Raw genomic sequence first — 56,057 nt, forward strand, 5'->3', positions numbered from 1 at the left:
GGCCCCGTTTTGATCTTTTATAGCCCTCGTTCTTCAGGCCGCTGAATGTGGCACAAATCACGCTGGTTATATCAGGTTATAAACGAAAATAAGCCGCGCATTCCTTTCGGAAGCACGGCCTTACAACTACAACTCGGTCTAAATCTGAGAGCGTGCCGCTCTCCAGAGATTAGTACAGACGAGTACGGCGTGCGTTTTCGCGAGCCAGTTTCTTCGCGTGACGTTTCACTGCGGATGCTTTAGCGCGTTTGCGTTCGGTAGTCGGTTTTTCATAGAACTCACGACGACGAACTTCCGCCAGAACACCTGCTTTTTCGCAGGAACGTTTGAAGCGACGCAGAGCTACGTCGAACGGCTCGTTTTCACGTACTTTAATTACCGGCATGTGCCTCTCACCTTTGATTAATTCGGTTTGCCGCTGGCGTTCACACCAGCATATTTCAAAATGGTGCGGAATTTTACTGCAACTACTGCTGCTTTGTAAAGCACCGACGCGCTTTTTGAAAGGGACTTTTGTAAGGGTGAGGAGTATACACGAACTCCTCACCTGGGGTGAGCAAAGTTTTACATCGACCGGTATTCGCCCTACACTGCGCGGTATTGCAAAGAGGTAAACAGATCCATGCGCGTACTGGGCATTGAAACATCCTGCGATGAAACTGGCATCGCAATTTATGACGACCACCAGGGGCTTTTAGCCAACCAACTGTATAGTCAAGTAAAACTGCACGCGGATTACGGTGGTGTGGTGCCGGAACTGGCTTCCCGCGACCATGTGCGTAAAACCGTGCCGCTGATTCAGGCTGCGCTGAAAGAAGCCGGGCTAGCGGCAAAAGATATCGATGCTGTGGCCTACACGGCTGGACCAGGCCTGGTTGGCGCGCTGCTGGTTGGCGCGACGGTCGGACGTTCGCTGGCTTTCGCCTGGGATGTCCCGGCGATTCCGGTTCACCATATGGAAGGGCATCTGCTGGCGCCGATGCTGGAAGAAAACCCTCCGGCTTTCCCGTTTGTAGCACTGCTGGTTTCCGGCGGGCACACGCAGCTCATCAGTGTCACCGGTATTGGTCATTACGAACTGCTGGGCGAGTCAATTGACGATGCCGCCGGTGAAGCATTTGATAAAACTGCCAAACTGTTGGGGCTTGATTACCCCGGCGGGCCGATGCTGTCAAAACTGGCGTCGCAGGGCACTGAAGGCCGTTTTGTCTTCCCGCGCCCGATGACCGATCGTCCAGGGCTGGATTTTAGCTTTTCCGGGCTGAAAACGTTTGCTGCAAACACCATTCGCACCAATGGCGATGACGAGCAAACCCGTGCCGACATTGCACGAGCATTTGAGGATGCCGTGGTTGATACGCTGATGATCAAATGCAAACGCGCGCTGGATCAGACCGGTTTTACGCGTCTGGTGATGGCGGGCGGTGTGAGCGCCAACCGCACTCTGCGGGTAAAACTGGCGGAAATGATGCAAAAGCGTCGCGGCGAAGTCTTTTATGCGCGTCCGGAGTTCTGTACCGATAATGGTGCGATGATCGCCTATGCGGGCATGGTACGTCTGAAAGCAGGAAATGATGTCGGGCTTGGCGTAACGGTTCGTCCGCGCTGGCCACTGGCGGATCTGCCGGCGGCGTAAACTGCAACAGCCCGGTTGCTGAGATGCCGCCGGGCTTACTCTTCTTTTTTCTTCTTCAGCTTCGACCAGATTTTGGTTTCCTGGCGGCGCCACAGGCGCTGAATATTGTCATGATGGCGCAGCAGAATCAGACAGGAAAGCATCGCCACCGGGAAGGTGAACTGCGGTTTGAACCACCAGACATAGAACGGCGCGATCAGTGCGCTGACAATCGCGCCCAGTGATGAGTAACCGCTCAACAACACGGTTAAAAGCCAGGTTCCCGCCATGACGCCCGTTAAATCCCAGCCTATCGGCGCAATCGCGCCAAACGCCGTTGCTACGCCTTTACCACCCTGAAATTTAAAAAATACCGGCCAGATATGACCAAGACAGGCGGCGATAGCAATAAGCCCCAGCCAAAACGGGGTTACGCCAAGCGCATAAGCGCCCCAGACGGGCAGCATTCCTTTCAGAATATCGAAAATCAATACCGTTACGGCTGCTCCCTTGCCGCCAATGCGTAAAACGTTGGTCGCTCCGGGATTGCCGGAACCGCTTGCTCGCGGATCGGGAAGACCGGCGAGGCGGCAGACCAGAATGGCGCTGGAGATTGAGCCACAAAGGTACGCAAGGAGGATCATTCCAGGCGCGATTGCACTCATGACGCTGTTCCGTTGTGAAAAAGTCGTTTTATTCTCTGCATCGATGGATAATACGCATAAATTCTGGAAAGTGGTATCCAGTGAATGCGCAAAATCTGCCAGACCGCAGGAAAGATCGGGCCTGGCAGCACAGTGTTGAAACAAACTGCGGGTGGAATGTGATGGATATTGTATTTATTGAGCAGCTTTCGGTAATCACCACTATTGGTGTTTACGACTGGGAACAGACCATTGAGCAGAAACTGGTGTTCGATATCGAAATGGCCTGGGATAACCGTCAGGCGGCGAAAAGTGATGATGTGAATGATTGTCTCAGCTATGCCGATATCGCCGATGCGGTTGTCGGTCATGTGGAAGGGGGACGTTTTGCGCTGGTTGAACGTGTTGCGGAAGAGGTGGCCGAACTGCTGCTGGCGCGTTTTCAGTCGCCGTGGATACGCATCAAACTGAGCAAACCAGGTGCCGTGGCGCGGGCGCAGAGCGTCGGTGTAATCATTGAGCGTGGGTTAAATCTGAAAGAAAGTATTTAAATTCATAATAGTTAAACCAAGCGCTAGTATTCAGGTCATAGATGATGGCCATTCACGGCTACTCCTCGGGGGGCCGTTTTTTATATCTTTTTTAGGGGTTTATTGATGAGCGATCTGCATTCGCTGCTGGTGGCAGCCATTTTGGGTGTCGTTGAAGGATTGACGGAGTTCCTGCCGGTTTCCAGCACTGGTCACATGATTATCGTCGGACATTTGCTGGGATTTGAAGGTGATACAGCAAAAACGTTCGAGGTTGTGATTCAGTTGGGCTCGATTCTGGCGGTTGTCGTGATGTTCTGGCGACGCCTGTTTGGTTTGATTGGCATTCACTTCGGCAAGCAACCGCATGAAGGCACCGGTACGGGACGCCTTTCGCTGATTCATATCATTTTAGGTATGATTCCAGCGGTGGTGATGGGTCTGGTATTCCATGACACCATCAAGTCGCTGTTTAACCCGCTCAACGTGACTTATGCGCTGGTGGTCGGCGGCTTCCTGCTGATTGCCGCAGAAGTGCTGAAGCCGAAAGTGCCGCGCGCGCAGGGTGTGGATGATATGACTTATCGCCAGGCGTTCATTATTGGTTGTTTCCAGTGTCTGGCGCTGTGGCCTGGATTCTCCCGCTCCGGGGCGACCATTTCCGGTGGGATGCTGATGGGCGTTAGCCGCTATGCCGCATCAGAGTTCTCTTTCCTGCTGGCTGTGCCAATGATGCTGGGCGCAACCGCACTGGATCTCTATAAGAGCATGGGGTTTCTCACCACCGGCGATATTCCGATGTTTGCCGTGGGTTTCATCACCGCTTTTATTGTCGCGCTGATCGCCATCAAAACTTTCCTTGAGCTGATTAAACGTATCTCTTTTATTCCGTTCGCGATTTACCGTTTTATCGTCGCAGCGGCAGTGTATCTGGTCTTCTTCTAAGGCTCGCGCCCTCAGTCTGCGGGCTGAGGGCAACGATGCGCTTTCCACTGCGCCAGCGCGGCTATCCGGCGGCGCGTCAACTCTTCGCGAACTTCCGCCCCCTTAAAACCGGCTTCAATCACCGCTTTGGTTGGAACGGCACGAGCCACTTCCCACGCTTCACGCAGTAAACGTCCTTGCGGATAGTCGCAGGCTTCAAAACCGGTACGTCCACGCACATCGGCTTCGCTGGTCAGGGCTATTTGCTCTACGCGCTGCGGTTTACGCCACGCATCAATTGAGTCGAACAACTTCACAATGGTTTTGGGCTGCAAAATGGGGAAGGTGTGGATCAGATCGTGAAACTCCGCCACCAGTTTTGCCAGATCGCGGATCTCGTTTGGTACGCGCAGACGCTGGCACAGCCCTGCGACCAGTTTGACGCCCGCCGGGCCGTGACCATGATGGCGCGGCCAGAGCTCTTTTGGCGTCAGCGCTTTGCCCAGATCGTGACATAACGTGGCGAAACGCACGTCCACTTCCGGGCTGAGCATCGCGGCCATCGTCAGTGTCATCAGCGTGTGAACGCCGGTGTCGATTTCCGGGTGCCACTTCGCCGGAGCGGGCACGCCAAACAGCGCATCGACCTCCGGGAACAGCACCTTCAGCGCGCCGCAGTCGCGCAGTACCTGGAAATAGACCTGAGGATTACGGGCATGCAGCGCGTTCTCGGTCTCTTTCCAGACGCGCTCTGTGGTCAGATGCGCCAGTTCGCCAGCATCGGTCATGGCGCGCATCAGCGACATCGTTTCGTCGGCAATCCGAAAACTAAGGTGAGCATAGCGGGCTGCGAAGCGGGCTACGCGCAGTACGCGCAGCGGATCTTCGCTAAAAGCCGGGGAGACATGACGCAAAATGCGGTTACGTAGATCGTGCTGACCATTAAACGGGTCGATGATGTGCCCGTTTTCGTCCTGCGCCAGTGCGTTGACGGTTAAATCCCGGCGCAGTAAATCTTGTTCAAGGGAGACATCGGGGGCGGCATGAACGATAAACCCGGTATAACCCGAGCCGGATTTACGTTCGGTGCGGGCCAGCGCATACTCTTCGCGGCTTTGCGGGTGGAGAAACACAGGGAAATCGCGACCTACCTGCTGGTAGCCCGCGTTGAGCATCTCTTCCGGCGTGGCGCCGACCACAACCCAGTCTCTGTCTTTGACTGGCAGGCCTAACAACGAATCACGTACAGCACCACCGACCAGATAACTCTTCACACCACTCTCCTCTACACATAAGTCGACAGATAATACGTAAGTGTAGAGAAGATGGCGAATGTCCTTAGCTCATCCAGCGATCTTTGCGCTTGCGGCTTGGGATCATGTGCGGCAACAGCAGGCCGAGGATTAAACCCGCGCCCAGCACGCCGCCGCCATACATAAACCACTGCATAATGATGGTGCGCTGCTTGTCGTCCAGTTGCAGATTCGCCGCGTTCACTTTCTTCTGCGCGACGATTAACTCATTTTTCAGCTTCTGGTTTTCATCTTTCAGGCCGTTGATCACCCCGTCGCTCTGCGCCACTTTTTGCTGCATTTCAGCCGTGCGCTGGTTCCAGGTGTTATCGATATTGTTCAGTTTATCGGTCAACGTCTTGACCTGGTTCTCCAGCTCCGGTACGCGAGTACGCAGGCTTGGCTCTACGTTCAACTCTTTCAGCGGGATCCAGGAGGTGCGCCCGGTGCTGTCGCGCACCTGGCCGTAATCGTTGTTTTGTTGCAGCAGAGTCACTTCCTCGCCGGCATTTACCGTACCGACAAGGCGATAATTATCGCCAGGGCCACTACGTACCCAGGTATTCAGTTCGTCGGAAACATACCGTTTTTCTTCAGCGTGGATCCCAACGGACACACTCAGTGCAACCAGGGTCAATCCAATCAGGCGTAATTTTGGCATCAGGCAGTCATTATTTTCGTTAAATGTGAATGGGAAACAGTGACATCAGTCTGACGACACCTGGCAGGTGGCATCAATCGGAATCTTCCGGGTCAAACTGCGCGCTTATACGAACTTTTGCACCCAGCAAATTGCGCATTGCATGGCAATTTGGCACACAATACTATCTACTGACAAACATCAGGGGCGTTAGTTCGCCGAAATTTTCACTGATGTGACATAACCATAAGTGCAAGGCCATGGCTCAGGAAATCGAATTAAAGTTTATCGTTAATGCCGACAGCGTGGAAACGCTTCGTCACCATCTACATACGCTGACCGAAGAACATATCGCCGCCAGCCAGTTACTGAATATTTACTATGAGACACCTGACAACTGGCTGCGCGGCCATGATATGGGGCTGCGCATCCGGGGTTTTGACGGTCAGTATGAGATGACGATGAAAATTGCCGGACGGGTGATTGGCGGTTTACATCAGCGTCCTGAATACAATATTCCGCTTGCCAGCCCGGAGCTTTATCTGTCGCGCTTCCCTGCCGAAGTATGGCCCGATGGCGAGCTGCCTGCCGATTTACAAGCGCGTACGCGTCCGCTGTTCAGCACCGATTTTTACCGTGAAAAATGGCTGGTCAATGTAGGTGAGAGCCGAATTGAGATTGGCCTTGATCTCGGCGAAGTGAAAGCCGGGGAATCCGCTGAGCCGATTTGCGAGCTGGAGCTGGAGCTGCTGAGTGGCGATCCTGCGGATATCCTTAAGCTGGCGCGCCAGCTAGTGACGCTCTCTGTTTTGCGTCAGGGAAGTCTGAGCAAAGCCGCGCGTGGTTACCATCTGGCGCAGGGCAATGCCCCACGCGAGCGCCGTCCAACGGACATTCTGCAAACCGTCCCGAAGGCCAGCGTTGAGCAAGCTTTTGCTGCCGCGCTGGAACTGGCGCTTTCCCAGTGGCAATACCATGAAGAGTTGTGGGTGCGCGGCAACAACGCGGCAAAGCAGGATGTACTGCGTGCGATTGCGTTAATCCGCCATACGTTGGCGCTTTTTGGCGGTATTGTGCCGCGTAAAGCGAGCGCTCACTTACGTGATTTACTGACGCAGGTGGAAGCCACGCTGACTTCGGCGGTTTCTGCCGACACTGCGGTATGGGATGCGCCTTCGGCAATGGCAAAACTGCTGTTGACCGAGTGGCTGGTAACGCAGGGCTGGCGCGCCTTCCTTGATGAAAAAGCGCAGGTAAAATTTGCCGATTCATTTAAACGCTTTGCCGATGTACATCTTTCACGCAGTGCGGCGGAGCTGAAAAAAGCCTTCGCACAACCGCTGGGCGACAGCTATCGCGACCAGTTGCCACGCCTGGCACGTGACATCGACAGCGCATTGCTGCTGGCAGGCCATTACGATCGCGCGCTGGCAAACGAATGGCTGGAGAACTGGCAGGGGCTGTACCACGCCATTGAAACGCGCCAGAGAATCGAGATCGAACACTTTCGTAATACCGCAATTACGCAGGAGCCGTTCTGGCTGCACAGCGGAAAACGCTAACTAAAGGATACTTCGGATGCCGCATGCCTCGCCGTTATCGCAGCACTGGCACACTGTGCTTTCCCGTCTGCCGGAGGTGCTAACCGCACAGCCACTCAGTGCGCAGGCGCAGTCAGTACTCACTTTTAGTGATTTCGTTCAGGACAGTATCATCACATATCCTGAATGGCTGGCCGAGCTGGAAAGCGCGCCGCCGCAGGCAACGGAGTGGCAGCACTACGCGCAATGGCTCAGTGCGGCACTGCGGGATGTCACGGATGAAGCGGCACTGATGCGCGTTCTGCGCCAGTTCCGCCGTCGGGTAATGGTGCGTATTGCCTGGGTGCAGGCGCTGCGGCTGGTGGCAGAAGAAGATGTCTTGCAGCAACTGAGCGTGCTGGCGGAAACGCTGATCGTCGCCGCGCGCGACTGGCTGTACGACGCCTGTTGCCGCGAATGGGGAACGCCCTGTAACCCGCAGGGCGTTGCGCAGCCGATGCTGATTTTAGGCATGGGCAAACTTGGCGGCGGCGAACTCAATTTCTCTTCCGATATCGATCTGATCTTCGCCTGGCCGGAAAACGGGGCAACCCGTGGCGGCCGGCGCGAGCTGGATAACGCTCAGTTCTTCACCCGCCTGGGGCAACGGCTGATCAAGGTACTCGACCAGCCAACGCAGGATGGTTTTGTCTATCGCGTAGATATGCGTTTACGCCCCTTCGGCGATAGCGGCCCGCTGGTGCTCAGCTTTGCCGCGCTGGAGGATTATTACCAGGAGCAGGGGCGCGACTGGGAGCGCTATGCGATGGTGAAAGCGCGCATTATGGGCGATAACGACGGTAAACACGCCCGTGAGCTGCGTGCCATGCTGCGTCCCTTTGTTTTCCGCCGCTACATTGATTTCAGCGTGATCCAGTCGCTGCGTAATATGAAAGGCATGATTGCCCGCGAAGTCCGCCGCCGTGGCCTGAAAGACAACATTAAGCTGGGCGCGGGTGGCATTCGTGAAATCGAATTTATCGTGCAGGTTTTTCAGTTGATTCGCGGTGGCCGTGAACCGGCGCTGCAATCCCGCTCACTGTTGCCAACGCTGGAAGCCATCGATCAGCTGCACCTGTTACCTGAAGGCGAAGCTGGCAGGTTACGGGCGGCCTACCTTTGGTTACGGCGTCTGGAAAACCTGCTGCAAAGCATTAATGACGAACAGACGCAGACCTTGCCGGGCGACGATCTCAACCGCGCCCGGCTGGCCTGGGGAATGGGCGTGGCAAGCTGGGATGAACTCAGCAGTACGCTGGAAACGCATATGGCCGCTGTACGTCGCGTCTTCAATGAGCTGATCGGCGACGACGAGAGCGACTCGCCGGAAGATGTGCTTTCCGAAAACTGGCGTGAACTGTGGCAGGATGCGCTGCAGGAAGATGACACCACGCCGGTGCTGGCACATCTTTCCGATGACGATCGCCGCCGCGTAGTGGCGCTGATTGCTGATTTCCGTAAAGAGATGGATAAGCGCACCATCGGCCCGCGCGGGCGCCAGGTGCTGGATCATCTGATGCCGCATTTGCTGAGCGATGTCTGCTCGCGAGACGACGCGCCAGTGCCGTTGTCGCGCCTGACGCCGCTGCTGACAGGCATCATTACGCGTACCACTTATCTTGAACTGCTGAGCGAATTCCCCGGCGCGCTGAAGCATCTTATTTCCCTTTGTGCGGCATCGCCGATGGTGGCCAGCCAGCTGGCGCGTTACCCAATCCTGCTCGATGAGCTGCTCGATCCCACTACGCTTTATCAGCCGACGGCGATGAACGCCTACCGCGACGAACTGCGGCAATATCTGCTCCGCGTGCCGGAGGATGATGAAGAGCAACAACTGGAAGCGCTGCGGCAGTTTAAACAGGCGCAGTTGCTGCGCGTCGCCGCGGCGGATATTGCCGGTACGCTCCCGGTAATGAAAGTGAGCGATCATCTGACGTGGCTTGCGGAAGCGATTATCGATGCGGTAGTGCAGCAGGCATGGGGACAAATGGTGGCGCGTTATGGTCAGCCAATGCATCTGCGCGATCGGGAAGGGCGTGGGTTTGCCGTCGTTGGATACGGCAAACTGGGCGGCTGGGAGTTGGGTTACAACTCCGATCTCGACCTGGTCTTTTTGCACGATTGCCCGATGGATGTGATGACCGACGGCGAGCGGGAGATCGATGGCCGCCAGTTCTATCTGCGTCTTGCCCAGCGCATCATGCACCTGTTCAGCACACGCACTTCGTCCGGCATTCTCTATGAAGTGGATGCGCGCCTGCGCCCGTCCGGCGCGGCGGGAATGTTAGTGACGACCACCGAATCCTTCGCGGATTACCAGAAAAATGAAGCCTGGACGTGGGAACACCAGGCGCTGGTGCGCGCGCGCGTGGTGTACGGCGATCCGCAACTGGCCGTGGAGTTTGATGCCATTCGCCGCGATATTCTGATGATCCCGCGCGATGGCGCAACATTGCAAACCGAGGTGCGCGAGATGCGCGAGAAGATGCGTGCTCACCTTGGTAACAAGCATAAAGATCGCTTCGATCTGAAAGCCGATGAAGGCGGTATCACCGACATTGAGTTTATCGCTCAGTATCTGGTGCTGCGCTATGCGCATGACAAACCGAAGCTGACGCGCTGGTCTGATAACGTGCGCATTCTGGAAGGGCTGGCGCAGAACAACATCATGGATGAACAGGAAGCGCTGGCGCTGACGCAGGCTTACACCACGCTGCGCGATGAGTTGCACCACCTGGCATTACAGGAGTTGCCGGGGCATGTGGCGTTGTCGTGTTTTGTCGCCGAACGCCAGCTGATCAAAACCAGCTGGGACAAGTGGCTGGTGGAACCGTGCGCTCCGGCGTAAGTATGATATTATCGCGCGCAAATTTTGTATCTCTCAGGAGACAGGAATGAAAGTGACGCTGCCAGAGTTTAACCAGGCGGGTGTAATGGTGGTTGGCGATGTGATGCTGGACCGTTACTGGTACGGGCCAACCAGCCGCATCTCTCCGGAAGCCCCGGTGCCGGTGGTGAAAGTCGATACGATTGAAGAACGCCCGGGCGGCGCGGCGAACGTGGCGATGAACATTGCTTCGCTGGGCGCAACGGCGCGTCTGGTGGGTCTGACAGGTATTGATGATGCGGCTCGCGCACTGAGCAAGGCGCTGGCGGATGTCAATGTAAAATGCGACTTCGTTTCTGTTCCCACTCATCCCACCATTACCAAACTGCGCGTTCTGTCGCGCAACCAGCAACTGATCCGCCTGGACTTTGAAGAAGGGTTTGAAGGCGTCGATCCCCTGCCGATGCATGAGCGCATCAGCCAGGCGCTCGGCAGCATTGGCGCGCTGGTGCTTTCTGATTACGCCAAAGGCGCGCTGGCCAGCGTTCAGCAGATGATTGCGCTGGCGCGTAAAGCGGGCGTGCCGGTACTGATCGATCCGAAAGGCACTGATTTTGAGCGCTATCGCGGCGCTACGCTGCTGACCCCGAACCTGTCGGAGTTTGAAGCGGTGGCCGGGAAATGCAAAAACGAAGACGAGATCGTTGAACGCGGCATGAAAGTGATTGCCGATTACGACCTTTCTGCGCTGCTGGTGACCCGCTCCGAGCAAGGTATGACGCTGCTGCAACCGGGCAAAGCGCCGCTGCACATGCCGACCCAGGCACAGGAAGTGTATGACGTGACCGGTGCCGGCGATACGGTGATTGGCGTGCTGGCAGCAACGCTGGCGGCGGGTAATTCGCTGGAAGAAGCCTGCTACTTTGCGAACGCAGCCGCAGGCGTAGTGGTTGGTAAACTCGGTACCTCAACGGTATCGCCTATCGAGCTGGAAAACGCCGTGCGCGGCCGTGCAGAAACCGGCTTCGGCGTGATGAGCGAAGAAGAGCTGAAAGCGGCAGTCGCTGCGGCGCGTAAGCGCGGTGAAAAGGTGGTGATGACGAACGGAGTCTTCGACATTTTGCACGCCGGGCATGTCTCTTATCTGGCGAATGCGCGCAAGCTCGGCGATCGCCTGATTGTTGCGGTTAACAGCGACGCTTCCACCAAACGGCTGAAAGGCGAAACCCGCCCGGTGAACCCGCTGGAGCAGCGCATGATCGTGCTGAGCGCGCTGGAAGCGGTGGACTGGGTTGTATCGTTTGAAGAAGATACGCCGCAGCGTCTGATTGCCGGAATTTTGCCGGATCTGCTGGTAAAAGGTGGCGACTACAAAGCGGAAGATATTGCGGGCAGCAAAGAAGTCTGGGCTAACGGCGGGGAAGTGCTGGTGCTCAACTTTGAAGATGGTTGTTCAACCACCAATATCATCAAAAAGATCCAGAAGCAGGGCGATTAAACCTGTTATCGGGCCTGCATAATGAGCAGGCCCGGAAAGCGCTCGCGCCATTCGGCGCAAAAGCTATTACGCCTGATCGTCTACCGGTGGAATGGCCGGAGCGGGTTTGACTTCTGCGCTTTTCCCCTGATTTTCGAGTTCACTCAGGCGTTGCTCCAGCAGCGCCAGTTTCTCGCGGGTGCGCAGCAATACCTGCGTTTGCACGTCAAACTCTTCGCGGCTCACCAGATCCAGGCGAGTTAACTGTGCCTGTAACGTCTGACGAATTTTCTTTTCCACATCTTCCCCGAACTCACGGATCCCCTTGGGCATGGATTCGTGAACCTGACGCGCAATCTGTTCAATTTTCTTTGGGTCAATCATTTTAGGTTCCCTGCTCGGATAGGCTCAATAAGTCATTGTAGTGTGATAAACCCAGGTGATAAACCAGAATTGTTTGAAGCTTATGCATTGCCGAAGATTATCAATGGCGTTATAGTTATCCCGCTTATTCTCAGGGCGGGGCGAAATTCCCCACCGGCGGTAAATCAGCAGATGCTGAAAGCCCGCGAGCGCTTCAGGCTAACGTTTGAAGGTCAGCAGATCCGGTGTAATTCCGGGGCCGACGGTTAAAGTCCGGATGGGAGAGAGTAACGAATCTGTCGGGCAATGACGCCCGCTCGCGTTATTTTTTTGCCGCATTGCGACACTCCTAAGACTGCCCTGATTCTGGTAACCATAACTTTATTGAGGTCTTTTACCATGAATCAGACGCTGCTTTCTTCTTTTGGCACGCCTTTCGAACGTATTGAACATGCTCTCGCCGCGCTGCGCGAAGGCCGTGGTGTGATGGTGCTCGACGACGAGGACCGTGAAAATGAAGGCGATATGATTTTCGCCGCAGAAACCATGACCGTTGAGCAAATGGCGCTGACTATTCGCCACGGCAGCGGCATTGTTTGCCTGTGCCTGACCGACGAACGCCGGAAACAGCTCGATCTGCCGATGATGGTCGAGAACAATACCAGCGCCTACGGCACCGGTTTTACCGTTACTATCGAAGCGGCGCATGGCGTAACAACCGGTGTTTCGGCGGCTGACCGTCTTACCACCGTTCGCGCGGCGATTGCCGATGGCGCGAAACCTTCCGATCTGAACCGTCCTGGCCACGTTTTCCCGCTGCGCGCGCAGCCTGGCGGCGTATTGACCCGTGGCGGTCATACTGAAGCAACGATCGATTTAGTGACGCTGGCGGGTTTTAAACCGGCGGGCGTGCTGTGTGAATTAACCAATGATGATGGCTCAATGGCGCGTGCGCCGGAGTGCATCGAATTTGCTAAGCAACACAATATGGCTGTTGTGACCATTGAAGATCTGGTGGCTTACCGCCAGGAACATGAGCGTAAAGCCAGCTAACTTGCGTTAGTGATAAAAAATCCGCGGCCGAAAGCTGCGGATTTTTTTTGCCTGTCCTGCGTCAATGTTTGTCGCATTTATAATATTCACGCATTGAAATTTCGCGGTGCTACTTATAAAGTGGTACCTGCTCTACGGACATAAAAAACAGTTTTAAAGTATTATAATTCATTAAGTTAACGCTATTTTGTCATTGGTTTGTTAACCAATGTTTGCCGGAAATAAGGGAGGCAATATGTTTATCTCATGGTACTGGCTTCTGGCGATTATCATCGTCGTTTTCGGCTATGTCCACGTACTTAAACGCCATTGCAAAGCCTGCCGCCACGATCGCGAAGCGATCTATAAAGCTTATCAACGGGTGCTCGAAGAGCTGAAGAAAACTCGCCGCGTCGGGCAGGGCGAATAAGACGCGCCTGCCCTCTGCAAGAGCGTCCCGATCCTCAGCCGCTAAATCCCATCGCCTGCAACGCCACAAGGCTTAAGCCCATCACCGACATACCGCACAGCACGCCATAGCTGGGATTGTTGTTGGGATCGATCTCTTTCGCCAGCGGCATCAGTTCATCCACCGACAATGCCACCATAATCCCGGCGACGGTTGCCATAATGGCCGCCATCACCACTGGCGAGAGCAGACTGCCGAGGATCAACCATGCCAGGACGCCGCCGAGGATCTCCGCCATCCCTGAGATTCCCGCCCAGAATACTGCGCTGCGTTTTGAACCGGTTGCCGCGTAAACCGGCCCGGCAACCGCAAGTCCTTCAGGAATATTGTGCAACGCAACCGCAAAGGCGATACCGAGGCCTAATTCCAGGTCGTTACTGGCGGTGACATAGGTGGCGATGCCTTCCGGGAAGTTATGGAGACTGATACCCATCGTCAGCAAAATGGCGGTACGGCGCAGGCCGCGCGGAAAGGTTCGCTGCGTACCCTGCATTAAATCCTGCGGGTGTGCATGGGGTAACATGCGATCCAGCGCGAAATACCCCAGCAGGCCCACGACAAACATGCCATAGCCGAGCATCGGTGACATATTTTCCGTCGCCAGTGCAGCGGGCAACATCTCCATTAACGAAATCAATAACATGATTCCGGCAGCAAAGCCGAGCGAGAACGCCAGTACGCGGTTTGATGGTTTCTGACCTAACACGCCAAGAATCGCGCCGATAAAGGTCGCTGCGCCAGCCAGGATGGTCAGAATCAACGGTACCGACATGAATTACTCCTTTGTGATAATCATTCTCATTAATGTAAGAGTTTGTTACCTGAAAAGCGAGGCCGGAGCCTTATCTTTACTTGATGCTTACATTCAAAATTACTGAAGATCTTCATCATGGTTATCTGAGTTCTTCGCACCATGAAAAGGCGTAATGTGTCGTTATCAAATTGACACACTCAGTAAGGATATCACCATGTCTGCACCTCGTATGCCAGCACTGTTCCTGGGCCACGGTAGCCCAATGAATGTTCTGGAAGATAACGTTTATACCCGCGCCTGGGGAATGTTAGGCGAGACGCTGCCGCGCCCGAAAGCGATTGTGGTGGTATCCGCCCACTGGTTTACCCGTGGTACTGGCGTTACCGCGATGGAAGCGCCGAAAACTATCCATGATTTCGGTGGTTTCCCGCAAGCGTTGTACGATACTCATTATCCGGCACCGGGTTCGCCGGAACTGGCTCAGCATCTGGTTGATTTACTGGCACCTGTGCCCGTTGTGCTTGATAAGGAAGCCTGGGGCTTTGACCACGGCTCCTGGGGCGTGCTGATTAAAATGTACCCGAATGCCGACATCCCGATGGTGCAACTCAGTATCGACAGCACGAAACCCGCAGCATGGCATTTTGAGATGGGCCGCAAGCTGGCGGCGCTGCGTGATGAGGGCATTATGCTGGTGGCCAGCGGCAACGTGGTGCATAACCTGCGTACCGCGCGCTGGCATGGCGAAAATACGCCGTATCCGTGGGCCACATCGTTCAACGATTATGTGAAAGCGAACCTCACCTGGCAGGGCCCGGTTGAGCAGCATCCGCTGGTAAATTACCTCGATCATGAAGGCGGATCGTTATCTAACCCAACCCCGGATCACTACCTGCCGCTGCTGTACGTGCTGGGCGCATGGAACGGCACCGAGGCCATTACTATCCCGGTAGACGGTATTGAGATGGGTTCGCTGAGTATGCTTTCGGTTCAGGTTGGTTAAAATAAAGGGTGGCTCTGGCAGCCACCCTTTTCATTCTCCTGGATGTGGAAAAATTCGAGGAAGATCGCAAAAAATCACATCTGAAATACGGTTTTTTTGAAAATAAAAAGACCTGTGCTGCAAAAATAAAACGCTGTGCTGAATTTACTCTTTTTTGTGAACATTATCGTCGCAAGAATCCCGCCGAGTGACTACTCTCAAAGAGTCTAATGTCTCAGACAATCCCATAAAAATTATCTGGTGTTGTACCTCGAACCCCTGTTCGTGGTCGCTCTTATTTACCTAAAAAGCAGTAAACCTCTGGAGACACGGAAATATGAATTCAGCGAAAACCTTACTAAAAGTCTGTATTAGTTCCGCTCTGCTGTTTATCTCTCACGCCTCTTTAGCCCAAACTTTTCGTGCAGCCGATGTTCACCCGGCAGATTACCCCAATGTTGTTGCGGTAAAACATATGGGAGAAAAACTCAGTGCAGCTACGGATGGTCGACTGGATATTAAAACCTTTCCTGGCGGTGTGTTAGGCGATGAGAAACAAGTTATTGAACAGGCGCAAATCGGTGCAATAGATATTATTCGCGTGTCGATGACGCCAGTGGCAGCAATATTACCGGAGATCAATGTCTTTACGCTGCCCTATATTTTTCGCGATGAAGATCATATGCATAAAGTGCTCGACGGAATGATTGGCCAGGAGATTGGCAATCGCCTGTCGGAAAGCAGTAAATCGCGGTTGGTTTTCCTTGGCTGGATGGATGCCGGTACGCGTAATTTGATTACCAAAGCGCCAGTCACGAAAGCGGAAGACCTGAAAGGGATGAAAATTCGCGTGCAGGGCAGCCCGATTGCGCTTGATACGCTGAAAGCCATGGGAGCCAACTCGGTCGCCATGGGCATTAGCGAAGTATTTAGCGGTATGCAAACCGGCGTGATTGATGGCACAGAAAATAACCCTCCAACCTTTGTTGCGCATAACTATTTACCCGTTGTGAAGAATTACACCTGGAGTAAGCACTTTATTATTCCGGAGCTGTTTTTATTTTCTAAAGTTAAATGGGATAAGTTGAAAAAAGAGGATCAGGAATTGATCCTCAAGCTGGCGAAAGAAGCCCAGGACGAACAGCGTGAATTGTGGAAAACCTACAATCAGAAGTCGCTGGAAGCCATGAAAGCGGGCGGCGTGCAATTCCATGATATGGATACCACCGCCTTTTACGAGGCGACACAATCAGTACGCGATAAATACGGCAAAGACCATCAGGATCTGATGACCCGCATTAAAGACGTGCAATAACAGCTACGGGCAGGGGAAGCCTTGCCCCGATAATTATTTTGTCTGTTATATCTTTATTTTCTGCCGCGGGAAAATCGTTATGGCTGAACGCTATTCGTTGTTGATGGATATCCTTTACCGAATATCAATGTGGATCGCCGGAATTGCGCTGCTGATTATGGTGGCGATTATTCCGCTGGGGATCTTTGCGCGCTACGTAATGAACAGCGCTTTATCCTGGCCGGAACCGATCGCCATTATTTGCATGGTGACGTTTACCTTTGTCGGCGCAGCGGTAAGTTACCGCGCGGGTTCACATATCGCCGTCAGTATGGTCACTGACCGCTTAAGCGAACGCGCGCGTAAGATCTGTTTTGTGGTCGCCGACCTGATGCTGATGGCGATTAGCCTCTTTATTCTCTGGTACAGCAGCGCGCTGTGTGCGGAATTATGGGAGCAGCCTGTTGCTGAATTCCCGTTTTTTACCGCCGGTGAAACCTATTTGCCGCTGCCGATCGGCTCAGCAATCACGTTGCTGTTTATTCTCGAAAAGATGTTGTGTGGCGCGCAATATCACCGATCGGTGGTGATGGTGGGCTCGTCGGGTTAATCCGATCATCCAGTAAGGAACGTTTATGGATGCATTTATTCTCGTTTTTACGTTAGCCATTATGCTGGCGGTGGGTGTTCCGGTCGCTTATGCCGTGGGGATCAGCGCGGTACTGGGCGCATGGTATATTGATATTCCGCTGGAAGCAGTGATGATCCAACTGACCAACGGCGTCAATAAATTCTCACTGCTGGCGATCCCTTTCTTTATTCTCGCCGGAGCGATTATGGCCGAGGGCGGTATTGCGCGTCGGCTGGTGAATTTTGCTTATATATTTGTCGGTTTTATTCGCGGCGGCCTGTCGCTGGTGAATATCGTTGCATCGACATTCTTCGGCGCAATTTCCGGATCATCGGTTGCAGATACTGCCTCGATCGGCTCGGTGATGATCCCGGAGATGGACAAAAAAGGGTATCCGCGCGATTTTGCTGCGGCCGTAACTGCCAGCGGCTCGGTACAGGCGATCCTGACGCCTCCCAGTCATAACTCGGTAATCTATTCGCTGGCAACCGGCGGCACAGTCTCGATTGCTGCGCTGTTTATCGCCGGGATCCTGCCGGGATTGCTGCTGAGTTTTACTCTGATGGTGATGTGCGTGGCATTTGCCCACAAACGCGGTTATCCGAAGGGAGAGCGCATACCGTTTCGCCAGGCGTTAAAGATTTTTGTTGATACGTTATGGGGGCTGATGACGGTAGTGATCATCATGGGTGGCATTCTCTCGGGGATCTTTACCGCCACGGAGTCAGCGGCAATTGCCTGCCTGTGGGCTTTCTTCGTCACTATGTTTATTTACCGCGATTACAAATGGTCGGAGTTACCGAAGCTGATGTATCGCACCGTAAAAACGGTGAGCATTGTGATGATCCTGATTGGTTTTGCCGCTGCATTCGGCGCGATCATGACCTACATGCAGCTTCCTGCCCGCATCACCGAAGCGTTCACCAGCATCTCGGATAACAAGTACGTTATTCTGATGTGCATCAATATCATGCTGTTACTGATTGGCACGCTGATGGATATGGCACCGCTGATCCTGATCCTCACGCCGGTGTTGCTGCCGGTGACAAATGCGCTGGGGATCGATCCGGTGCACTTCGGCATGATTATGCTGGTCAACCTCGGCATTGGGTTGATTACGCCGCCGGTGGGATCGGTATTGTTTGTCGCCAGCGCGGTGAGTAAACAGAAGATCGAGCAGGTGGTGAAAGCGATGCTGCCGTTCTATGCGATCCTGTTCTTCGTGCTGATGCTGGTGACTTATATTCCGGCGATCTCGCTGTTTCTGCCGAAACTGTTTGGCGTACTTTAGGGATGTCGACTGGGCCTGTAAAAACAAACCCGGCGCGTTTGGCCGGGTTGTTATTGTCACCACGTAGATGCTCTTTTACGTTATTCGGTAAAGATATGCGGATAGAAACGTGACAGGTCCTGGGTGATCAGCGCGCGATCTTCACGAATGCCGATTCCTGCGGGTTGATCGTTGATCAGCCAACTGCCGATCAGCGTATAACTGTCGCCGAATTTTGGCAGCGGGTGGAACTGCTGCACAATCATGCCCTCTTCGCCGTACGGCCCTTCAACCGCCTCGACCGTTTTTCCGTTCTCAACGATCGACACATTTGCGCCTTCACGGGAGAAAATCGGTTTCACGACGTACTTTTCCATTTGCGGATAATTGTCTTCGGCAAAATACGCAGGCAGCAGATTGGGATGATTGGGGAACATCTCCCACAGCAGCGGCAACAGCGCTTTATTGGAAATAATGCTCTTCCAGGCGGGTTCCAGCCAGCGAACACCGGCATCTTCCAGCTTGGTGGAGAACATTTCGCGCAGCATGTATTCCCACGGATAAAGCTTGAACAGGTTGCCAATCACCTGATCCTGAAGGTCGGTAAACTGGCCTTTCTCGCCAAGGCCGATATCCTCGATATAGAGGAACTCCGACGCCAGCTCCGCTTCTGCCGCGCAATCCTGCAAATACTGCACGGTACCGCGATCTTCAACGGTATCCCGGCAGCAGGTGAAGTGCAGCAACTGGAAACCGTGCTGCTCGCGAAGCTCGGCGAAACGCGCAATGAGCTGCTCTTGCAGGCTGTTGAATTGATCGCTGCCCGCTGGCAAGTTTCCGGCGTTAAGCTGGTCTTCCAGCCAGATCCACTGGAAAAAAGCGGCTTCATACAGAGACGTTGGCGTATCTGCATTATTCTCCAGCAATTTGGGTTCGCCCACGCCATCCCAGGCGAGATCGAGACGCGAATAGAGCGACGGTTGCTGCGTTGCCCAGGACTGGCGTACAAAGCCCCAGGTGTGTTTTGGAATGCGGAATTTGGCCATCAGCTCGTCGCTGGCAACCACTTTTTCCACCACTTTCAGGCACATCTGGTGCAGCTCAGCGGTAACGTCTTCCAGCTTCTCAACCTGAGCAAGCGTCAGCTTGTAGTACGCGTCTTCACACCAGTACGGTTCTCCGTACATGGTGTGAAAATTAAAACCATATTCGGTGGCTTTTTCGCGCCAGTCCGGGCGTTCGGTAATTGCGATTCTTTCCATGACCATCAACCGCCCATCGAGCGGGTCGGCGTACCGCTTACGCGGCGCTGCATCGTGTTCTGCTTCGCAACAGACTCACCAAAGCCGCCACGGGTCACCGTGGTTGTGGTCGCCGGTTTTGGCGCCATCGCTGTTTTCGGTACGGTCATGGTGCGGCCCGGCTGCGCTGCGCCATAGCCTTTACCGGATGCATCAGTGTACTGGCCGTAAGCCGGGCTTGCCGGATTACGCGAGCTGAACAGCGGCTGCTGGGCAAAACCTGCGCCACCGCCCATCAGGCGGCCCATCATATAGCCCGCCATCAGCGGCATCCAGAAGCTGCCACCGGACTGTGCCTGTGCCTGATTTTCCGGCGCCATGCCCGCCTGAACCGGCGTCTGCTGGCACTGGCCTTCACCGAATTCTGCCACGCAGTCTTCGCGCGTCGCGTATTTCGGCGCCGTACGCTCAGCTTCTTTCAGCGCGTTGTTGTACGCGGTTTTACACTCAGCGCTTTTCCCCGGGTTTGCCGACGAACAATCGTCCGCATTCTGGTACAGGGAAACCGTTTCGTCGCTTTTTTCACAGCCTGCCAGCATGAAAACGGCAGTCACCGCCAGTGCGACAGGTGTTAAATGACGTGCGCTCCAGCTTTTGCGGAACGTCGCGTGTTGGATGTTTTTTGTCCGTTTCATTGTTATCTTCCTGGATCCCAAAGGCATATGTAAAACGCTCAGGATAGAGGATGAGTGGTTGAAGTTAAAGCGAGGAGGGGAGGCCTTTACGTTGCCTTACGTAAAAACGGGGGCTGGATTGCCCCCGTTGCGGATTGGTGCTGATTAGCGTTTAACGCTGGTGCGTGCTGCGGCAGGCTGTACGTTGCCGTTGAAGTTATCAACGCTTGCATCCTGCTGCGGGTTCTCCGGTGCGACGCTTTCCGGCGTCGTGGAGACGTTTTTACCCAGCGAGTTGTTCAGCGCCTGCAAATCCTGCTCGTTCAACGTACCCAGCGCTGATTTGATATTCAGCTCATTGATCAGGTAGTTATAACGTGCGCTGGAGAGCTGCTGTTTGGCGTTATACAGCGTGGTGGTCGCATCCAGCACATCAACAATGGTACGCGTACCCACGGAGTAACCTGCTTCCATCGCATCCAGGGAGCTTTGGGCAGAAACAACCGCTTGTTTGTAGGCGTTGATGCTGCTGATAGACGCGTTCACGTTGTTGAAAGAGGAGCGCACGTTCTGTACGACGCTACGATGCGCGCTTTCCAACTGTTCGCTTGCGCCAACAAAGTTGTACTGCGCCTGTTTAACCTGTGACGTTACCGAACCACCGCTATAAAGCGGCAGGCTGAAGCTCAGGCCAACAGAGTTCTGACCGATGTCCCGATCCGCATAGGAGGAGGAGGAAACTGCGTTGCCACGTGTCGCGGAACCGCTGTATTTGGTATTCGAAACGCTGGTGGACGCCGTTAAATTAAGTGTTGGCAGATGGCCGTCCTGCGCCTGGCGGATTTGCTCACGCGCCAGATCCTGGCTCAGACGCGCCTGCAGCAGCGTCAGGTTACGGCTTTCCGCTTCCTTCAGCAGAGCGTTCACCGGTTTCGGTTTGTCGGTTTTAAAGCCGTCGACATTCAGTGACGCCAGCTCCGGATAGTAGTTGCCGGTAACCTGACGCAGTGATTCCAGGGCATTGTCGAGGTTGTTGCGGGCGGTCACTTCGTTCGCCAGCACGCTGTCATACTGGGAACGGGCGTTCTGTACGTCGGTAATGGCGACCAGGCCAACGTTAAAACGCTGGGTGGTTTGATCCAACTGACGGTAAATCGCCTGTTTCTGCGCTTCCGTGTAGGAGAGCGCATCAATCGCGCTCAGCACGTTAAAATAGGCAGTCGCCGTGTTCAGAATCAGGGTTTGCTGATCGGTTTGCCAGGTGACATCCTGAATGCCAGCCGTTTTTTCTTGCAGCGTCAGCGCGCGCCATTTCGACATATCAAAAATAGTTTGCGTCAGTTGCAAAGAGCCACTGGTTACATTCGAATCGACACCATTACTATCACGAAAGCCATTGGTATACGTATAATCAGCGCCCAAACCGAGCTGAGGTAATAAAGGGCTGCGCGCTTCATTAATTTTCTCAAAGGCGGCATCGCGATCGGCGGCGGATTTACGCAGATCCGGGTTACTCAAACGAGCCTGCTGGTATACCTGAAGCAGGTTTTCTGCCTGGCTCATGGTGCTGAAACCGGTGAGGCTCAGACCGATAAGGAGGGAGAGCAATTTCTTCATTTGCATTCCTTGTTGTGAAGCAGTATTAGCGCTGGTCTAAATTGGGAAAAATAATCGCCGATTCTAGCAGAAACGGGCATCGCCTCAGCTTGGCGTTCCGTGCCATTGGCATAAATTTGCACCAATGTACCATATAGCGCTTGCAACAGTAATTAAACGGGTCTGAAATCCAGATTTTTGTCATTATTTTCGAATGAGATGCCGCCAATGAGTAAGCCAATATCACCCGAAATGACTTTCACAAAAAACGATGTAGAAATTATTGCACGAGAAACACTCTATAGCGGTTTTTTTTCGCTTGATCTTTACCGCTTTCGCCACCGTTTATTCAATGGTGAGATGAGCGGCGAAGTACGTCGTGAAATTTTTGAACGCGGTCACGCCGCAGTCTTGCTACCCTTTGACCCAGTGCGCGACGAAGTTGTGCTGATCGAACAGATCCGTATTGCGGCATTCGATACCAGCGAAAGCCCATGGCTGCTGGAGATGGTCGCCGGTATGATTGAAGAGGGCGAAACCGAAGAAGACGTTGTGCGCCGCGAAGCTGTTGAAGAGGCGGGGTTAACCGTCGGGCGCGCAAAAAAAGTATTGAGCTATCTGGCAAGTCCTGGCGGCACCAGCGAGCGTTCCGCCGTCTTTGTCGGTGAAGTGGATGCCACTCAGGCCGAAGGTGTTCATGGTCTGGTGGATGAAAACGAAGATATTCGGGTTCATGTGGTGAGTCGGGAGCAGGCTTACCAGTGGGTAGAAGAGGGGAAAATCGATAACGCAGCATCTGTCATCGCCCTGCAATGGCTGCAACTGCATCATGAGAGCTTACGAAACGAGTGGAAAAAATGAAGCGCTATACACCTGACTTCCCTGAAATGATGCGCCTGTGCGAAACCAATTTCGCTCAGTTGCGTCGTCTGTTGCCGCGTAATGATGAAGCGGGCCAAACGGTGAGCTATCAGGTGACTAACGCACAATATCGGTTAACGATAGTAGAAGCGACGCGTTATACGACGCTGGTGGAAATTGAACAGACGGTGCCTGCCGTGAGCTACTGGAGCCTGCCGTCCATGACGGTGCGCCTGTACCACGACGCGATGGTCGCTGAAGTGTGTTCAAGTCAGCAGATCTTTCGTTTCAAAGCGCGTTATGATTATCCTAATAAAAAGTTGCATCAACGCGACGAAAAGCATCAAATTAATCAGTTTCTGGCCGATTGGCTACGTTACTGTTTAGCACATGGAGCAATGGCGATTCCGGTTTGTTAGCGTCATGAAACCTAAGGACACCATTTGGAAAGCCTGTTAAACCTCTCTCTGGCCGGTGAGTCCAGAGTCAGGGTCTTACAAATTACTGATTCTCACCTGTTTGCCGAAAAGCACGAGACGCTGTTAGGGGTCAATACCTGGGAAAGTTATCAGGCGGTACTGGAGGCTATCCAGGCCCAGCAGCGCCCTTGCGATCTGATCGTCGCCACCGGCGACCTGGCACAGGATCACTCCGCTGCGGCTTATCAGCATTTTGCTGAAGGCATCGCAAGATTCACTGCGCCTTGCGTCTGGTTACCGGGTAATCACGATTTCCAGCCCGCCATGTACAGCGCGTTGCAGGATGCGGGAATATCACCGGCAAAACGCGTATTTATCGGCGATCATTGGCAAATTCTACTGCTGGATAGCCAGGTGTTTGGCGTCCCTCATGGCGAACTGAGCGAATTTCAGCTTGAGTGGCTGGAGAATAAACTCTCCGACAGCCCGGAGCGGCACACTTTGCTGCTGCTTCATCATCATCCGCTGCCATCCGGTTGTAGCTGGCTCGATCAGCACAGCCTGCGTAACGCGGGCGAACTGAATAATGTGCTTCAGCGCTTTCCGAAAGTGCGCCACCTGCTGTGCGGGCATATTCACCAGGAGCTGGATCTCGACTGGAATGGCCGCCGCCTGCTGGCGACGCCGTCAACCTGTGTGCAGTTCAAACCGCACTGCGCTAACTTTACGCTCGATACCATTGCACCGGGATGGCGCTGGCTGGAGCTCTATGATGACGGAACGCTGCATACCGAAGTCTGCCGGCTGGAGAGCACGCAGTTCCGCCCCGATACGGCTTCAGAAGGCTACTAATGTCCACTCTTCTCTATCTGCATGGCTTTAACAGTTCGCCGCGTTCGGCGAAGGCCACGCAGTTGTCGCAATGGCTGTCGCAGCACTATCCCGACATCAACGTGCTGGTGCCGCAATTGCCGCCTTATCCCGCTGCTGCAGCTGAATTGCTGGAGTCGCTGGTGCTTGAGCAGGGCGGGCGGCAGCTTGGCGTCGTCGGATCGTCGCTGGGCGGTTACTACGCAACCTGGCTCTCGCAATGCTTTATGCTGCCAGCGGTGGTGATCAACCCGGCTGTGCGTCCGTTTGAGTTACTGGCCGATTACCTCGGCAATAACGAGAATCCCTACACTGGGGAACAATATGTGCTAGAGTCTCGCCATATTTACGAGCTCAAAGTGATGCAAGTTGACCCGCTTGAAGCGCCGGATCTTATCTGGCTGCTGCAACAGACCGGGGACGAAGTGCTCGATTACCGCCAGGCGGTGGCCTATTACGATGCCTGTCGCCAGACTGTAGAAGAGGGCGGGAATCATGCCTTTGTGGGCTTTGAGAATCATTTCACACAGATTATCGATTTCCTTGGGCTGCATTGAGCCAACAGGGAAACGATGCGGTCACTATCTACGAACAAACCATGACGCAATCCTATAACGCTGATGCCATAGAGGTACTCACCGGGCTTGAGCCGGTTCGCCGCCGTCCGGGGATGTACACCGATACCACTCGCCCGAACCACCTCGGGCAGGAAGTCATTGATAACAGTGTCGATGAGGCGCTGGCGGGGCACGCCAAACGCGTGGAGGTGATCCTGCACGCCGACCAGTCGCTGGAAGTTATCGACGACGGGCGCGGCATGCCGGTGGACATTCACCCGGAAGAGGGTGTTCCGGCCGTTGAGCTGATCCTCTGCCGCCTGCACGCGGGCGGTAAATTCTCAAATAAGAACTATCAGTTCTCCGGTGGCTTGCACGGCGTTGGCATTTCCGTGGTGAACGCCCTGTCGCGTCGCGTGGAAGTACAGGTAAAACGTGACGGACAGATTTATAGCATTGCGTTTGAAAATGGCGAAAAGGTCGAGGATCTGCAGGTTATCGGTACCTGCGGCAAACGCAATACCGGAACCAGCGTCCATTTCTGGCCGGATGAGTCCTTCTTTGATAGCCCGCGTTTCTCGGTTTCCCGCCTGACGCATCTGCTGAAAGCAAAAGCCGTACTCTGCCCCGGCGTGGAAATTATCTTCAAAGATGAAGTGAACAACGCCGAGCAGCGCTGGTGTTATCAGGATGGCCTGAACGACTACCTGTGCGAAGCGGTCAACGGCCTGCCGACGCTGCCGGAAAAACCGTTTATTGGCAATTTCTCTGCTGAAACCGAAGCGGTGGACTGGGCGCTGCTGTGGCTGCCGGAAGGCGGTGAGCTGCTGACGGAAAGCTACGTCAACCTGATCCCGACCTTGCAGGGTGGGACGCACGTTAACGGCCTGCGCCAGGGGTTGCTGGATGCCATGCGCGAGTTCTGCGAATACCGCAATATTCTGCCGCGCGGCGTGAAGCTTTCGGCGGAAGATATCTGGGAACGCTGCGCGTACGTGTTGTCGGTAAAAATGCAGGATCCACAGTTCGCCGGGCAGACTAAAGAACGCCTTTCTTCTCGTCAGTGCGCCGCGTTTGTCTCCGGCGTGGTGAAAGATGCGTTCAGCCTGTGGCTGAACCAGAATATTCAGACTGCTGAACTGCTGGCCGAAATGGCGATTTCCAGCGCCCAGCGTCGTATGCGCGCCGCCAAAAAAGTGGTGCGTAAAAAGCTGACCAGCGGTCCGGCGCTGCCGGGTAAACTGGCGGATTGCACCGCGCAGGATCTGAACCGTACCGAGCTGTTCCTCGTGGAGGGTGACTCGGCGGGCGGCTCCGCTAAGCAGGCGCGCGATCGTGAATATCAGGCGATCATGCCGCTGAAAGGTAAAATCCTGAACACCTGGGAAGTCTCTTCGGACGAAGTGCTGGCCTCGCAGGAAGTGCACGACATTTCCGTGGCGATCGGCATTGATCCGGACAGCGACGATCTCAGCCAGCTACGCTACGGCAAGATCTGTATCCTCGCCGATGCGGATTCCGATGGTCTGCACATTGCCACACTGCTGTGCGCGCTGTTCGTGCGTCACTTCCGCGCGCTGGTGAAGCATGGTCACGTCTACGTGGCGCTGCCGCCGTTGTACCGTATCGACCTCGGCAAAGAGGTGTATTACGCGCTGACGGAAGAAGAGAAAACCGGCGTGCTGGAGCAACTTAAGCGCAAGAAAGGCAAACCGAACGTGCAGCGCTTTAAAGGGCTGGGCGAGATGAACCCGATGCAGCTTCGTGAAACCACGCTCGATCCGAACACCCGCCGTCTGGTACAGCTGATCATCAGCGATGAAGATGAGCAGCAAACCACCGCCATGATGGATATGCTGTTGGCCAAAAAGCGTTCCGAAGATCGCCGCAACTGGCTGCAAGAAAAAGGCGATATGGCCGATATCGAAGCCTGATAAACCCCATCACGAAAAAGGGATGCTTAGCGCATCCCTTTTTACTTAGCGGCTCAGGTTCTGTTCGCCCCATGCAAGCGCCGTGTTTATCAGTACGCTCAGCAGCTCGCGAAAGCGTTCGCTCTTCTCTTCGCAGAACGCAAAGCTCGTCTCATCCATATAGCAGCACTGCGCCACTTCCAGTTGTACCGCATGAATGTTCTGTTGCGGTGCGCCGTAATGGCGGGTGATATACCCGCCTTTAAAGCGGCCGTTGAGCACTTTGGTGTAGTGCGGAAACGCCTCGCAGCAGTCCAGCAATGCGCGGCTCAGCTCCGGCGCGCAGCTTGCCCCATCGGCAGTGCCGAAATTCAGATCCGGCAGCTTGCCTTCAAACAGACGCGGAACCACCGATTTGATGGAGTGCGCATCCCACAGCAACACGTAGCCAAAGGTATCGCGCAACCGCGCCAGTTCCTGCGCCAGCGCCTGGTGATAAGGCTGCCATACGTTGTGCAAAATGGCGGCTTTCGTGGCGTCATCCGGCGCTTTGCCCGCTTCGAACAGCGGCTCGCCGTCAAAAAAAGTCCCCGGAAACAGGCCGGTGGTGGCCGTGCTGTATAGCGGTTTGTCATCCGCCGGGCGGTTTAAATCCACGACATAGCGGGAATACCTGGCGCTCAACACACTGGCGCCAAGCTCGCGAATCGGCTGATACAGCAGCGGAATATGCCAGTCCGTATCCTCCAGGCGCTGCGCCCGCGCAGTAAGACCGCGGGCGATCTCCGGCGTCAGGTGCGTGCCAGGATGGGGCATGCTGACCAGCAGCGGCAGCCGACCCTGATGTAATTCGAATCCGTTAGTCATGCCACACTTCCTCCCCCTGATAAATAACCTGTTTCGACAGCGTTCCACCCAGCCAGTAGCTGAGTTCTGCCGGATGAGCAACATCCCACGCGACAAAGCTGGCCTCTTTACCTGCCTGTAGCGTACCGCAGCGATCGCTGATACCTAATGCGCGGGCGGCATGACAGGTCACTCCCGCCAGCGCTTCTTCAGGCGTCAGACGGAACAACGTGCAGGCCATGTTCATCATCAGGCGCAGAGACAACACGGGCGACGTGCCGGGGTTCAGATCGCTGGAAATGGCCATCGGCACCTGGTGCTGACGCAGCAGCGCCACCGGTGGCTGCTGGCTCTCGCGTAAAAAGTAAAAGGCACCCGGCAGCAGAACAGCTGTGGTGCCATGCTCCGCCATCAGCACGATATCCTCTTCACACAAATACTCCAGATGATCGGCGGAAAGCGCGTTGTAGCGGGCGGCCAGACCAGCGCCATGCAGCAGTGAAAGCTGTTCGGCATGCAGTTTTACCGGTAAGCCAAGTTGCTGCGCTTTATGGAAAACCCGTTCCACTTGCTGCGGTGAAAAGGCCAGATGTTCACAAAAAGCATCGACCGCATCGACCAGCCCTTGTGCGTGCCAGGCGGGTAGCCAGTGCTGGCAAATCTCATCGATATAGTCGTCGGCGCGCCCCTGATACTCGCCCGGCAATGCATGCGCCGCGAGACAGGTGCTAAAGATAGTGATTGGCATTTCTGCGCCAAGCGCGCGGATCACCTGCAACATTTTGCCTTCATCGGCAAAGCTGAGGCCGTAGCCGGATTTGATCTCAAGCGTGGTAACGCCATCTTTGCGCAGCGCGTGAATGCGCTTGCGGGCGCTTTCCAGCAGTTGTTGCTGGCTGGCGTTGCGGGTGGCGTTCACGGTACTGATAATGCCACCGCCGGCTGCGGCGATCTCCGCGTAACTCGCGCCGTTGAGACGCATCTCAAACTCCTGGCTGCGATCGCCGCCAAATACGCTGTGGCTATGGCAATCGATTAGCCCTGGCGTAACCAGCCGTCCGTGCAGATCCACTTCACGATCAATCGCATCGTCCGGCTGCGTTCCCTCTTCGCCCAGCCATACAATGCGCGGGCCATCGGTGATCATCGCCGCGTGTGGAATCAGGTTATATTTGCCCGCTTCCATGGTGGCAATCTGGCAGTGACGCCATAAAATGCGCATCCGCGTTCTCCCGTCATGGTTCGGCGCGGCCATCGCCGCGCCGCCAGTTTTACTTTGCAATCATCGGCAGGTTGAGGCCGTGCTCTTTGGCACAGGCGACAGCGGAATCATAGCCTGCATCGGCATGGCGCATCACGCCCGTCGCCGGATCGTTATGCAGTACGCGGGCGATACGTTCTGCCGCTTCATCCGTGCCATCGCAGACGATAACCATCCCCGAATGCTGTGAGAAGCCCATGCCGACGCCGCCGCCGTGGTGCAGGGAAACCCAGGTTGCGCCGCTGGCAGTATTAAGCAATGCGTTCAGCAGCGGCCAGTCGGAAACCGCATCGGAGCCATCTTTCATCGCTTCGGTTTCGCGGTTCGGGCTGGCAACGGAGCCGGAGTCCAGGTGATCGCGGCCAATGACAATCGGCGCCGAGACTTCACCGCGACGCACCATTTCGTTAAACGCCAGCCCCAGACGCGCGCGCTGCCCCAGACCCACCCAGCAAATACGTGCTGGCAGGCCCTGGAAACTGATGCGCTCTTTCGCCATATCCAGCCAGCGGTGCAGATGCGCATCATCCGCGATCAGCTCTTTCACCTTTTCATCGGTGCGATAGATATCTTCCGGATCGCCGGAGAGCGCGGCCCAGCGGAACGGCCCGATACCGCGGCAGAACAGTGGGCGAATATAAGCGGGTACAAAACCCGGGAAATCGAAGGCGTTGCTGACGCCCATCTCTTTCGCCATCTGGCGAATATTGTTGCCGTAATCGAAGGTTGGGATGCCCTGCTGCTGGAAGGCGAGCATCGCTTTAACGTGCTCCGCCATTGAAGCTTTCGCCGCCTGAATCACCACCGCTGGCTCCGTCTTCGCGCGTTCGCGATACTCTTCCCACTGCCAGCCAATTGGCAGATAGCCGTTCAGCGGGTCGTGGGCGCTGGTTTGATCGGTCACGATATCCGGACGAACACCGCGTTTAACCAGTTCCGGTAAGACTTCCGCCGCATTGCCGTGCAGCGCAACAGAGATAGCTTTGCCTTCGCGGGTGTAGCGTTCAATACGCGCCAGTGCATCATCCAGATCCGTTGCCTGCTCATCCACATAACCGGTACGCAGGCGGAAATCGATGCGGGATTGCTGACACTCAATGTTCAGCGAGCAGGCGCCCGCCAGCGTGGCGGCCAACGGCTGTGCGCCGCCCATACCGCCCAGACCAGCAGTCAGCACCCAGCGACCAACCAGTGAACCGTCATAATGCTGGCGACCCGCTTCGACGAAGGTCTCATACGTGCCCTGAACGATCCCCTGGCTACCGATATAGATCCAGGAGCCAGCGGTCATCTGGCCGTACATCGCCAGCCCTTTAGCGTCCAGTTCGTTGAAGTGCTCCCAGTTAGCCCAGTGGGGAACCAGGTTGGAGTTGGCTATCAGTACGCGCGGCGCATTGCTGTGGGTTTTAAACACGCCGACCGGTTTGCCGGACTGCACCAGCAGCGTTTCGTCATCGTTAAGCTGTTTCAGCGCTTCCACCATTTTGTCAAAGCACTCCCAGTTACGCGCTGCCCGTCCAATCCCCCCGTAAACCACCAGCTCTTTCGGGTTTTCCGCGACTTCGGGATCAAGGTTGTTCATCAGCATGCGCAGCGGCGCTTCGGTCAGCCAGCTTTTCGCATTCAATGTCGTGCCGCGCGGCGCTCTGATCTCAACATCACGATAACGGGAAAATTCACTACTCATGCGGTTTACCTTCTTTGTTTGATAGCGGAATAAATGCTTACTGATGTTGTCTTGTATATACATGATAAGCACATATGGTGCCACTTTGATCAATTTATTTATTATCTATATAAAACAGTGAGTTGTAATTATCTGTTTTTTGCGTGGTGTTGGGGGAAGAGATTTTAGCGCGCTTTACTGCACTATTATTGTGCTTAACGGCAGAAAAACGATCATTTTAAGTGCATTCATGCGCTGTTTTATGGCGAGAGAGCAGGGCAATAAAGCAGGATTAATCCGCCAGGTTAGGCTGATTTTATTAACTAAATATAATTATATTATTGTTTTTTATGAATTTTACTTTATGGATATATGTTGCGATTACGTTATGGCACATGGCTTGCAAGTTGTACATACAAGGATATACATAAAGCATTTTTGCATCGCCGTCATAACGGGACGGCAAATGATGACCATAAGGCGTAACGATGATTACTTTCAACAATGTGACCAAGCATTACGACGATGGTACCGTCGTGGTCGATGGCCTGAACTTTGTCGCGCCAGGAGGCAAAATTACCGTGCTGGTAGGGCCGTCGGGCTGCGGCAAAACCACCTCATTACGCATGATCAACCGGCTGGTCGAACCCTCATCCGGCACGATTTTGCTCAATGGCGAATCCACCGCGCAGATGGATGTGGTGCAGTTGCGTCGGCGCATTGGTTACGTGATCCAGAATGCCGGGTTGTTCCCGCATAAAACCATCATCGATAACATCGCTACGACCGCCATTCTTAATGGCGCGGCGAAAAGCAAAGCCAGGGCCAGAGCGGCGGAATTACTGGAAGTGGTCGGCCTGGCGCCGCAACTGGCGAAACGCTACCCGTGGCAACTCTCCGGCGGGCAACAGCAGCGCGTCGGCGTGGCACGCGCGCTGGCGGCCGACCCGGAATTTATGCTGATGGACGAACCCTTCAGTGCAGTCGATCCCGTTGTGCGTGAACAATTGCAGGAAGAATTTCTGCGCATTCAGAAAGAGGTCAGCAAGACCATCATTATGGTCACCCACGATATCGATGAAGCGATGAAACTGGGTGATTGCGTTGCGGTGCTGAAACCCGGCGGCAAGCTGGCGCAACTGGCGACGCCGGGCGAATTGCTGAATGCGCCGCAGAGTGAATTTGTTGCCGATTTCATTGGCCGCGACCGCGGTTATCGCAAACTCAGTTTTCACACCTCCGCACCGCTGACGGCGTTGCAGGCGGAACCGGCCATCGAAATGGGCGCAACCCTTGCGCAGGCGCGTGGTATCAGCGCGCAGCGCTGGCTGCTGGTGACGCAGCAGGGCAAAGCCTGCGGCTGGTTTGACACGCATCAGCAGGTAGCGGTGATTACGCCGGAGAACGTGAATCTCGGCGCGACGTTTTCTCCGCAGGGCGGCACGCTGCGCCAGTTGCTGGATTCGGCGCTCAGCTCTCCCTGCCATCGCGCTGTGGTGGTTGATGAACAGCTTGCCCCGCAGGGATCGCTGGCGCTGGAAAATGTGCTGGATGCCTGCAAGTCGCTGACGCAGGAGGCGCTATGAGATTTGACTGGCTGTGGGGGCAAAGTGACAGGATCCTCAACCTGCTGCTCTGGCACTGCTATTTGTCGATTACGCCGATCCTGATCGGCCTGCTGCTGGCGATCCCGGTGGGCTGGGCGGTTAATAACCTGCCGAAAGTGAAAGGGATCGTGCTGAACCTGTTCGGCTTGCTGTACACCATTCCTTCGCTGGCGCTGTTCGTGCTGCTGCCGCCGCTGCTGAATACGCAGATTCTCGACCCGATCAACGTGGTCGTGGCGCTGACCATTTACAGCTTCGCGCTACTGGTAAGAACCGTGTGCGACGGGCTGGATTCCGTTGCCGAAGATACCCGCCAGTCCGCTTTCGCGCTGGGGTACAAACCGCTACAGCAATTTTTGCAGATCGACCTGCCACTTGCCGTGCCGGTGATCGGTTCCGGGCTGCGCGTGGCGGTGGTTTCTAACGTCAGCATTGTTTCGGTGGCTGCGCTGATTGGCGCACCGCAGTTAGGTTCGCTGTTTACCCAGGGCTTTCAGCTTCAGTTCCTCACCCCGATTATCGCCGGGATTGTGCTGTGCATCGCGCTGGCCTTCATTCTGGATTGCCTGGTGGTGGCGATAACCCGTTCTTTAAGCCGCTGGCAACCACAAAGGGGATAACTGATGAGTGAATGGTTTCTCGATCTCAGCCACTGGTATGGCGACGACGGCATTGTGCCGCTGCTGTTGCAGCATATCGGTTACAGCGCTGCGGCGCTGGCGATTGCCGTTGCCATTGCTTTTCCGGTCGGCTGCTATACCGGCCATACCGGGAAAGGGGAGACTCTGCTGATTGGCACCACCAACGCCCTGCGTTCGCTGCCCTCTTTTGGCCTGATTATTTTGCTGGTGATCCTGCTGGCGGGTTATTTCGAATCGGATATGGCCTTTGTTTTGCCCTGTATTATCGTGCTGGTGGTGCTGGCGCTGCCGCCAGTGGCGCTGGGCGTACATGCCGGGATCCGTTCTGTCGATCCCAGCGTGCATGACGCGGCAAAAGGGATTGGCCTGACGCCGCTTCAGGTGCTGTTGCAGGTCGAGTTGCCCTGCGCAATGCCGCTGATCCTCTCCGGGATCCGCAGCGCCGCACTGCAAATTGTCTCCACCGCGACCATCGCGGCATATGTTTCACTCGGCGGCCTGGGACGATTGATTATCGACGGGCGTGCCGCCAACGACTTTGCGCAGATGACCGCCGGGGCCATCCTCGTCGCGCTGCTGGCATTGATCATTGATCTCTTTTTTTCGCTTTCAGGGAAAGTCGTGGTTTCACCGGGCATCACCCGGAAAACCAAAAACCAGTGATGTTGAGTCCTTTAATTACAGAAGGTTAATAAGATGATTAAGAAACGCTATTTAACGTTGTTCAGTGCCGCGCTGCTGTCTGTCGCTTCTTCTGTCTGGGCTGCTGATGCCGGCCAGAAAGTGATTATTGGTTCGGCGGATTTTCCGGAAAACCAGCTGCTGGCGACCATCTACGCCGGGGCGCTGGAAGCACAAAATATTCCAGTTGAGAAAAAACTCAATATTGGTAGCCGTGAAGTCTATATCCCGGCGCTGCTGGACGGTTCCATCACCGTGATCCCGGAGTACAGCGGCGCGCTGCTGAGCTATCTGGATGCGAAAAATGAAGCGCACAGCTCGGAAGATGTGGCAAAAGCGCTGGCCGCTAAGCTGCCGGAAAAACTGAAAATGCTCAACACTTCTACGGCGCAGAACAGCGATGTACTGGCGGTAACGAAGAAAACAGCAGAAAAATACAAACTGAAAACCATCGATGACCTGAAGCCTGTCGCCGGGCAATTAGTGCTTGGCGGCCCGGCGGAGTGGAAAACCCGTCATGAAGGCGTTCCCGGCCTGCGTGAAGTTTACGGCCTGAATTTCAAAACTTTCAAGGTGCTGGATGTCGCTGGCCCGCTGACGCTGACGGCGCTGAAAAACAACCAGATTCAGGTCGCTGACCTGACTTCCACAACGCCGGAGATCAAAAAAGATCACCTGGTCGCGCTGGAAGATCCGAAGCACCTGTTTGCCGCGCAGAACATCGTGCCGATTGTCGCCAGCAGCACGCTGAACCCGACCATTGAAAGCACGCTGAACAAAATCTCCGCGCAGCTTACCACCGAAGATCTGATTTCCATGAACGAACAGCTTTCTGAGTTCGCCAGCATTGATGATGTGGCGCACCAGTGGCTGGTTAAACACCAACTGAGCAAGTAAGGAACGGCTGCGAGATGACGACGACAACCCGTTCTTCCACGCCGCAGGCGGATGCGGTCACCTTAGGCACTGTTGCCACTACCATTGATGAACTGGTACGCATTGCCGATGGCGCGCCGGTTGTTCTGGCTGATGATGCGCTGGCGCAAATGGATAAGGTCAGCGGCTACATTCACAACGCGATTGCTGAAGGGAAGGTGATTTATGGTCTGACGACCGGCGTGGGAGACCTGGTGACTGAGCGTCTCTCTGCGGATCAAATTGCCAGCGTACAGCTCAATATGCTGCGCAGCCACGCCTGCGGGATGGGGCCGGATCTGTCGGTGCGGGAAGTGCGGGCGATGATGGCGGTGATGCTGAAATCGTTATTGCAGGGTTACAGCGGCGTCAGCGCTGAACTGGCGCAGCGGATGTGCCTGATGCTGAACCGGCAGGTGACGCCGTGGTCACCTGCCAGCGGTTCCGTGGGGTATCTGATTGCTACCGCACATATCGGCTTATCGCTGTTTGGCGAAGGGCAGTGCTGGTATCAGGGTGAGTTGTTGCCCTCCGCCGAAGCGCTGGCGAAAGCGGGCATTGCGCCACGCATTCCCGGCCCACGCGAAGGGCACGCGCTGATCAGCGGCACCTACGAAATTACCGCACTGGCCTGTCTGGCGGTGCGGGATTTCGAGCAGTTGCTGCCGGTCGCGGATATGGCAGGCGGCATGTGTCTCGAAGCGCTGAAAGGCAACACCCGCGGCTATGACGCGCGTCTGCACGCTTTGCGTCCCCATGACGGGCAACAAGAAACGGCGCAGATTTTGCGCCGCTTACTGCGCGGCAGCGAGATCCTTCAGCGTTACCGCGACCACCGGGTGCAGGATGCTCTCAGCTTGCGCTGCATCCCGCAAATCCATGGCGCAGTGCGCGATCAACTGGCGCACTGCCGTCATATCGTCACCACTGAACTCAATTCGGTGACTGACAACCCGGTATTTTTAATCGAAGACGATGCGCTGGCGATTTTGCCTGGTGGCAACGGTCACGGTGCGCCGCTGGCGCTGGCGCTCGATGCGCTGGCGGTGGCTATCGCGCAACTGAGTACCGCGTCGCAAGCGCGTTCTGACCGTATCACTAACGTGCATCTCAGCGGGTTGCCGGCGTTTCTGGTCGGCAAAAGCGGGGCTAATTCCGGGATGATGATCCCGCCGTATGTCGCCGCCGCGCTCGCCGGGGATAACCGCAGCCTGGCGGCGCCCGCCAGCGTACATACGGTTTCCACCTGTGCCGGGCAGGAAGACCATATCAGCATGGGTGTCTCTTCGGCGCGAAAAGCGATGCAGGCGGTGGCAAACGCAGTGGATATCGTGGCTATTGAACTGCTGTGCGCTTGTCAGGCGATTGAATTTCACCGCCCGCTACGCGCCTCGGTGGGGGCGGAACTGACGCTGGCGAAGGTGCGCCAGCAAGTGGCATTTCGTGAAACCGACACGCCGCTGTACACGGATATGCACGCCGTCCGGGATCTGATTGCTGATGGCGAATTGAGCCGCCAGCTCACTTTACTGATTCAGGAGGGAGCTGATGAGTGAAGCCATTAAGCCGCTCAGTGGTGTACGGGTACTCGATCTGTCGCGCGTGTTGGCGGGCCCGTGGTGCGCCTCGCTGCTTAACGATCTTGGCGCTGAAGTTATCAAGATCGAGATGCCAGGCAGCGGCGACGATTCCCGCGCTTTTACGCCGCATATCAACGGCGAGAGCAGCTACTTTATGCAGCTCAACCACGGCAAAAAAAGCGTCACGCTGGATCTGAAAAGCCCGCAGGGCTTAGCGATCCTCAAAGATCTGGTCGCCTGTTCGGACGTGCTGGTGGAGAACTTTCGCCCCGGTGTAACCCAGCGGCTGGGGATTGATTATGCGACGCTACAGGCCATCAATCCGCGTCTGGTTTACGTCAGCATCTCCGGTTTTGGTCAGCAAGGCTCGCTGGCGCATAAAGCGGCTTACGACCATATCATCCAGGCGATTGGCGGCATTATGCAGGTCACCGGCTGGGCAAACGGCGAACCCACGCGCGTTGGCGATGCGATTGGTGATGTGGTCGCCGGGCTATATGGCAGTTGGGCGGTACTGGCGGCGCTGCTTCAGCGTGGCATTACCGGCAAGGGCCAGCATCTGGATGTTTCGATGCTCGATACCATGGTGACGCTGCAAATGGTGTCGTTAACCCAGTGGATCGGCGGCCAGCCCAGCGCAGGGCGGCTTGGTAATGCGCACCCGATCAGCGCGCCGATGGACAGCTACCGGGCGCAGGATGGACATATTGTTATTGCCGTCGCCAACGACAAACTCTTCCGCCAGCTTGCCGGCGCAATGGGAAATCCCGCGCTGGTGGACGATCCTCGCTTTGCCAGCGATCCGCAGCGGCTGGCGCATCAACAGCCCTTGCGGGAAGAGATTGAACGCTGGCTGGCAGATAAAAGCGTCAGCGACGCGCAGGCGCTTCTGGATAGCGCTGGCGTTCCGGCCTCGCCGGTGCTGCGCCTCGACCAGATCCTCGACAGTGATTACGCCCACGAACGTGAGCTGGTGAAACAGATCCAGCACCCGCGAGCAGGCGCGATCTCCATTGTGCCGCAGCCGGTGAAAATGAGTGGTGCGCCGGGCGAACCGGCGCTGATCCCGCCGGTGCTGGGGGAACATACGCTTACAGTATTGCGTGAAGTGTTGGGTATGGATGAGGCAACGCTTGCGCAACTGCAAACGCAGGGTGTGATTTAGGGGAGAACAGCATGTCGCAAATTAATAAAGTGGCGGTGATTGGCGCCGGAACCATGGGCGCACGCATTGCTGTCGTCATGGCCCGCGCGGGTTATCGCGTCAGTCTCTATTCCCGCTCGCAGGAAACGCTGGATAAAGCTCAGGCGATCGTTGAATCGCGGGTCGCCCAGGCCGATGTGCAGTACAGCACGTCGCTGGAAAGCTGCCTGGCGGGCGCGGATATGGTGTCGGAAAACGTGGCGGAAGAGGTGGCGCTCAAACAGCATCTGTTCAGCCTCATTGAGCCACAGGTTTCCGCTGACTGCCTGCTGACGACCAATACTTCCAGCGTCTCCATCACGCAGCTGGCATCGGTACTCAGTAACCCGCAGCGGCTGATTGGTATGCACTGGTTTAACCCGGCGGATACCATGCCGATGATTGAAATTGTGCGTGGCGAGAAAACTGCCGACGACGTTTGCCAGCGCGTTCGCGATTTGTGCGCACAGCTTGGTAAAGAGACCATCACCGTGAATCAGGACATTCCGGGCTTTATTATCAACCGTCTGCAATACGCCATGCTGCGCGAGGCGCTCTACCTGGTGAGCGCCGGGATTGGCTCGGTTGAGGATGTTGACCGTGCAGTGCAGCGTACGCTGGCACCGCGCTGGGCGGCGATGGGGCCAATGAAACTGATGGATTTCGCCGGGCTGGATACGGTTGAGAAAGTCGCCGGGATATTGCTGCCCGCGCTGGATAACAGCACGACGCTGCCGCCCTGGCTGCTGGAGAAAGTCGCCGCGAAACAACTGGGGGTGAAAAGCGGGGAAGGCTTTTATTGCTGGGACGGGCAAAGCGCGGCGGCGGCAATGCGTCACCGTGAAGCGATCGTCACCAGCCTGACGGCAAGGGGTACAGACGATGAGTGATGTTGTGTGCCGTCATGAAGATGCCGTCGCCGTGGTGACGCTGAACCGCCCGCAGAAATATAACGCCCTGACCGCAGAGATGCTGGATGCGCTGGTCACCACGCTTCAGCAGCTTGAGCAGGATCCGCAGGTGCGTGCCATTGTGCTGTTGGGCGGCCCGAAGGCCTTCTCCGCCGGGGCAGATACCGGCACGCTGGCGTCGGCTTCCGCCATCACTTTATGGCGCAGCGGTTTTAGCGAGAAATGGGATCGCATTGCCGCCATCGAAAAACCAGTGATTGCTGCCGTTTCAGGTTATGCGCTCGGCGGTGGGCTGGAGCTGGCGCTGCTGTGCGACATTATTATTGCCGACACCACGGCACAGTTTGGGTTACCGGAAAGCCACATCGGCATTATTCCCGGCGCCGGAGGCACCCAGCGGCTGGTGCGTGCGGTAGGGAAATCACTGGCGATGGAGATGCTGCTTTGTGCCAGACGCATCAATGGCGAGGAGGCGCGCCAGGCGGGGCTGATTAGCCAGTTGGTTCAGCCTGACGAACTGGAAACGCAGGCGCTAAGCGTCGCGCGACAAATCGCCAAAGCCGCGCCGCTGGCGGCCGCGATGATCAAAAAAGCGGTGCTGGCCAGCTACGAAATGCCATTAAGTGCGGGAGTGGCTTATGAGCGGGCGCTCTCGGCGTTGATTGCCGATAGTGAGGATCGTGCCGCCGGACTGGCGGCGTTTCAGAACAGGCAGACGCCGCAGTTTAGCGGGCGTTAACGGGATGTCAGCGTCACGCAGGCGAAAAGCGTGTCGCTGCCTGCGTGGACGGCAACCGTCGCCGGGTTATCAATTAGCAGGCTGTCGTAATGTTGCAGAGTATGGCGTTCACCCTCGACGATAACATCAAGTAAATTCCCGGCATTGAACAGCAGCATTGTTCCCTGTTGATGTTGCCATGCGCCATCGCGCAGCCAGCGCACTGTTGCCTGAGTGGTTTCACGGCGATAAATCACGTTGAAATCGAGTAACGGCCCGCCGACAACCCCGCAAAACACCTCGCTGTCGCCGTTGAAATCCGTCGCCTGAAACGGTGGAATTAACGCGCTGCGCTGGTCATCAACCGTCAGAAACATACCTTCGCCTTCCAGCACGCTGATATTCCGCAGGTAACCGGAGAAACGTGAGAACGCACCGTCTTCGTGGATCGTTGCAACCGATATACGCCAGTCATACTGTTCGCTGGCGGGAAAACGGCACACTTCACGGGTGACGCCCAGGCCATTTTTCCAGCGCATCTCAGCGTAGCCGCTATAAGGTAGGCGCTTCATTTGCGCATGCTTCCTTCCAGGCGGTAGCGCGAACCAGGATAGACCAGGCGCACGCTGGTGACGATTTTTTTGTCCTGACGACCGGTCCAGGTGCGGCGGTTCACTTGCAGGCAGGGGGTGTGCTCATCAATTTCCAGATAAACGCACTCGCTGCGGGGCACGTTCACGGCTTCGATTATATGCTCGCCCTCGACAATCGGCGCGATGGAAGAGAGATAGGCATTCGGGGTGATACGGGTGAAATCCTGTTGCAGATAGTCCGGCACAATCAGCGCATTCACCAGCCTGTCTTCCAGCATCACCGGAACGCCGTTTTCATAATGGCAAATTAGCGAATGGAACAGGCGGCTGCCTTTCGGCAGATTAAAAGCCAGCGCTTGCTGGGCATCTGCATGCAGTTGGGTCAGCTCCAGCACTCTGGCGTGATGGCGATGGCCGCGGCTGGCAATCTCATCGGCAATGTTGTTAATTTCCAGCAGCGCCGACTGTCCGCGCACTTCGGCGACAAAGGTGCCCACGCCCTGCATGCGCACCAGCAGCCCTTCGGCGGTCAGTTCACGCAGCGCGCGGTTAATCGTCATCCGGCTATAGCCAAACTGACTGACCAGCTCGCTTTCGGAAGGCACACGGTAGTTCACCGGCCAGGCACCGCTGTGGATATTGGTTTTGATCATGCTCTTCACCCTTTCATAAAAAGGGGCGGGCTGATCGAGATGCGTCTCGCTTGCGGCTGCTTTAAAAATTTCGCTTTGCTCCATTAACCCTTTCCTCGGCCGGATGACCGTTGAAGTTTACTCTACGCACAATTGGATGTATATATATAAACATGTATATACATCTTAAATAACGGCAGGCGGTGAGGGGATATATGACGGTATATTTCGCGGCAAAAGCATTGTTGCCGCAGGGCTGGGCGGAGAATGTCCGCATTACGGTTTCCGCACAGGGCATCATCACCGCGCTGGAAAGCGGTAGTCAGCCAGACGACAATACGATTCGCCTGGACGGTTTCCTGGTGCCGGGCATGCCAAACCTGCATTCGCACGCCTTTCAGCGCGCAATGGCCGGGCTGACCGAAGTGGTGGGCGATCCAGCAGACAGCTTCTGGACATGGCGCGATTTGATGTACCGGCTGGTGGATAAAATCACCCCCGAGCAGCTGGAAACCATCGCCAGCTATCTGTACATCGAAATGCTGAAAGCTGGTTATACCTCGGTTGCCGAGTTTCACTATTTGCACCACGATCGCGGCGGAAAACCTTATGCCCAGCCTGCCGAGCTGGCGTTGCGTATTTCGCAAGCGGCAAAAACGGCGGGCATTGGCCTGACGTTACTGCCGGTGCTTTACAGCTTCTCCGGATTTGGCGGGCAGCCAGCGACCGCCGGGCAGAGCCGCTTTATTCACGATACGGAAGGCTATCTCGCGCTACATGAGGCGCTGACGTCGCAGCTTGCCGCTGAGCCGATGCAGCGTACCGGGCTGTGCTTCCACTCGCTACGGGCCGTTACGCCGGAGCAGATGCAGCGCGTGCTCAACGCCTGCCTGCAAGCGCAGCCGGTGCATATTCATATTGCCGAGCAGCAAAAAGAGGTCGATGACTGCGTGGCTTGGTCCGGGCTGCGTCCGGTAGAGTGGCTTTACCAGCATATGCCGGTGGATGAGCAGTGGTGTTTGATTCACGCCACGCACCTTACGCCGCAGGAAACCCAACAGATTGCCGCTTCCGGCGCAGTGGCGGGCCTCTGCCTGACCACTGAAGCCAATCTTGGCGACGGTATTTTCCCGGGGCCGGACTATCTTGCGCAGCAGGGGCGCTGGGGGATTGGCTCCGACAGCCATATCAGCGTCAGCGTCAGCGAGGATTTGCGCTGGTTTGAGTACGGGCAGCGGTTAAACAAACGGCGGCGCAACTTGCTTCATCTGCCGGATGAACCTTATATCGGTAATGTGCTGTATCAGGGCGCATTGCAGGGCGGACGCCGCGCGCTGGGGCAGGCGATTGGTCAACTGGCGACCGGCCATCGCGCGGATATGCTGTTGCTCGACAGCCGCGATCCTTTCCTTGCTGCCGCAGGCGATCGTGAACGTCTGAATCGCTGGATTTTCGCCTGTTCGACGAACCCGATAAAAAGGGTGATGACCGGAGGACGCTGGGTGATTGAAGCGGGGCGTCACGCGCAGGAAGAACAGGTGACAGCTGCGTTTATCAAAGTCATGCAGCAACTGGTGGCGTAAGACAAGGGATGCCGGGCGGCATCCCTTTTTGTCTCTTAATCTACGCGGTTAAGCAGCGGCAGCAGGAAGTTCGCTGCTTTCATCGCGCCGTTCGCCGTAATGGTGTGCGGCACGCCAGGCTCAAAATAGGTATCAACATCGACACCCGCCGCGCCAAGCAGTTCGGCAGCGTGCTGGCTCTGCTGATAGTGAATCACCGGATCGCTCGCTCCATGCACCAGCAGCACCGGCGTGTGCGGCGCAGGCTGCCATGGCTGTGCCGAGGCCAGACGACCGGAAAACGCCACCACCGCTGCCAGCGGCCACCGGGCGTTGACCAACGCATCCAGCGACATAATCGCTCCTTGCGAAAAACCGCTCAGCACCAGCTTGTCTCGCCCGGGCTGCACATCGTGTTTCTCCAGCAGGCCATTAATGGTGGCGTTAAAGGCACTGCGGGCTTCGGCAATGCGTGCGGCGCGCGTTTCATCGGTGATGCCGTTAACGCTGAACCACTGGAAACCCGGCCCCATATCAAAAGGCGACGGCCCGTCCGGCGTGGCGATAATCACATCGTCGAGAGTTTGCGACCAGTATTTCCCCAGACCTTGCAAATCCGAGCCACGGCTACCGACGCCATGCAACAGCACAATCAATTTTTTCATTATCGCTTCCTGTCACAGCCCGTAAGCGCGTAAATCCGGCCCTTGTGGAACAATACCATTGGGGTTGAGGGCTTTAATCGAGTAATAACCCTGCTTGATATGGTCAATATTCACCGTCTCGCGAATACCAGGAACTGCCAGCATCTCGCGCAGATAGCGATCCAGATGCGGATACTCCGTCAGCTTACGAAGATTGCATTTAAACAATCCGTGGTAAGCCGTATCGAAGCGAACCAGCGTGACGAACAGGCGAATATCTGCCTCGGTAAGCTGCGTGCCGCACAGGAACGTGCGCTGGACGAGGTGGTTTTCCAGCTTATCAAGCTGGCTGAACACATCGTTCACCGCTTCTTCGTAACTCACCTGGGTGGTGGCAAAACCTGCGCGATAGACCCCGTTATTGAGGTTCGGGTAGATCTCCGCATTCAACTGGTCGATCTCATCGTGCAGGTGCGCCGGATAGAGATCGACCGCGTTATTTGCCAGCGAACCAAAGCCGCTGTTCAGCATACGGACAATGTCGGCCGACTCGTTATTGACGATGGTGTGGGTTTGCTTATCCCACAGCACCGGCACCGTTGCGCGCCCGGTAAAGCGCGGGTCGGCGCGGGTATAGAGCTGGTGCAGCCATTCGGCCTGATTCAGTGTGTCACGGTCGGCGCCTGGGTAGTCGCCAAAGTGCCAGCCTTCATCCAGCAGCCACGGTTCAACCACTGACACGCTGATCACCGATTCCAGCCCTTTCAGCTTGCGGGCAATCAGCGTGCGCGAGGCCCAGGGGCAAATGAGCGCCACATACAGATGGTAGCGGCCAGGTTCGGCGATAAATCCGCCTTCGCCGGTGATACCGGGCGCCCCGTCCGGGGTCACCCAGTGGCGAAAGCTGGAGGTCTGGCGAACAAAACCGCCTTTCTCGTCGGTGGCCTGAACCGGGTGCCAGTCGGCCGTCCATTTACCCTCAATCAGCATGCTGCCTCCGTTAGCCTTTTACCGGGGTGGGCTTCAGGGCAAATTTGCCGTCGCCCGTCAGCGCCAGTGTTAACAGACCAACAATCCAGAAGGCCGGGAACTCCCAACCGCCGTTCGGGTTAGTAAAGAAGAAACCGGCCGGGCCATGAACGGTGAAGATCGCGCCGAGCAGAATCGGGATCAGCACAATCGCCACAATACGTGCGTAAACACCGAGGATCAGGGCAATCGCCCCTACCAGTTCAACCGCCATGGTGACATACGCCAGCCAGCCTGGCAGACCGAGCGAAGCGAAGAACTTCGCGGTGCCCGCTGGGGTGAAGGCGAAAAATTTCAGACTAAAGTGCGCCAGAAACAGAATACCGAGCGCCAGGCGCATAATCAGTGCGGCATAGGGGGTTGTGCGTTGGTCAAACATGGTGGTGTTCCTCTCAGTCAGTTGATGAGAGGAGTGTAAAGTCTTTCCAGCCGGAAAATTATCCGCGTAAAACAGGGATGTTTATTTCCATTTTGGAAATTATCACCATCCCTGTTCCCATTCCGGCTGCAGCGAGAAAACCTCCACCAGAAAATCGATCAGCACGCGGGATTTCTGCGCCAGGTAACGAGCGGGCGGATAAACGGCGAACAACGCCAGCGGCGGGGCTTCATAGGCAGTAAGCACCGGTTTTACGCGCTGCTCTTTCAACGCTTTACCGGCGACAAACACCGGAATGCGCGCTATGCCCAGGCCGGCGCAGGCGGCTTCAAGGCACACTTCAGCGTTGGAAAATTTAATATGTCCGCGCACCGGCTGAAGATGCTGTTGTTTGTGCTCATCGAGAAAAGGCCAGTGCCAGGGATCGCGGAAGTTGGTATCCACAATCAGGCTGTGTTGCTCAAGCTGCTGCCAGTGCGTGGGCTCACCCTGTCGGGCAAGGTAATCCGGCGAGGCAACCACCACATTGCGGATTGCGCACAGGCGGCGGGCCACCAAGCTGCTGTCGGAAAGCGCGCCGATGCGCAGGGCAACATCGAACCCTTCATCCACCACGTTGACCCGCCGGTCGGCAAAGCTGACATCCAGTTCGATTTCCGGGTAGTGACGGGCAAACGCCACCAGATGCGGCGTGAGCTGGGAAGTACCAAACGTGACGGGCGCAGAGATGCGCAGCAAACCAGAGGGGGCATTGGCGATATTGCGCACTGCATCGTTAAGCGCATCGTAATCAATCAACAACTGGCGGATACGGTCGTAATAGGCCAGCCCCACTTCGGTTGGCGTCAACGAGCGGGTGCTGCGTCGCAGCAGATTAACGCCCAACTCCTGTTCCAGGCGGGAGATGAGTTTTGACGCCTGGCCGTGGCTGGTACCGCAGCGTAGCGCCGCACCGGTAAAGCTACCCGTTTCCATCACCGCCACAAACATGCGATCGCAATCCAGCCGTTCCATACGTCTTTTTCCGCAGAATTATCAGTGCCTCACCATAGCAAAAGCGCGCCACGGGCAACAGTCAGCGCCGTTGCGACACGTGATTTTTACGGTATTGCAGCGGTGTTTCACCGATACCTTTCCTGAAAGCGCTAATAAACCAGGTGACGTCAGAAAATCCCACCAGTGCGGCGATGTCGCGAATGCTGTGCGGGCTGTGCAGCAGATAGTCGCAGGCTTTGCGCAGGCGAATGGTGTTGAGATAGTGATTAATCGGCTCGCCGGTTTCTTCATGGAAGCGGCGCGAGATGTAGCTGCGCGATTTCCCCAGCTCCTGCGCCAGCTTTTCCAGGCTGAATTTTTGCTGGTAGTTCTCTTCCAGCCAGAACATCACTGGCGTGGCAATGCCGCAACCTTCTTCCGGCAATTTCTCACTCTCTTCCGGCAACATACTTAGCAAATTCAACAACAGGCAGGCGACTTGTTCGCCGTTCAGTTTCGCGCTGGCGGCCAGCCTGGCGTAGCCGCTGAACAGATGGTCGATATGGGCGTGAATAGTTGCTGCATCCATCACCACCGCCGCGCCGCCGCGCTGAGAAAGTCGCTGCAAACGGCTGTGATTGTGCGGAAAATCGCGGAAATAACGGAGGATCGCGTGGTGATCAACATGAATGATAGTGCGGCGATAACTCGCCTGCGCCTGCTCATCGACCATCACTTTATGGATGGTGAGCGGTGGAAAGAAAAACAGCCGTCCAGGGCGCATGGTGTACTGGCGGTTATCGACGATCACCACGCCAAACCCCTCCTCGACGTACAGCACTTCCAGGCACTGATGCCAGTGGTGATAGCGCACCGTATTGGCAAACAGGCGGCTGAACGATGCAACCGCATCGTTGAGGGTGATCAGTTCCAGTCTCTCTGTTTGCCAGTTGTCTGCCATAGTGCAACCAAACTCAACTTTTGCCCCGATGTCGCTATTTATAAACCACAGTTTTAAATTTCCTCAACAACGGGTTCAGCTAAAGCTTGGCGGTGTGACAGAGCTAACATTTCCCCTTCCTGGCGATTCACTATGCTTCTGCCACACGATACGGGAGAGAAACCTATGCAGGCGGCGGAAGTGAAAACCTCAAATCCATTGTCATCCCGCGCGGAGGTAGCCTGCGCGTTGACGCAGATGCTGGACGCGCTGGATAAGCAGTTTCCACAGGGCGCAGCGCGATTTTCGCTGGGAGCAACCAGCGCGCATTACAGCGTAGATATTGCCGAAATGGAGGGGCTGTCCCGCGCGTTGTGGGGGTTGTTTCCGTTGATGGCGGGCGGCGATGTGGAAACGTTCAGCGATAAATATCTGACGGCCATTAAGCGCGGTACCGATCCACAATGTGCCGGTTTCTGGGGGAAAACAGGGCCGTACGATCAGCGGCTGGTGGAGATGGCCGCTTACGGTCTGGGGCTGGCGTTACTCGGCGATAAGCTGGCGGTGAAATTCAGCGAGACTGAGGCCGATAATCTGCATCAGTGGCTTAATCAAATCACCGATGCTGAGATGCCCGACAGTAACTGGAATTTCTTTGCCATCATGGTGCAACTGGGGTTTAAACGCGCCGGATTACCCTGGGAGCCAGCAGCTATCGCACACCGTTTTCACCTGATGGATGCCTATTACCTTGGCGACGGCTGGTATTCCGATGGTCCTGGCCGACCAAAGGATTACTACATTTCGATGGCGTTCCATTTCTATGGCCTGATCTACGCCACGCTGAATGGGGAAGAGGATGCAGAACGCGCGGCGATTATCCGCCAGCGAACCAGCCTGTTTGCACAGGACTTTATCTATATGTCGGCGGCAGAAGGGGAGTCCGTGCCGTTTGGCCGCAGCCTGACCTACCGTTTTGCGATGGTGGCTTTCTGGAGCGCGGTGGCGTTCTCCGGGCTGGAGGTCTTTTCACCCGGCGTGGTGAAAGGGCTGATCCTGCGCCATTTGCGCTGGTGGCTACGGCAGCCGATTTTCGATCGCGACGGCATCCTGACGCTCGGTTTTGCTTATCCGAACCTGGCGATGTGCGAAGACTACAACTCGCCGGGCTCGCCCTACTGGGCGCTGAAAGTCTTTTTGATCCTTGCGCTGCCGGAATCCCATACCTTCTGGCGATCGGAAGAGCTGCCGCTCCCCGCGCTGGCTCCACAGCGCGTTATTCCGCCGGCGGGGCAGATCCTCGTGCATACCGATCAATCACGGCATGTCTGGATGCTGACGTCCGGTCAGTTGGAACTGAACAACTACGTCAATACCGAGGCGAAATACACCAAATTTGCCTACTCCAGCCGGTTCGGTTTCACCATTGAACGTGGGCGCTATGGCATCAAGCATGCGGCCTGTGATTCGATGCTGTTACTCAGTGAAGGTGATAACTACTTCCGCGGCCGCCGCGAATGTGACGAGGTTGTGGTCAGCCCACAGGCGATTTTCTCCTGCTGGTCACCGTGGCATGACGTGCAGATCTCGACGTGGCTTATTCCCTGTGAAAACTGGCATTTACGCGTGCATCGCATTGATTCACAACGCCATTTACAGAGCGTCGAGGGCGGTTTTGCGGTGCTGAAAGCCCCGCATCGTCATGAGCAAAACGGCAGCCTGGTAGCGGCGGAAAATGGCGTCAGCGGTATTTTCGAACTGCTGGCTGATAATCCGCGGGAAGCTGACAGCGTGGTAACGCCGCCGAACAGCAGCATTATGTTTGCTCCTTGCGCCTCCATTCCTGTGCTGCGCGGCACGATAATGCCGGGCCGGCAATGGCTGGCCTGTGCGGTGCAGGCGGCCGTGACAGAGCAGGTGTTTCATTCGCACTTACCGCAATTATCCATAGAAGAAGATGCGCTGGTGATCCATTCGCCCGCGCAGGAAAAAATCGTCATTACATTTTAATTAAACGCCCGGCTGCGGCCGGGTAAATATCTCTGAACCCTACATGCTTTCGTCGAGGATAGTATGGAAAGAATAGCCATTAATAATAAAGCAGAGTATTACAAAATCAGCAGCTTTATATTTCTCTACTTTTTTACCTGGTCCGCCAGTATTGGTTTGCTGGCTATCTGGTTGGGGCAAAAAGCCAATCTTAGCGGAACGGTAATTGGTACTGTATTTGCTATTAATGGGATATTTTCAGTGATCCTGAAACCAATATATGGTTATATCCTGGATAAAATCGGCATGAGCAAATATTTGCTCTATTTTGTTGTGCTGATGTCTGCGCTGATGGCACCATTTTTTATCTACGTGTATCAACCGCTACTTATTTCCAATACCTTAGTGGGCATTATTGTCGGCGCGATTTATTTAAGTTTTGCCTGGTATGCCGGGGTTGCTGCCTGCGAATCCTATACCGATCGTTACAGTCGCTTAAACGGCATGGAGTTCGGGCAAATCCGCATGTGGGGATCGCTCGGCTGGGCTGTTGCATCGTCGTTTTCCGGCCTGCTGTTTAACCTCTCGCCAGCTTATAACTTCATCATGGGTTCTGTTGCCTCGCTGATCATGCTGGTGGTTCTACTGAGCCTGAAAGTGAATGTCCACTCCGCTCACGCCAGCGATGTGCTGACGAAAGAGAAAATCGTGCCAGCGGATGTTTACGCGCTGCTGCGTAACCGCAAATTCTGGGCTTTCTGCCTGTATGTTGCAGGCGTGGCGTGGATGATGTTTATCGCGGAACAGCAGTTCTCCCGCTACTTTGTCACCTTCTTTACGGATATCCACCAGGGCAACGCGGTGTTTGGTTACCTGGGCACGGTGCAGTCCGGCATGGAATTTGTCATGTATATGGTGATCCCGCTGTTCGTTAATTTTATCGGTGCAAAGCGCGGGTTGCTGATTGTCGGGTTGGTAGTGGGCGCGCGGCTGATTATTTCCGGGCTGTGCGAATCGCATCTGCTGATTTCGGTATTAAAACCGCTGTACGGTCTGGAAATCTGCCTGCTGTTGGTGTCGGTATTTAAATATATCGCCGAGCATTTTGATAAGCGGGTTAACGCCACCATGTATTTATTAGGTTATCAGGCCATGCTGTATGTCGGTAATGTGGTGGTCTCTTCTCCGGCCGGAATATTATATGACCGTATCGGCTTTGAAAATACCTACATCATTATGGGCTGTATTGCACTGAGCTTTACTTTTATTTCGTTATTTACCTTGTCTGCCTGCCAGAGCAAATGGCGACAACATGGACCATTAGATATTGCCCGCGATAATGCAGCGCGCTGATCTTATTTTCTGTAACAACAAGGAACCGAAATATGTTAAGTAAAATCGTTGAGGAAACGTTACGCGATTATCCGGGCACGCCGATGGATGTGCAGTCGTTTAAAGATGAACTGGATTCCGCGCGTGCGCATACCCTTGAACTGATTCGCCGTCATTTAACGGATTTCGGTGATAAATTCCCCGCCGAAACCTGCGTCCAGGGGTATTATCCGCTGACCGAAAATGTTGAGTGGACCACCAGCTTCTGGACCGGGCAATTGTGGCTGGCGTGGGAGATGAGCGGCGATGACGGTTTCCGTGCGATGGCGGAGCGCCACGTGCGCTCGTTTGGTCTGCGCATTGCCGGACGTCACGATACCAACACACACGATCTGGGCTTCTTATATACGCTCTCCTGCGTGGCGGCCTGGCGTCTGACCAGCAATCATGAGGCGCGCGGGTTTGCCCTGCTGGCTGCCGAAGCACTGCTGGAACGCTTTCACGAGAAAGCGCAGATCATCCAGGCGTGGGGCGATTTGCAGGATCCTGAGCAGGCCGGGCGCATGATTATCGACTGCAACATGAATCTGCCGCTGCTTTACTGGGCCAGTGAGCAGACCGGGGATCGGCGCTTTGCCCAGGCTGCGCAGGCACATGTACAGCAAGCGGCGAAATACCTGATCCGTGAAGATGCTTCCACTTTTCACACGTATTATATGGACGTGCAAACGGGCGCACCGTGCTATGGCAACACGCAGCAGGGGTATGCCGATGACTCCTGCTGGTCGCGCGGCCAGGCGTGGGGGATTTATGGTTTCCTGCTGAGCTTTATTTACACCGGTGATAAAGAGATGGTGGCGCTGTCGAAACGGCTGGCGAATTACTTCCTCAACCGTCTACCGGAAGATGCGGTGTGCCACTGGGATCTGGCGCTGGTGGGCAGCGATGCGCTGCGTGACTCCTCTTCGGCGGCGATTGCGGTGTGCGGCTTGCTGGAAATGATTAAACATCTGCCGGTGACCGATCCCGATCGCGCGCGCTATCAACAATGGGCGATGCGCATTATGTCGTCGCTGGGTAAGCACTACCTGGCCGGGAAAAATGAAGCCACGACCGGGCTGCTGAAACATTCGGTCTACCATCTGTCGGGCAATAAAGGGGTGGATGAGTGCTGTAGCTGGGGGGATTACTTCTATGTGGAGGCGCTGGCGCGCTTTTCGCAGAGCTGGAAACTGTACTGGTAGAAATAAAAATGCCGGATAGCGGCTGCGCTTATCCGGCTTTCGTCACTTCCCCTCGCCGTGCGGTGAGGGTCGCATGCTCAAAGACCCGCTTGCAGAATGCGGATATGCGTTTCCAGCACGTCGCTTTTGACCGCTTCGCTCCACGCTTTCATGTGCGGCGTTTGCAGGTGCGCTTCAAGATGCGCCACGCTTTCCCACAGCTCCACCATCATAATGGAATCCGGCGCAGTAGCCTGGAAACTAACGCCCGCAGCGTGATCGACCAGCGGCTCATAGCCGTGACAACCCTCTTCCTGCAACACAACAGGAACGATTTTCGCGAACTGATCGAGCACCGCCTGGCGATGATGCTGCCCGGGACGGGTACGGATTTCGGCAATAACTGTCAACATAATTGGCTAACTCCTTCTAAGTCCAGCTACACAGTTAAGCAAAAATCTCCGCCAGATGCTTGCGATATTCTGCGATATAGCGCGGCACGTCAGGCATTTTAATCACGTCATTGGTGATAAAGGTCGGCAGCGCTTCCATGCCGAGGAACTGATTCGCTTTGTGGAACGGCAGGTAAACACCATCAACGCCGACACCGTGGAAGAACTGATCTTTCTCGGTGAACGCTTCCATCGGCGCATTCCAGGTCAGCGACAGCATATAGGTTTTGCCCTGAATCAGACCGCCGGAACCGTATTTTTTGGAGGCATCGGAACGGGTACGGCCATCGCTGGCGTACAGTGAACCGTGACCTTCGGTGAACACGTCATCCATATATTTCTTCACCGTCCACGGCGCGCCCATCCACCAGCCCGGCATCTGCCAGATAATGGTGTCGGCCCACAGGAAGTTCTGCACTTCCGCCTTGATGTCGTACTCGCCGTCGGTACGCACGGTTTTAACATCATGTCCGAGGTCGCGCAGATAGCTTTCCGCGACTTCGGTCAGGGTGTCGTTCAGTTGACCATTAGAGTGCGCGAATTTTTTCGCACCGTTGATAATCAGAATATTGCTCATGGGATGTCCTCAATCAAAATCGAATGACGGCAATGTTACCCTGAACATCGGCACGGAAAAATTGGCAAAAAGTGCAAAGACTTTTACGTTGGGGGCAATAATCGCGTTACCACGTTATTTGCGCGACAAAGCCTCCCTCAGGATGATTGCTGAAGGAAACCGACATGTGATGCAGCCTGGCGATGCGTTTAACAATCGACAAACCGAGCCCGCTGCCGGTGGCGCTTTGCCCTGGCGGGCGGTAGAAACGCTCACCGGCGCGCTTTTGCATCTCATCGCTCATGCCGGGGCCGTTATCCCGCACGGTCAGTGAGTGGCTATCGAGCGTGACATCCACCGTGCTTCCCGGCGGGCTGTAGCGGATCGCATTATCCAGCAGATTGCGGATCAGCAGGCTGAGCAACAGCGGCTGGCCTTCGCGGCTGACGGAGGGCGTATTCAGATGTAAACGCACTTCAATACCCGCTTGTTGCGCCGGGTGATAAATATCCATGATGGCCGATTGCAATACGTTCTCCAGCGCAACGGTTTCGATATCCGCCAGATTATCCAGCGAATCCAGCCTTGATAAGGTGAGTAACTGATCAACCAGGCGTGTAGCGCGATCAATACCGCGATGCAGCTGGGAGAGCGCCTTTTGCAGCGCTTCGGGGTCGTCATCGGAAAGCTGCGCCACTTCGGTTTGTACTTTCAGCGCCGCCAGCGGGCTACGCAGCTCATGCGCGGCATCTGAGGTGAAGCGCCGCTCGCGCAGCATCATGGTGTGCGTGCGGGCAAAAAGCTGATTCAGCGCATCGACTAGCGGCCGCACCTCGCTGGGCACGCCTTGCGTATTGAGTGGTTGAGCGAGATCCGGCGCGCGATGCCGCAGTGCCAGCGCCAGTTTTTTCAGTGGCCGCAATTCAATACTCAGCAGCACGATCAGTAAGATCAGCATTAATGGCAGGGCCACCAGCCAGGGCGTGAGCTGGGAGGTAATGATCTCCAGTGCCATCTCCTGGCGATATTCCCACTCCTGGCCGACCACAATGCGGAAGGTATTGTCCGGTGCGGTCAGCCAGAGAAAACGCCAGCGTTCGTCATCATCGCGCAAATGACCATTATCAAAACCTTCGCGCCGGTAGCTGTAAGGGATCTCTTTGCCGTTTTCGCCGTCGTGCAGCAGCATTTTGCCGTCGGTTGAATAGATGGCGAATGCCAGCGCGTCATCGTCCAGATGACCGTGTTTGATCTTCTTGCTGGCGATCTGCGGCGCGGGATTTTTAAGCTGTTTAAATTCCATCACGCTTAAGCGTTTGGCAAACAACATTTGCTGCGTATCAAACAATTTATCGAGCTTTGAACGCGTCTGATCCCAGGCCACCAGGCTGGCGCACAGCCAGGCCGCCATAGCCAGCAGAAAGAAGAGTAGGGTCAGGCGCAGACGCAGACTCAGTGGACGGGCAATTTTCATGCGTCTCCCAGCGTATAACCGATGCCATGAACGGTGCGGATAAACGCGCTACCGAGCTTGCGCCGCAAGTGGTGGACATGCACTTCAACCGCGTTGCTGGAGACTTCATCGTCCCAGTTATAGAGTTTTTCTTCGATTAATTTACGCGGCAACACGCGTCCGGCGTTGCGCAGCAACAGCTCCAGCAGGGCAAACTCTTTCGGCTTTAACACCAGCGTTTCGCCCTCAAGCGTGGCAATCAGGCTGACAGGATCAAGGGTTACCGGGCCGTGTCGCAGCACGCTTTGCGTCTGCCCGTGGGTGCGGCGAATAAGCACTTCCAGCCGGGCGGCGACTTCGACCAGCGCAAAAGGTTTGCACAGATAATCATCCGCGCCCAGGCGCAAACCTTCGACACGCTGGTCAATGGCATCGCGGGCGGTGAGGATTAATACCGGTTCGCTGCGTTTTTGGCTGCGCCAGTGGCGAAGAATATCCAGCCCGTCAATGCCTGGCAGCGTTAAATCCAGGATCACCGCATCGTAAGGCGCGGCAAATAACGCGGCCTGGCCCTGCTTGCCATCGCTGAACCAGTCAACGCTAAATCCTTTTTTGCTCAGCCCGGCTTTGATGCCATCGCCGATGAGCGGGTCATCTTCAATCAATAAAATGCGCACATCGCCTCCTTTCTCACTCGACTTTCACGCAGTTAAACCGTTTGCGACAAGTAATGTACAGCGGAAATTTTTCTTTTCTCCCCTTAAGAAGTTGTTAAGAAGTTGCAGGTTAAATGAGCGGAAACCACAGGAAAAGGGAGAGAAAAGATGAAGAAGATTTCTGCAATTATCGCCGCTATTGCACTGTGTTCCGCCCCCGCTTTCGCGGCAAATCAGGGGGGCTTTACCGGTCCGGGATCTGCGCAGCAGAGCGGTGGATTTACCGGCCCGGACAGCAGCAAAGCGACCGTCGAAAGCGCTAAGTCGCTGCGTGACGATGCCTGGGTTACGCTGCGTGGCAACATTGTCGAGCGCCTCTCTGACGATACTTATTTATTTAAGGATGCAACCGGCACCATCAATGTCGATATCAACCGTAAACGCTGGAATGGCGTGACGGTCGGGCCACAGGATGTGGTCGAAATTCAGGGCGAAGTCGATAAAGACTGGAATTCAGTGGAAATCGACGTCAAAGAGATTCGCAAAGTCACTCAGTAAGCGCCTGTTGTGCGCGAAAAATCGCTCATCGCTATGACTCTTCGCCGCAGATAAGGTAGTATCTGCGGCAATATTGCCGCCGCACAGGCGGCCGCATACGTTGAGGAATCTCGATTAATGAGCGATATGGCAGAGCGCCTTGCGCTGCATGAATTTACGGAAAACGCATACCTGAACTACTCCATGTACGTCATCATGGATCGTGCGTTGCCGTTTATCGGTGATGGCCTGAAACCGGTTCAGCGCCGCATCGTTTACGCAATGTCAGAGCTGGGGTTGAACGCCAGCGCGAAGTTTAAAAAATCCGCCCGTACGGTCGGCGATGTATTGGGTAAATACCATCCGCACGGCGATAGCGCCTGTTACGAAGCGATGGTGCTGATGGCGCAGCCGTTCTCCTACCGCTATCCGCTGGTGGATGGCCAGGGCAACTGGGGCGCGCCGGACGATCCGAAATCCTTCGCCGCCATGCGTTATACCGAATCCCGCCTGTCGAAATACGCCGAACTGCTGCTCAGTGAACTGGGCCAGGGCACCGTTGACTGGGTGCCGAACTTCGATGGTACGTTGCAGGAGCCGAAAATGCTGCCTGCACGGTTGCCGAACATCCTGCTGAACGGCACTACCGGTATTGCGGTTGGGATGGCGACAGACATTCCGCCGCACAACCTGCGTGAAGTGGCGAATGCCGCCATCGCCCTGATTGAACAGCCGAAAACCACGCTCGATCAACTGCTGGATATTGTGCAGGGGCCGGATTATCCGACTGAAGCAGAGATCATCACCTCCCGCGCTGAAATTCGTAAAATTTACCAGAACGGTCGCGGCTCGGTGCGCATGCGCGCGGTGTGGAAAAAAGAGGATGGCGCAGTAGTGATCACGGCGCTGCCGCATCAGGTTTCCGGCGCGCGCGTGCTGGAGCAGATTGCCGCCCAGATGCGCAATAAAAAGCTGCCGATGGTCGATGATCTGCGTGACGAGTCGGATCATGAAAACCCGACGCGTCTGGTGATTGTGCCGCGCTCTAATCGCGTGGATATGGAGCAGGTGATGAATCACCTGTTCGCCACCACCGATCTGGAAAAGAGCTATCGCATTAACCTGAACATGATCGGTCTGGATGGTCGCCCGGCGGTGAAAAACCTGCTGGAGATCCTTACCGAATGGCTGGCGTTCCGCCGCGATACCGTACGTCGCCGTCTGAACCATCGTCTGGAGAAAGTGCTTAAACGCCTGCATATCCTTGAAGGTTTGTTGGTGGCGTTTCTCAATATCGACGAAGTGATCGAAATTATCCGTACTGAAGATGATCCGAAACCGGCGTTGATGTCGCGTTTTGGCATCAGTGAAACGCAGGCGGAAGCGATCCTTGAGTTAAAACTGCGTCATCTCGCCAAACTGGAAGAGATGAAAATTCGCGGTGAGCAAAACGATCTGGAAAAAGAGCGCGATCAGTTGCAGGCGATTCTGGCTTCCGAGCGCAAGATGGACAATCTGCTGAAGAAAGAGCTGCAGGCTGATGCCACAGCATTTGGCGACGATCGCCGTTCGCCGCTGCATGAGCGTGAAGAAGCGAAAGCGATGAACGAGCATGACATGCAGCCGTCCGAGCCGGTTACCATTGTGCTGTCGCAAATGGGCTGGGTGCGCAGCGCCAAAGGCCATGACATCGATGCGCAGGGTCTGAGCTACAAAGCCGGAGACAGCTGGAAGGCGTCGGTGAAAGGTAAGAGCAACCAGCCCGTGGTGTTTATTGATACCACCGGGCGCAGTTACGCTATCGATCCGATTACGCTGCCGTCTGCGCGCGGCCAGGGCGAACCGTTAACCGGTAAGCTGACGCTGCCGCCGGGCGCGACGGTTGAGCATATGATCATGAGTAACGACGATCAGAAGTTGCTGATGGCTTCCGATGCTGGTTACGGCTTTGTCTGCACCTTCAACGATTTAGTGGCGCGCAACCGCGCCGGTAAAACGCTGATCAGCCTGCCGGATGGGGCGAAAGTGATGCCGCCGCTGGCGATCGACAACGATGACGATATGCTGCTGGCCATCACCACCGCAGGGCGTATGCTGATGTTCCCGGTGAGCGAGTTGCCGCAGTTGTCGAAAGGCAAAGGCAACAAGATCATTGGCATTCCGTCGGCGGATGCGGCGAAAGGTGTTGATAGTCTGGCGCATCTCTATTTGCTGCCGCCGCTCAGCACGCTGACCATCCACGTCGGCAAACGTAAAATCAAACTGCGTCCGGAAGAGTTGCAGAAAGTGCAGGGCGAGCGCGGACGCCGCGGTACGTTGATGCGCGGCTTGCAGAAAATCGACCGCGTGGAGATTGATGCACCTTCCCGTCCGACGGTAGGCGATAGCGAAGAATAATCTTCCTAAAGTGTGCGCCTCTCCTTCCTGGAGGGGCGCATGTACACGTAAAATTTCCCGTAAAAGCGTTGTTTATTCGTGCATTGCGATTAACAATACGTTGTTTTAAAGGCCGCATAACAAAAAGTCCAGACCAGGTAATGGTCATTGGTGGCACAGCCTGTTTTAGCATCATTGCAGGCATGGATATTATGCTCAAAGGTATGGGCTTCAGAGGTCGCTATGCTATTCATTTTTCGTGTAA

General features: G+C 55.5%; 55 protein-coding genes and 1 riboswitch (1 of these 56 only partly in view). Of the genes, 32 read left to right on the forward strand and 23 right to left on the reverse strand.

Annotated elements, in window-relative coordinates:
- Positions 1-169 precede the first annotated feature (169 nt).
- The gene (rpsU, locus tag DK872_RS10625; protein WP_001144069.1) at positions 170-385 is read right to left on the reverse strand and encodes a 30S ribosomal protein S21; all 216 of its coding nucleotides are present in this window, start codon (positions 383-385) and stop codon (positions 170-172) included.
- Between the two features lie 237 nt (positions 386-622).
- On the opposite strand from rpsU, the gene tsaD reads away from it, so the two are divergent.
- Positions 623-1,636 (forward strand): tRNA (adenosine(37)-N6)-threonylcarbamoyltransferase complex transferase subunit TsaD, encoded by a 1,014-nt coding sequence (gene tsaD / locus DK872_RS10630; RefSeq protein ID WP_071921543.1) that lies wholly within the window; start codon positions 623-625, stop codon positions 1,634-1,636.
- 35 nt (positions 1,637-1,671) lie between these two features.
- On the opposite strand, the gene plsY is transcribed toward tsaD, so the two are convergent.
- On the reverse strand, positions 1,672-2,280 hold the full coding sequence (gene plsY / locus DK872_RS10635; RefSeq protein ID WP_007370065.1) for a glycerol-3-phosphate 1-O-acyltransferase PlsY: 609 nt from the start codon (positions 2,278-2,280) through the stop codon (positions 1,672-1,674).
- A gap of 161 nt (positions 2,281-2,441) precedes the next feature.
- Here plsY and folB point away from each other — a divergent pair, with 161 nt between their 5' ends.
- Together folB and bacA are read left to right on the forward strand one after the other, a co-directional pair.
- Entirely contained in the window at positions 2,442-2,810 is a 369-nt protein-coding gene (gene folB, locus DK872_RS10640) for a bifunctional dihydroneopterin aldolase/7,8-dihydroneopterin epimerase (protein ID WP_007370067.1), read from the forward strand.
- Positions 2,811-2,915: 105 nt separating this feature from the next.
- Complete coding sequence (gene bacA, locus DK872_RS10645) at positions 2,916-3,734, forward strand: undecaprenyl-diphosphate phosphatase (RefSeq protein WP_007370068.1); 819 nt, start codon at positions 2,916-2,918, stop codon at positions 3,732-3,734.
- Between the two features lie 11 nt (positions 3,735-3,745).
- Here the strand turns inward: bacA and DK872_RS10650 are convergent, their stop codons facing one another.
- Both DK872_RS10650 and DK872_RS10655 read right to left on the reverse strand, forming a co-directional pair.
- Positions 3,746-4,987, reverse strand: a complete 1,242-nt coding sequence (locus tag DK872_RS10650) for a multifunctional CCA addition/repair protein (protein WP_007370069.1) — start codon at positions 4,985-4,987, stop codon at positions 3,746-3,748.
- 64 nt (positions 4,988-5,051) lie between these two features.
- Positions 5,052-5,666 (reverse strand): TIGR04211 family SH3 domain-containing protein, encoded by a 615-nt coding sequence (locus tag DK872_RS10655; RefSeq protein ID WP_007370070.1) that lies wholly within the window; start codon positions 5,664-5,666, stop codon positions 5,052-5,054.
- A 239-nt stretch (positions 5,667-5,905) separates the two neighbouring features.
- On the opposite strand from DK872_RS10655, the gene DK872_RS10660 reads away from it, so the two are divergent.
- From DK872_RS10660 to hldE, 3 genes are read left to right on the forward strand one after another with little or no spacing between them, the layout of a single operon-like run.
- Positions 5,906-7,207 carry an inorganic triphosphatase gene (locus tag DK872_RS10660; RefSeq protein ID WP_035887846.1) on the forward strand — a complete coding sequence of 434 codons (1,302 nt, stop codon included), beginning with the start codon at positions 5,906-5,908 and terminating at the stop codon, positions 7,205-7,207.
- Between the two features lie 16 nt (positions 7,208-7,223).
- A complete protein-coding gene (glnE, locus tag DK872_RS10665; protein WP_035887844.1) occupies positions 7,224-10,073 on the forward strand; it encodes a bifunctional [glutamate--ammonia ligase]-adenylyl-L-tyrosine phosphorylase/[glutamate--ammonia-ligase] adenylyltransferase in 2,850 nt (949 codons plus the stop codon).
- Positions 10,074-10,119: 46 nt separating this feature from the next.
- Complete coding sequence (hldE, locus tag DK872_RS10670; protein ID WP_007370073.1) at positions 10,120-11,550, forward strand: bifunctional D-glycero-beta-D-manno-heptose-7-phosphate kinase/D-glycero-beta-D-manno-heptose 1-phosphate adenylyltransferase HldE; 1,431 nt, start codon at positions 10,120-10,122, stop codon at positions 11,548-11,550.
- 66 nt (positions 11,551-11,616) lie between these two features.
- Here the strand turns inward: hldE and ubiK are convergent, their stop codons facing one another.
- On the reverse strand, positions 11,617-11,913 hold the full coding sequence (gene ubiK, locus DK872_RS10675) for a ubiquinone biosynthesis accessory factor UbiK (protein WP_007370074.1): 297 nt from the start codon (positions 11,911-11,913) through the stop codon (positions 11,617-11,619).
- 122 nt (positions 11,914-12,035) lie between these two features.
- Positions 12,036-12,185, forward strand: a riboswitch (FMN riboswitch).
- A gap of 106 nt (positions 12,186-12,291) precedes the next feature.
- Here ubiK and ribB point away from each other — a divergent pair.
- Together ribB and DK872_RS10685 are read left to right on the forward strand one after the other, a co-directional pair.
- Positions 12,292-12,945 carry a 3,4-dihydroxy-2-butanone-4-phosphate synthase gene (ribB, locus tag DK872_RS10680; RefSeq protein WP_035887841.1) on the forward strand — a complete coding sequence of 218 codons (654 nt, stop codon included), beginning with the start codon at positions 12,292-12,294 and terminating at the stop codon, positions 12,943-12,945.
- Positions 12,946-13,180: 235 nt separating this feature from the next.
- Positions 13,181-13,354 (forward strand): hypothetical protein, encoded by a 174-nt coding sequence (locus DK872_RS10685; RefSeq protein WP_035887839.1) that lies wholly within the window; start codon positions 13,181-13,183, stop codon positions 13,352-13,354.
- A 34-nt stretch (positions 13,355-13,388) separates the two neighbouring features.
- On the opposite strand, the gene zupT is transcribed toward DK872_RS10685, so the two are convergent.
- A complete protein-coding gene (zupT, locus tag DK872_RS10690) occupies positions 13,389-14,165 on the reverse strand; it encodes a zinc transporter ZupT (RefSeq protein WP_035887835.1) in 777 nt (258 codons plus the stop codon).
- Between the two features lie 196 nt (positions 14,166-14,361).
- Between zupT and ygiD the strand changes: the two genes are divergently transcribed.
- From ygiD to DK872_RS10710, 4 genes are all read left to right on the forward strand, one after another.
- A complete protein-coding gene (gene ygiD / locus DK872_RS10695) occupies positions 14,362-15,150 on the forward strand; it encodes a 4,5-DOPA dioxygenase extradiol (RefSeq protein WP_202626016.1) in 789 nt (262 codons plus the stop codon).
- Positions 15,151-15,466: 316 nt separating this feature from the next.
- Complete coding sequence (locus DK872_RS10700; protein WP_035887829.1) at positions 15,467-16,444, forward strand: TRAP transporter substrate-binding protein; 978 nt, start codon at positions 15,467-15,469, stop codon at positions 16,442-16,444.
- A gap of 79 nt (positions 16,445-16,523) precedes the next feature.
- Positions 16,524-17,033: a TRAP transporter small permease gene (locus tag DK872_RS10705; protein ID WP_007370082.1), complete on the forward strand. Its 510-nt coding sequence runs from the start codon at positions 16,524-16,526 to the stop codon at positions 17,031-17,033.
- Between the two features lie 25 nt (positions 17,034-17,058).
- The gene (locus DK872_RS10710) at positions 17,059-18,345 is read left to right on the forward strand and encodes a TRAP transporter large permease (protein ID WP_007370083.1); all 1,287 of its coding nucleotides are present in this window, start codon (positions 17,059-17,061) and stop codon (positions 18,343-18,345) included.
- 80 nt (positions 18,346-18,425) lie between these two features.
- Here the strand turns inward: DK872_RS10710 and DK872_RS10715 are convergent, their stop codons facing one another.
- From DK872_RS10715 to tolC, 3 genes are all read right to left on the reverse strand, one after another.
- The gene (locus DK872_RS10715; RefSeq protein WP_161518345.1) at positions 18,426-19,586 is read right to left on the reverse strand and encodes a glutathionylspermidine synthase family protein; all 1,161 of its coding nucleotides are present in this window, start codon (positions 19,584-19,586) and stop codon (positions 18,426-18,428) included.
- Positions 19,587-19,591: 5 nt separating this feature from the next.
- Complete coding sequence (locus DK872_RS10720; protein ID WP_035887827.1) at positions 19,592-20,260, reverse strand: DUF1190 family protein; 669 nt, start codon at positions 20,258-20,260, stop codon at positions 19,592-19,594.
- Between the two features lie 144 nt (positions 20,261-20,404).
- Positions 20,405-21,856, reverse strand: coding sequence for an outer membrane channel protein TolC (gene tolC, locus DK872_RS10725; RefSeq protein ID WP_007370086.1), 1,452 nt, complete (start codon positions 21,854-21,856; stop codon positions 20,405-20,407).
- 207 nt (positions 21,857-22,063) lie between these two features.
- Between tolC and nudF the strand changes: the two genes are divergently transcribed.
- The 5 genes from nudF to parE are packed head-to-tail and all read left to right on the forward strand — an operon-like array spanning position 22,064 to position 26,476.
- Positions 22,064-22,696, forward strand: a complete 633-nt coding sequence (gene nudF, locus DK872_RS10730; RefSeq protein ID WP_007370087.1) for an ADP-ribose diphosphatase — start codon at positions 22,064-22,066, stop codon at positions 22,694-22,696.
- A complete protein-coding gene (locus tag DK872_RS10735; RefSeq protein WP_007370088.1) occupies positions 22,693-23,115 on the forward strand; it encodes a DUF1249 family protein in 423 nt (140 codons plus the stop codon). Before nudF ends, DK872_RS10735 begins: the two co-directional genes overlap by 4 nt.
- Positions 23,116-23,139: 24 nt before the next feature.
- Positions 23,140-23,967, forward strand: coding sequence for a 3',5'-cyclic-AMP phosphodiesterase (gene cpdA / locus DK872_RS10740; RefSeq protein WP_007370089.1), 828 nt, complete (start codon positions 23,140-23,142; stop codon positions 23,965-23,967).
- Positions 23,967-24,542 carry an esterase YqiA gene (gene yqiA / locus DK872_RS10745; RefSeq protein ID WP_071921536.1) on the forward strand — a complete coding sequence of 192 codons (576 nt, stop codon included), beginning with the start codon at positions 23,967-23,969 and terminating at the stop codon, positions 24,540-24,542. The genes cpdA and yqiA overlap by 1 nt, the downstream gene beginning before the upstream one ends.
- Before the next feature lie 41 nt (positions 24,543-24,583).
- Entirely contained in the window at positions 24,584-26,476 is a 1,893-nt protein-coding gene (parE, locus tag DK872_RS10750) for a DNA topoisomerase IV subunit B (RefSeq protein WP_035887822.1), read from the forward strand.
- A gap of 45 nt (positions 26,477-26,521) precedes the next feature.
- On the opposite strand, the gene hutG is transcribed toward parE, so the two are convergent.
- The 3 genes from hutG to hutU are packed head-to-tail and all read right to left on the reverse strand — an operon-like array spanning position 26,522 to position 30,249.
- Positions 26,522-27,322, reverse strand: coding sequence for an N-formylglutamate deformylase (gene hutG, locus DK872_RS10755; protein ID WP_161518346.1), 801 nt, complete (start codon positions 27,320-27,322; stop codon positions 26,522-26,524).
- On the reverse strand, positions 27,315-28,523 hold the full coding sequence (gene hutI, locus DK872_RS10760; RefSeq protein WP_035889685.1) for an imidazolonepropionase: 1,209 nt from the start codon (positions 28,521-28,523) through the stop codon (positions 27,315-27,317). The genes hutG and hutI overlap by 8 nt, the downstream gene beginning before the upstream one ends.
- Before the next feature lie 49 nt (positions 28,524-28,572).
- Positions 28,573-30,249 carry a urocanate hydratase gene (gene hutU / locus DK872_RS10765; RefSeq protein WP_161518347.1) on the reverse strand — a complete coding sequence of 559 codons (1,677 nt, stop codon included), beginning with the start codon at positions 30,247-30,249 and terminating at the stop codon, positions 28,573-28,575.
- Between the two features lie 467 nt (positions 30,250-30,716).
- On the opposite strand from hutU, the gene DK872_RS10770 reads away from it, so the two are divergent.
- From DK872_RS10770 to DK872_RS10805, 8 genes are read left to right on the forward strand one after another with little or no spacing between them, the layout of a single operon-like run.
- Entirely contained in the window at positions 30,717-31,814 is a 1,098-nt protein-coding gene (locus tag DK872_RS10770) for an ABC transporter ATP-binding protein (protein ID WP_007370096.1), read from the forward strand.
- Positions 31,811-32,455, forward strand: coding sequence for an ABC transporter permease (locus tag DK872_RS10775; protein WP_007370097.1), 645 nt, complete (start codon positions 31,811-31,813; stop codon positions 32,453-32,455). Before DK872_RS10770 ends, DK872_RS10775 begins: the two co-directional genes overlap by 4 nt.
- Positions 32,456-32,458: 3 nt before the next feature.
- Complete coding sequence (locus DK872_RS10780; protein WP_161518348.1) at positions 32,459-33,139, forward strand: ABC transporter permease; 681 nt, start codon at positions 32,459-32,461, stop codon at positions 33,137-33,139.
- A gap of 33 nt (positions 33,140-33,172) precedes the next feature.
- On the forward strand, positions 33,173-34,054 hold the full coding sequence (locus tag DK872_RS10785) for an ABC transporter substrate-binding protein (RefSeq protein ID WP_007370099.1): 882 nt from the start codon (positions 33,173-33,175) through the stop codon (positions 34,052-34,054).
- Positions 34,055-34,068: 14 nt separating this feature from the next.
- The gene (gene hutH / locus DK872_RS10790) at positions 34,069-35,628 is read left to right on the forward strand and encodes a histidine ammonia-lyase (RefSeq protein ID WP_007370100.1); all 1,560 of its coding nucleotides are present in this window, start codon (positions 34,069-34,071) and stop codon (positions 35,626-35,628) included.
- The gene (locus DK872_RS10795) at positions 35,621-36,817 is read left to right on the forward strand and encodes a CaiB/BaiF CoA-transferase family protein (protein ID WP_161518349.1); all 1,197 of its coding nucleotides are present in this window, start codon (positions 35,621-35,623) and stop codon (positions 36,815-36,817) included. The genes hutH and DK872_RS10795 overlap by 8 nt, the downstream gene beginning before the upstream one ends.
- A gap of 11 nt (positions 36,818-36,828) precedes the next feature.
- Entirely contained in the window at positions 36,829-37,725 is an 897-nt protein-coding gene (locus DK872_RS10800; protein ID WP_107147012.1) for a 3-hydroxyacyl-CoA dehydrogenase family protein, read from the forward strand.
- Complete coding sequence (locus tag DK872_RS10805) at positions 37,718-38,485, forward strand: enoyl-CoA hydratase-related protein (protein WP_035942036.1); 768 nt, start codon at positions 37,718-37,720, stop codon at positions 38,483-38,485. Before DK872_RS10800 ends, DK872_RS10805 begins: the two co-directional genes overlap by 8 nt.
- On the opposite strand, the gene DK872_RS10810 is transcribed toward DK872_RS10805, so the two are convergent.
- On the reverse strand, positions 38,482-39,036 hold the full coding sequence (locus DK872_RS10810; protein WP_035889676.1) for a HutD family protein: 555 nt from the start codon (positions 39,034-39,036) through the stop codon (positions 38,482-38,484). The genes DK872_RS10805 and DK872_RS10810 overlap by 4 nt on opposite strands.
- A complete protein-coding gene (gene hutC / locus DK872_RS10815; protein WP_007370105.1) occupies positions 39,033-39,794 on the reverse strand; it encodes a histidine utilization repressor in 762 nt (253 codons plus the stop codon). The genes DK872_RS10810 and hutC overlap by 4 nt, the downstream gene beginning before the upstream one ends.
- Positions 39,795-39,904: 110 nt before the next feature.
- On the opposite strand from hutC, the gene DK872_RS10820 reads away from it, so the two are divergent.
- Positions 39,905-41,272: a formimidoylglutamate deiminase gene (locus DK872_RS10820; protein ID WP_007370106.1), complete on the forward strand. Its 1,368-nt coding sequence runs from the start codon at positions 39,905-39,907 to the stop codon at positions 41,270-41,272.
- 35 nt (positions 41,273-41,307) lie between these two features.
- Here DK872_RS10820 and DK872_RS10825 read toward each other — a convergent pair whose 3' ends face one another.
- The 5 genes from DK872_RS10825 to DK872_RS10845 all read right to left on the reverse strand — a co-directional run bounded on the left by DK872_RS10825 (position 41,308) and on the right by DK872_RS10845 (position 45,239).
- Complete coding sequence (locus tag DK872_RS10825; RefSeq protein WP_007370107.1) at positions 41,308-41,916, reverse strand: alpha/beta hydrolase; 609 nt, start codon at positions 41,914-41,916, stop codon at positions 41,308-41,310.
- A gap of 12 nt (positions 41,917-41,928) precedes the next feature.
- A complete protein-coding gene (locus tag DK872_RS10830; RefSeq protein WP_007370108.1) occupies positions 41,929-42,885 on the reverse strand; it encodes a glutathione S-transferase family protein in 957 nt (318 codons plus the stop codon).
- Positions 42,886-42,895: 10 nt separating this feature from the next.
- Complete coding sequence (locus DK872_RS10835; RefSeq protein WP_007370109.1) at positions 42,896-43,303, reverse strand: DoxX family protein; 408 nt, start codon at positions 43,301-43,303, stop codon at positions 42,896-42,898.
- Positions 43,304-43,405: 102 nt separating this feature from the next.
- The gene (locus tag DK872_RS10840) at positions 43,406-44,317 is read right to left on the reverse strand and encodes a LysR family transcriptional regulator (RefSeq protein WP_161518350.1); all 912 of its coding nucleotides are present in this window, start codon (positions 44,315-44,317) and stop codon (positions 43,406-43,408) included.
- Between the two features lie 61 nt (positions 44,318-44,378).
- Complete coding sequence (locus DK872_RS10845; RefSeq protein WP_107147008.1) at positions 44,379-45,239, reverse strand: AraC family transcriptional regulator; 861 nt, start codon at positions 45,237-45,239, stop codon at positions 44,379-44,381.
- Between the two features lie 165 nt (positions 45,240-45,404).
- Between DK872_RS10845 and DK872_RS10850 the strand changes: the two genes are divergently transcribed.
- The 3 genes from DK872_RS10850 to DK872_RS10860 all read left to right on the forward strand — a co-directional run bounded on the left by DK872_RS10850 (position 45,405) and on the right by DK872_RS10860 (position 49,783).
- Positions 45,405-47,228 carry a DUF2264 domain-containing protein gene (locus DK872_RS10850; RefSeq protein WP_161518402.1) on the forward strand — a complete coding sequence of 608 codons (1,824 nt, stop codon included), beginning with the start codon at positions 45,405-45,407 and terminating at the stop codon, positions 47,226-47,228.
- A gap of 63 nt (positions 47,229-47,291) precedes the next feature.
- A complete protein-coding gene (locus DK872_RS10855; RefSeq protein ID WP_007370113.1) occupies positions 47,292-48,560 on the forward strand; it encodes an oligosaccharide MFS transporter in 1,269 nt (422 codons plus the stop codon).
- 32 nt (positions 48,561-48,592) lie between these two features.
- Positions 48,593-49,783 (forward strand): glycoside hydrolase family 88 protein, encoded by a 1,191-nt coding sequence (locus tag DK872_RS10860; RefSeq protein WP_161518351.1) that lies wholly within the window; start codon positions 48,593-48,595, stop codon positions 49,781-49,783.
- Between the two features lie 77 nt (positions 49,784-49,860).
- On the opposite strand, the gene DK872_RS10865 is transcribed toward DK872_RS10860, so the two are convergent.
- From DK872_RS10865 to qseB, 4 genes are all read right to left on the reverse strand, one after another.
- Positions 49,861-50,175, reverse strand: a complete 315-nt coding sequence (locus tag DK872_RS10865; protein ID WP_007370115.1) for a putative quinol monooxygenase — start codon at positions 50,173-50,175, stop codon at positions 49,861-49,863.
- A 34-nt stretch (positions 50,176-50,209) separates the two neighbouring features.
- Positions 50,210-50,791: an NAD(P)H-dependent oxidoreductase gene (locus DK872_RS10870; protein WP_007370116.1), complete on the reverse strand. Its 582-nt coding sequence runs from the start codon at positions 50,789-50,791 to the stop codon at positions 50,210-50,212.
- A 106-nt stretch (positions 50,792-50,897) separates the two neighbouring features.
- Positions 50,898-52,244: a quorum sensing histidine kinase QseC gene (gene qseC / locus DK872_RS10875; protein WP_161518352.1), complete on the reverse strand. Its 1,347-nt coding sequence runs from the start codon at positions 52,242-52,244 to the stop codon at positions 50,898-50,900.
- Entirely contained in the window at positions 52,241-52,900 is a 660-nt protein-coding gene (gene qseB, locus DK872_RS10880) for a quorum sensing response regulator transcription factor QseB (protein ID WP_161518353.1), read from the reverse strand. Before qseB ends, qseC begins: the two co-directional genes overlap by 4 nt.
- A gap of 147 nt (positions 52,901-53,047) precedes the next feature.
- Here qseB and DK872_RS10885 point away from each other — a divergent pair, with 147 nt between their 5' ends.
- From DK872_RS10885 to DK872_RS10895, 3 genes are all read left to right on the forward strand, one after another.
- Positions 53,048-53,437 carry a YgiW/YdeI family stress tolerance OB fold protein gene (locus tag DK872_RS10885; protein WP_007370119.1) on the forward strand — a complete coding sequence of 130 codons (390 nt, stop codon included), beginning with the start codon at positions 53,048-53,050 and terminating at the stop codon, positions 53,435-53,437.
- 117 nt (positions 53,438-53,554) lie between these two features.
- Complete coding sequence (gene parC, locus DK872_RS10890; RefSeq protein WP_007370120.1) at positions 53,555-55,813, forward strand: DNA topoisomerase IV subunit A; 2,259 nt, start codon at positions 53,555-53,557, stop codon at positions 55,811-55,813.
- 222 nt (positions 55,814-56,035) lie between these two features.
- Positions 56,036-56,057 carry the 5' portion of a 1-acylglycerol-3-phosphate O-acyltransferase gene (locus tag DK872_RS10895; protein WP_035889663.1) on the forward strand. Its footprint extends 716 nt past the window's final position, so the window shows 22 of its 738 coding nt (coding positions 1-22); its start codon is at positions 56,036-56,038; its stop codon lies beyond the right edge, outside the window.

It is taken from the genome of Kosakonia sp. MH5 (assembly GCF_009935945.1).
Classification (GTDB): domain Bacteria; phylum Pseudomonadota; class Gammaproteobacteria; order Enterobacterales; family Enterobacteriaceae; genus Kosakonia; species Kosakonia radicincitans.

What these genes read in the sequence shown, in the direction of transcription:
- hutU (WP_161518347.1), bottom strand. Translation starts at nt 30,249, where the DNA reads ATGAGTAGTGAATTTTCCCGTTATCGTGATGTTGAGATCAGAGCGCCG.
- DK872_RS10845 (WP_107147008.1), bottom strand. Translation starts at nt 45,239, where the DNA reads ATGGCAGACAACTGGCAAACAGAGAGACTGGAACTGATCACCCTCAAC.
- hutC (WP_007370105.1), bottom strand. Translation starts at nt 39,794, where the DNA reads ATGGAGCAAAGCGAAATTTTTAAAGCAGCCGCAAGCGAGACGCATCTC.
- DK872_RS10660 (WP_035887846.1), top strand. Translation starts at nt 5,906, where the DNA reads ATGGCTCAGGAAATCGAATTAAAGTTTATCGTTAATGCCGACAGCGTG.
- DK872_RS10825 (WP_007370107.1), bottom strand. Translation starts at nt 41,916, where the DNA reads ATGAAAAAATTGATTGTGCTGTTGCATGGCGTCGGTAGCCGTGGCTCG.
- DK872_RS10735 (WP_007370088.1), top strand. Translation starts at nt 22,693, where the DNA reads ATGAAGCGCTATACACCTGACTTCCCTGAAATGATGCGCCTGTGCGAA.
- glnE (WP_035887844.1), top strand. Translation starts at nt 7,224, where the DNA reads ATGCCGCATGCCTCGCCGTTATCGCAGCACTGGCACACTGTGCTTTCC.
- DK872_RS10810 (WP_035889676.1), bottom strand. Translation starts at nt 39,036, where the DNA reads ATGAAGCGCCTACCTTATAGCGGCTACGCTGAGATGCGCTGGAAAAAT.
- hutI (WP_035889685.1), bottom strand. Translation starts at nt 28,523, where the DNA reads ATGCGCATTTTATGGCGTCACTGCCAGATTGCCACCATGGAAGCGGGC.
- DK872_RS10795 (WP_161518349.1), top strand. Translation starts at nt 35,621, where the DNA reads ATGAGTGAAGCCATTAAGCCGCTCAGTGGTGTACGGGTACTCGATCTG.
- DK872_RS10700 (WP_035887829.1), top strand. Translation starts at nt 15,467, where the DNA reads ATGAATTCAGCGAAAACCTTACTAAAAGTCTGTATTAGTTCCGCTCTG.
- yqiA (WP_071921536.1), top strand. Translation starts at nt 23,967, where the DNA reads ATGTCCACTCTTCTCTATCTGCATGGCTTTAACAGTTCGCCGCGTTCG.
- DK872_RS10775 (WP_007370097.1), top strand. Translation starts at nt 31,811, where the DNA reads ATGAGATTTGACTGGCTGTGGGGGCAAAGTGACAGGATCCTCAACCTG.
- DK872_RS10830 (WP_007370108.1), bottom strand. Translation starts at nt 42,885, where the DNA reads ATGCTGATTGAGGGTAAATGGACGGCCGACTGGCACCCGGTTCAGGCC.
- DK872_RS10715 (WP_161518345.1), bottom strand. Translation starts at nt 19,586, where the DNA reads ATGGAAAGAATCGCAATTACCGAACGCCCGGACTGGCGCGAAAAAGCC.
- DK872_RS10685 (WP_035887839.1), top strand. Translation starts at nt 13,181, where the DNA reads ATGTTTATCTCATGGTACTGGCTTCTGGCGATTATCATCGTCGTTTTC.
- tolC (WP_007370086.1), bottom strand. Translation starts at nt 21,856, where the DNA reads ATGAAGAAATTGCTCTCCCTCCTTATCGGTCTGAGCCTCACCGGTTTC.
- tsaD (WP_071921543.1), top strand. Translation starts at nt 623, where the DNA reads ATGCGCGTACTGGGCATTGAAACATCCTGCGATGAAACTGGCATCGCA.
- hutH (WP_007370100.1), top strand. Translation starts at nt 34,069, where the DNA reads ATGACGACGACAACCCGTTCTTCCACGCCGCAGGCGGATGCGGTCACC.
- ribB (WP_035887841.1), top strand. Translation starts at nt 12,292, where the DNA reads ATGAATCAGACGCTGCTTTCTTCTTTTGGCACGCCTTTCGAACGTATT.
- DK872_RS10655 (WP_007370070.1), bottom strand. Translation starts at nt 5,666, where the DNA reads ATGCCAAAATTACGCCTGATTGGATTGACCCTGGTTGCACTGAGTGTG.
- DK872_RS10850 (WP_161518402.1), top strand. Translation starts at nt 45,405, where the DNA reads ATGCAGGCGGCGGAAGTGAAAACCTCAAATCCATTGTCATCCCGCGCG.
- DK872_RS10710 (WP_007370083.1), top strand. Translation starts at nt 17,059, where the DNA reads ATGGATGCATTTATTCTCGTTTTTACGTTAGCCATTATGCTGGCGGTG.
- folB (WP_007370067.1), top strand. Translation starts at nt 2,442, where the DNA reads ATGGATATTGTATTTATTGAGCAGCTTTCGGTAATCACCACTATTGGT.
- DK872_RS10705 (WP_007370082.1), top strand. Translation starts at nt 16,524, where the DNA reads ATGGCTGAACGCTATTCGTTGTTGATGGATATCCTTTACCGAATATCA.
- bacA (WP_007370068.1), top strand. Translation starts at nt 2,916, where the DNA reads ATGAGCGATCTGCATTCGCTGCTGGTGGCAGCCATTTTGGGTGTCGTT.
- DK872_RS10780 (WP_161518348.1), top strand. Translation starts at nt 32,459, where the DNA reads ATGAGTGAATGGTTTCTCGATCTCAGCCACTGGTATGGCGACGACGGC.
- DK872_RS10785 (WP_007370099.1), top strand. Translation starts at nt 33,173, where the DNA reads ATGATTAAGAAACGCTATTTAACGTTGTTCAGTGCCGCGCTGCTGTCT.
- zupT (WP_035887835.1), bottom strand. Translation starts at nt 14,165, where the DNA reads ATGTCGGTACCGTTGATTCTGACCATCCTGGCTGGCGCAGCGACCTTT.
- qseC (WP_161518352.1), bottom strand. Translation starts at nt 52,244, where the DNA reads ATGAAAATTGCCCGTCCACTGAGTCTGCGTCTGCGCCTGACCCTACTC.
- rpsU (WP_001144069.1), bottom strand. Translation starts at nt 385, where the DNA reads ATGCCGGTAATTAAAGTACGTGAAAACGAGCCGTTCGACGTAGCTCTG.
- DK872_RS10870 (WP_007370116.1), bottom strand. Translation starts at nt 50,791, where the DNA reads ATGAGCAATATTCTGATTATCAACGGTGCGAAAAAATTCGCGCACTCT.
- nudF (WP_007370087.1), top strand. Translation starts at nt 22,064, where the DNA reads ATGAGTAAGCCAATATCACCCGAAATGACTTTCACAAAAAACGATGTA.
- DK872_RS10855 (WP_007370113.1), top strand. Translation starts at nt 47,292, where the DNA reads ATGGAAAGAATAGCCATTAATAATAAAGCAGAGTATTACAAAATCAGC.
- hutG (WP_161518346.1), bottom strand. Translation starts at nt 27,322, where the DNA reads ATGACTAACGGATTCGAATTACATCAGGGTCGGCTGCCGCTGCTGGTC.
- parC (WP_007370120.1), top strand. Translation starts at nt 53,555, where the DNA reads ATGAGCGATATGGCAGAGCGCCTTGCGCTGCATGAATTTACGGAAAAC.
- DK872_RS10800 (WP_107147012.1), top strand. Translation starts at nt 36,829, where the DNA reads ATGTCGCAAATTAATAAAGTGGCGGTGATTGGCGCCGGAACCATGGGC.
- plsY (WP_007370065.1), bottom strand. Translation starts at nt 2,280, where the DNA reads ATGAGTGCAATCGCGCCTGGAATGATCCTCCTTGCGTACCTTTGTGGC.
- ubiK (WP_007370074.1), bottom strand. Translation starts at nt 11,913, where the DNA reads ATGATTGACCCAAAGAAAATTGAACAGATTGCGCGTCAGGTTCACGAA.
- DK872_RS10835 (WP_007370109.1), bottom strand. Translation starts at nt 43,303, where the DNA reads ATGTTTGACCAACGCACAACCCCCTATGCCGCACTGATTATGCGCCTG.
- DK872_RS10770 (WP_007370096.1), top strand. Translation starts at nt 30,717, where the DNA reads ATGATTACTTTCAACAATGTGACCAAGCATTACGACGATGGTACCGTC.
- DK872_RS10720 (WP_035887827.1), bottom strand. Translation starts at nt 20,260, where the DNA reads ATGAAACGGACAAAAAACATCCAACACGCGACGTTCCGCAAAAGCTGG.
- ygiD (WP_202626016.1), top strand. Translation starts at nt 14,362, where the DNA reads ATGTCTGCACCTCGTATGCCAGCACTGTTCCTGGGCCACGGTAGCCCA.
- DK872_RS10820 (WP_007370106.1), top strand. Translation starts at nt 39,905, where the DNA reads ATGACGGTATATTTCGCGGCAAAAGCATTGTTGCCGCAGGGCTGGGCG.
- DK872_RS10860 (WP_161518351.1), top strand. Translation starts at nt 48,593, where the DNA reads ATGTTAAGTAAAATCGTTGAGGAAACGTTACGCGATTATCCGGGCACG.
- DK872_RS10885 (WP_007370119.1), top strand. Translation starts at nt 53,048, where the DNA reads ATGAAGAAGATTTCTGCAATTATCGCCGCTATTGCACTGTGTTCCGCC.
- DK872_RS10840 (WP_161518350.1), bottom strand. Translation starts at nt 44,317, where the DNA reads ATGGAACGGCTGGATTGCGATCGCATGTTTGTGGCGGTGATGGAAACG.
- parE (WP_035887822.1), top strand. Translation starts at nt 24,584, where the DNA reads ATGACGCAATCCTATAACGCTGATGCCATAGAGGTACTCACCGGGCTT.
- hldE (WP_007370073.1), top strand. Translation starts at nt 10,120, where the DNA reads ATGAAAGTGACGCTGCCAGAGTTTAACCAGGCGGGTGTAATGGTGGTT.
- DK872_RS10805 (WP_035942036.1), top strand. Translation starts at nt 37,718, where the DNA reads ATGAGTGATGTTGTGTGCCGTCATGAAGATGCCGTCGCCGTGGTGACG.
- DK872_RS10865 (WP_007370115.1), bottom strand. Translation starts at nt 50,175, where the DNA reads ATGTTGACAGTTATTGCCGAAATCCGTACCCGTCCCGGGCAGCATCAT.